The sequence below is a fragment of the Streptomyces sp. NPDC058691 genome (assembly GCF_042714775.1).
GTDB lineage: Bacteria > Actinomycetota > Actinomycetes > Streptomycetales > Streptomycetaceae > Actinacidiphila.
This window is the reverse complement of the sequence record NZ_JBHXSO010000011.1, coordinates 55713-111320: the sequence shown is the minus strand read 5'-3', so window position 1 is coordinate 111320 and position 55608 is coordinate 55713. Positions and strand designations below refer to the sequence as shown.

The following is a 55608-nucleotide window of genomic DNA, read 5'->3' as shown; positions in this document are numbered from 1 at the left end:
AGCGTCTTCTTCGACAAGGCGCTGTACGACATCTTCGTCACCAGCGGCAGCCACACCGCGGCGCTGGCGTCGGACACGGCCGAGGACGTCATCGACGACTTCGGCTTCATGAACGAGTCCTACAACGGCTCGATCAGCCTGGCCAAGCACGCCAAGCAGGGCGGCCTGGAGGACGGCACCGCCGCCAACCTCCCCGTCACCCCGGCGGTCAAGACCACCCTCGGCAGCGGCAGCGTGAAGCTCAGCTGGGCGGCTCCCGTCGCCGGCGGCATCCCGGTGACCGACTACCGCGTCCTGATCACCCGCGCCGACGGCTCGGTCGTGGTCAACAAGGACCTGGCGGCGACCACCACCTCGTACACGGCCACCGGCCTGACCGCCGGCACCTACACCGCCACCCTCGTCGCGAACAACCTCGTGGGCGCGAGCGAGAAGCCGGCCACCTGGACCGGCGCGGTGAAGTACACCAGCAAGGTCACCGGCACGGTCGCCAAGACCGGGTACGGCCACACGCCGAAGATCGCCGTCACCGTCACCGGCAGCAACGGCGTCAAGCCGAGCGGCAAGGTCACGGTGAAGGAGGGCAGCACCACCCGCGGCACGGGCACCCTCGACAGCCACGGCAAGGCCACCGTCTCGGTGTCCAGCCACCTGTCGGTCGGCACCCACACCCTGACGGTGTCGTACGGCGGCAACAGCGGCCTGTACACCGCCACCGCCACGGTGAAGCTGACGATCGTCAAGGCCACCGCCTCGGTGTCCGCGTCCCACCCGACCTCGGTCAGCCACACCAAGCAGGCCAAGGTCTCGGTCAAGGTCACCGCTCCGGGCACCACCCCGGGCGGCAAGGTGCAGATCGTCGACGGCACCAAGGTGATCGCGACCCGCACCCTGAGCGGCGGCAAGGTGACCGTCACCCTGCCGAAGCTCAAGAAGGGCACGCACAAGCTCCACGTGCACTACCTGGGCTCCTCGACGGTGAACGCCCGCAACGGCTCCACCTTCACCATCAAGTCCACCTGATCGACCGCCGGGGAGGCCGCGTCCGCGCGGCCTCCCCGGCCCCCGACCGCATCCGCAGGAGGCAGACCGCCGTGACGGTCGTCGCACCGAATCCGCCCCGTACCCGTGACCGGGGCGCCACCGTAACGCTGTCCCTCGCGCGGATACCCGCCACGCAGCACCTCGTCCGGGGCGCGCTGCTCACCCTGGCCGCGCTGCTCCTGGGGCTGACCGCGCAACTGCTGGTCGTGAGCCACCTGGAGTACCGGGCCGCGCAGCACGCGGCGTTCGACGCGCTGCGGGCGAACCTGGCGCTGGGCACGGCGCCCGTCGCGCAGACCGACCAGAACGGCAAGCTGCTCGCCCCCGGTACCCCGCTGGCCCTCATCGACATCCCGTCCGTGGGTGTGCGCGAGGTGGTCCTGGAAGGGACCGACTCCCGCGTGCTCGCCGACGGTCCCGGCCACCGCCGGGACACCCCGATGCCCGGTCAGGCCGGCACCAGCGTGCTGATGGGCCGCGCGGCCGCGTACAGCGGTCCCTTCGGGCACCTGGCGCAGCTGCGGTCCGGCGACCCCTTCACGGTCACCACCGGCCAGGGCAAGATCTCCTACCGCGTCACGGACGTCCGCCGGGCCGGCGACCCGGCGCCCGCGGCCCTCGCCGCCGGCAAGGGCCGGCTCGTGCTGGTGACCGCCACCGGCCCGTCCTATCTGCCCGCCGGTGTGCTGCGCGTCGACGCCGAGCAGGTGTCCGCCACCGTCGAGAGCCCGGCCGCCGTCATCCAGTCCGGCACCCTGCCCGACTCCGAGCAGCCGATGGCCGCCGGAACGGGCGTGCCGTGGCCGCTGGTGATGTGGCTGCAGGCGCTCGCCCTCGTCTCCATCGCCGCCGTGTGGGCCTGGCACCGCTGGGGCCGCCACCAGACCTGGATCGTCTTCCTGCCGGTGGTGGCCGTCGTCGGCCTCCAGGTCGCCGGCCAGGTCACCCAGCTGCTCCCGAACCTGCTGTAGAGGAAACCAACCATGACCGACATCGCCGAGTCCGCAGAGCCCGTCCGCGCCTCCGACGCCGCTGACGTCTCCGACGCGCCTGTCGCGCCCGTCGCGCTCGTGAAGACCGCCGTGCCTGCCGCGTCCGCCGCGTCCGCCGAGGGTGCCGCCGCCGAGAGCACCGGGGCGGCCGACACCGCCGTCCTGCCCGCCGTGACCGCGACGGCGGGGTCCGCGGTCCCGTCCCCGGCCGAGCTGGAGGCGCGCGCCGTCTCCGCCTGGTTCGGCGACCACAAGGTGCTGGAGCGGGTCTCGCTGACCATGCCCGCCGGCGAGGTCACCGCGCTCATCGGCCCGTCCGGCTGTGGCAAGTCGACGTTCCTGCGCACCCTCAACCGGATGCACGAGATGATCCCGGCCGCCGCCCTGTCCGGTGAGGTGCTCTTCGAGGGCGAGGACATCTACTCCCCGGGCCGCCGTCTCACCGACGCGCGCCGCCGGATCGGCATGGTCTTCCAGAAGCCGAACCCGTTCCCGGCGATGTCCATCTACGACAACGTCGTCGCGGGGCTGAAGCTCACCGGCACCCGCGCCACGCGCCGGGAGAAGGACGAGCTGGTCGAGGAGTGCCTGACCCGCGCCGGCCTGTGGAAGGAGGTCCGCGACCGGCTGCGCAAGCCCGGTGGCGCCCTGTCCGGCGGTCAGCAGCAGCGTCTGTGCATCGCCCGCTCGCTCGCGGTCCGGCCGCGCGTGCTGCTGATGGACGAGCCGTGCTCCGCCCTGGACCCCACCTCGACCCGGCGCGTCGAGGAGACGATCATGGAGCTGGCCGGCGAGGTCACCGTCGTCATCGTGACGCACAACATGCAGCAGGCCAACCGTGTCTCCGCGCAGTGCGCGTTCTTCCTCGCCGAGCAGGGCACGCCCGGCCGGATCGTCGAGCACGGTGCCACCGAGCAGATCTTCGGCAACCCCTCCGACCAGCGCACGGCCGACTACGTGGCGGGCCGCTTCGGCTGATCCGGCCCCGCCGGGCCGCGGCGGAATAAGGGCAGTGGGTGTTCTCGTTCGAGGAGGTGGTTGAATAATAAACAAGCCAGTCGAGGCGATGCAGGAGGACGAGGCCGGTGCAGTTCGGAATCTTCACGGTGGGTGACGTCACCCCCGACCCCACCACAGGCAGGACGCCGAGCGAGCACGAGCGGATCAAGGCGATGACCGCGATCGCGCTCAAGGCCGAGGAGGTGGGGCTGGACGTCTTCGCGACCGGCGAGCACCACAACCCGCCCTTCGTGCCGTCGTCGCCGACGACGATGCTGGGCTGGATCGCGGCCCGCACCGAGAACCTGATCCTGTCCACCTCGACCACGCTGATCACCACGAACGACCCGGTGAAGATCGCCGAGGACTTCGCGATGCTCCAGCACCTGGCGGGCGGCCGCGTCGACGTGATGATGGGGCGCGGCAACACCGGCCCGGTCTACCCCTGGTTCGGCCAGGACATCCGGCAGGGCATCCCGCTCGCGGTGGAGCACTACGCGCTGCTGCACCGGCTGTGGCGCGAGGACGTGGTGGACTGGGAGGGCCGCTTCCGCAGCCCGCTGCAGGGCTTCACCTCCACGCCGCGGCCGCTGGACGGCGTCCCGCCGTTCGTCTGGCACGGCTCCATCCGCTCGCCGGAGATCGCCGAGCAGGCGGCCTACTACGGCGACGGCTTCTTCCACAACAACATCTTCTGGCCGTCCGACCACACCAAGCGGATGATCGAGCTCTACCGCGCGCGCTTCGCGCACTACGGCCACGGCACGCCGGAGCAGGCGATCGTCGGGCTCGGCGGCCAGGTCTTCATGCGGAAGAACTCGCAGGACGCCGTGCGCGAGTTCCGCCCGTACTTCGACAACGCCCCGGTGTACGGCCACGGGCCGTCGCTGGAGGACTTCACCGAGCAGACCCCGCTGACCGTCGGCTCGCCGCAGCAGGTCATCGAGAAGACGCTGTCCTTCCGCGAGTACGCCGGCGACTACCAGCGCCAGCTGTTCCTGATGGACCACGCGGGCCTGCCGCTGAAGACGGTCCTGGAACAGCTCGACATGCTCGGCGAGGAAGTCGTGCCGGTGCTGCGCGAGGAGTTCGCCAAGGGCCGCCCGGCCGGCGTGCCGGACGCGCCGGTCCACGCCTCGCTGGTCGCCCGGCGGGACGCCGAGGCGGCCGCCGCGGCCGAGAAGGAGACGGAGGTCGTCCGATGAACCCTGAACCGATCGAGCTCGTGGTCGTCTCGGCCGGGCTGAGCGTCCCGTCCTCCACCCGGCTGCTCGGCGACCGGCTCGCCGAGGCCGCCCGGCAGTCCGCCGCCGAGGACGGGCGCCCGGTCGAGGTGCGCGTGATCGAACTGCGCGACCTGGCCGTGGACATCGCCAACAACCTGGTCACCGGCTTCCCCGGGCGCGCGCTGGCGGAGGCGATCGAGGCGGTGACGCGGGCCGACGGGCTCATCGCCGTCTCGCCGGTGTTCAGTGCCTCCTACAGCGGGCTGTTCAAGTCCTTCTTCGACGTGTTCGACAATGACGCGCTCACCGGCAAGCCCGTGCTGATCGCCGCCACCGGCGGCACCGCCCGGCACTCGCTGGCGCTGGAGCACGCCATGCGGCCGCTCTTCGCCTACCTGCGCGCGATCGTCGTGCCGACGGCCGTCTACGCCGCCTCCGAGGACTGGGGCGGCAGCGGCGACCCGCTGACCGACACCCTGCCGACCCGGATCGCGCGCGCCGCGGGCGAGCTGGCCGGGCTGCTGGTGGCGCGGCCGCCCGCGCCTCGATCCGTGGCCGATACGGTCGTTCCGTTCGAGCAGCAACTGGCCGCCCTGCGGCCCGAGTAGAAGGGGGCCGCACCATGGCAGCACGTGTCGCGGACAACCCGGACAAGTCGCGCTTCGAGATCTTCGAGGCGGTGGACGAGGGGGGCCCGGAGGAGCGAGCCGGCTTCGCCGAGTACCACCTGTACGGCAAGGAGATGGCGTTCATCCACACCGAGGTGGATCCCCGCTTCGGTGGCCGGGGCCTGGGCGGGATCCTGGCCCGCGCCGCGCTGGACGCCGCGCGCGACCGGGGGCTGGAGGTCCTGCCGTTCTGCCCCTTCATCCGGGCCTGGATAGGCAAGCATCCCGAGTACGTGGAGCTGGTGCCCGAGGGGCAGCGCGCGCGCTTCGGTCTCTGAGTCGCGGCGTCGGCCGGGCGAGGCGGCCCGTCGGGCGGGCGGGGTCGGCGAGGGCCGGAATGAAGTTGGTTGGTTGAAGGTTAAACCAGTCGACGGAGGTCCGGCCCGGACCCCCGGGAGAGTTCCCGAGAACGAGGAGCGTCCCATGCCCGCCGTGACCGTGGAGAACACGCTGCTCCTGCCCCGTGTCACCGAGCCCGACCCGGTGGCCGCCGAGCAGCGCCCCGTACGCACCGTGACCACCGCTCCGCGCGGTTACGAGGGCGAGGGCTTCCCCGTGCACAGGGCCTTCGCCGAGGTCTCCCCGCGGGTGCTCGACCCGTTCGTCCACATGGACCAGATGGGCGAGGTCGAGTACGCCCCGGGGGAGCCCAAGGGCACCGCCTGGCACCCGCACCGCGGCTTCGAGACCGTCACGTACATGATCGACGGCCGCATGGAGCACCAGGACTCGCACGGCGGCGGGGGCACCATCAGCGACGGCGCCACGCAGTGGATGACGGCCGGCAGCGGCATCCTCCACATCGAGACGCCGCCGGAGGAACTGGTCGTCTCCGGCGGGCTGTTCCACGGCATCCAGCTGTGGGTCAACCTGCCCCGCGCCCACAAGTGGAACCCGCCGCGCTACCAGAGCATCGAGGGCCCCGAGGCGGCGCTGCTGTCCTCCCCGGACGGCGGCGCGCTGGTCCGCGTCATCGCCGGCGAGGTCGCCGGACACCGCGGGCCGGGGAGCACCTTCACCCCGATCACCCTGGTGCACGCGACCCTGAGCCCCGGTGCCCGCCTGGTCCTGCCCTGGCGGCCCGACTTCAACGCCCTGGCGTACGCGCTGTCGGGGAGCGGTACGGCCGGCGCCGAGCGGCGCCCGCTGGACGCGCACCAGCTCGCGGTCTTCGGGGCGGGCGACACCCTGACACTGGAGGCCACCGGCCACCCCGACAGCCGCACCCCCGACCTGGACGTCCTCGTCCTCGGCGGGCGCCCGATCCGCGAACCGGTCGCGCACTTCGGACCGTTCGTGATGAACACCAAGGCCGAGGTCCTGCAGGCCATCGAGGACTTCGACAAGGGCCGGCTCGGCTTCGAGCAGGCGGCCCGCATGCCGCACACCGCACCCGGAGAGGAGCTCACGTGAACCCCACCCGTTTCGAGTCGTCCGAGGCCGTCGAGCCCTTCGAGGCCGCCGAGGAGACCACGGCGGAGCGCTGGGAGCGCGCCGGGCTCTTCTTCGAGGCCAAGGAGTACACGGAGGCCGCCCGTCTGCTGACGGACGTCGTCGAGGAGGTCCCGGAGCAGATCGCGCCGCGTCTGCTGCTGGCCCGCTCCTACTACCACTCCGCCCAGCTCGGCCGCGCCGAGGAGCAGTTGCGGGCGGTGATCGACCGCGACCCCGTCGAGCACTACGCGCACCTGATGCTGGGCCGCACCCTCCAGCGGCAGGGGCGCGCCGACGAGGCCACGCCCTGGCTGCGGCTGGCCGCGGCCTTCTCCGGGGAACTGCCGCCGGAGAGCTGACAGCCGCTCCGAAAACGCCGCGCCACCGTCTAAAGGCTGGGCAAAGTCCCCGGCCGGGCGGTGGCGCGGCACATACGTTCCCCGGACATCGGTCTGCAACGGGGGGAAACCGTGTCCGGACGGTCACGTGTGTCATCGGCGCTCGGCTGGGCGCTCACCATTGTGTGCAACATCGTCCTGCCCATATTGACGTACAACCGGCTCATGGACGCGGGCTGGGACGAGTTCCCGGCCCTGCTGGTCTCCGGTGTCTGGCCGGTGCTGGAGACGGGCGTCTCGCTGGCCTGGCGGCGCAAGGTGGACGAGTTCGCGATCATGACGCTGATCTTCCTGGCCATCACCGTGCTGGTCACCGTCGTGGGGCCGCACTCGACCCGGCTGCTCCTGGTCAAGGACTCGGCGGTGACGGGCCTGTTCGGTGTGGTCTGCCTCGCCAGCCTGCTCGCGCCGAGGCCGCTGATGTTCTACTTCGGCCGCAAGTTCGGCACCGACGGCACAAAGGAGGGCGCCGAACGCTACGACGGGCTGTGGCAGTACGAGGGCTTCCGCCACGTGGTGCGCACGATGACCGTCGTCTGGGGGGCGAGTTACGTCGTGGAGGCCCTGGCCCGCATCGGCCTGTCGTACCGGCTGTCCACCGCCACCATGGTGACGGTCAACTCGGTGCTGTCGTACGCCGTCGCCGGCGTCCTCATCGCCTGGACCATCCTCTACGGCCGCCGCGCGGCCGCCCGTGGCCAGGAGCGCGCACGGCAGGCGGCGGCCGCTTCTGAGGCGGCGGCACTAGGCGAGGCGGCCGCCCCGGCCGGGCCCGGGGGCGGCCTGACCGCGCCCCGCGGCCCCGGAGAGGCGTTCGGCGATCCGGGCGGTCTTCCCGCCCCTCGCACCGCGCCACGGCGGCCGCCTGCGAGCGGCCGCCACGACGGGACGGTAGACCGGCGGTCATGGACGACAAGCACGAACAGCGGCGGCCGGTGGTGGTCACGGAGCGCGGCTCCGTGCGCGGGGTGACCGAGGAGGGCGGGGTGGCGGCCTTCCGCGGGATCCCGTACGCCGCGTCGCCGGTGGGCGACCTGCGGTTCTCCTCCCCGCGCCCGCATCCGGGCTGGAACGGCGTGCGGGACGCGGCGCGTTCCGGTCCCGGGGCCCCGCAGGGGCACAGCCGCCTGGAGGCGATCCTGGGCCCGCGGGAGCTGCACAGCGACGAGGCCGGCTGCCTCACCCTCAACGTGTGGGCGCCCGAGGGCGCCCTGGACGCCGGGGCGCCGCCGCGCCCGGTGCTGATGTGGATCCACGGCGGCGGCTACACCAGCGGCTCGGGCGGCTGGGACCTCTACGACGGCGGGCGGCTGGCGGCACTCGGCGGGATCGTCGTCGTCACCATCAACTACCGTCTCGGGCCGCTGGGTTATCTGCAGGCGCCGGAACTCGGCGCCGACAACATCGGCAGCCAGGACCAGGCCGCCGCGCTGCGCTGGGTGCGGGACTCCGTCGCGGCCTTCGGCGGCGACCCCGAGGCGATCACCGTCGGCGGCCAGTCCGCCGGCGCGTACTCCGCGCTCGCCCTCGCGCTCGACCCGGGGACGCGCGGGCTGGTCCGGCGGGTGATCGGCCAGAGCGGTCCGTGGGGGCTGGAGCCGCAGGAGCCGGCGGAGGCCGCCGACGCCGCCGCGCACTACCTGCGCCTGCTCGGTGTCCCGGGGGCCGGCGCCCTGCGCGGTCTGCCCGTCGAACGCCTGCTGGAGGCGTACGGGCGGCTCGTCGTGGAGCGCGCCCGGCCGGGCGACACCGCGCCGCCGACCTATCCGGTGCGCGGCGGCGCGCTCACCGCGACGGGATGGCGGGAGGCGGTGGCCGGCGGTGCCCTGCGGGGTACGGACGTCCTGCTGGGCGGTACGCAGGACGAGATGACCGCCTTCCTGGCCATCACGTCCTTCGGCGAACCTCTGGACGTCGCCGCCGAGCAGTTCTTCCGCGCGGGCATCACCGAGATCGCGGGGCAGTGCGCCCGTGACGGGGCCCCCGCGTACGTGTACCGCTTCACGCGGCGGCCGCCCGGGGAGGCCGACATCGGCGGCGTCGCCCTGGGTGCCACGCACTGCGCGGAACTGCCGTTCCTCTTCGGCACGTTCGACGCCTTCCGCGACGCGCCGATGCTCGGCCGGGTGGACGCGGCCGACCGCGCCCTCGGGCGGGCCTTCGGTGGCGCGCTCGCCGCCTTCACGGCGACGGGAAGCCCCAACGGGCCGGGCCTGGATCCGTGGGGGCCGTGGATCCCGGGGGTTCCGGGACTGGAGCCCGGGGCGGAGCCGGAGTCGGGGCCGGAGGTGAGGCGGTTCGGGCCGGCGACTCGATAACTCTTTTGGGGGATCGCACAGATATTCGAACACCGGATAGTCTGCTGGACATGTCGACCTCACACGAAGAGCCGGCGCTCTTCTCCGATCCCGACCTGACCGCTCCCGCCCCGGTCCGCGGCCCCGCGCCGGTCCTCGATCCGTTCCACGCTCCGGCGCCCGCCGGTCCCGTGGCCGGACCGAGGGCGGGGGAGGGGCGGGAGCCGATAGGCCCGCGCCCCACCGAGTCCGGCTGACGGGCGCGTTCCGCGGACTCAGCCTCCGGCGCGGGCGTCCTCCACGTGGACGACGCGGAGTTCGGCCCCGTCCCGGTGGCGCTTCGAGCGGCCGTGGAGACCGACGGCGATGTCGGGCGCACCGGCGGTCCTGTCGTGCTCGTCGGGCGCCACGTGAGTGAGTACGTCCGGGTGGTCTCCCGTCACCACCCAGCCGTCGGCCTCCCCGACGTCAATCACGGAGAAGTCCCCGGCTGGGCCGCTGGCCTGCACCGGCCCGAACTCCCGCAGGATCGCGGTGGCCTGGCCGGCCGGGTCGTCCGTGGAGGGGGCCGTCAGCACGACGCACGTGCCGTGCTCGAAGAGCACCCAGCACTTGCGGGGGTCGTCGAGGAGTCGTCGCCAGGTGTCGATGCGCGTCTGTGTGTCCACGCGGCCATGATGGCGCGGGGCACCGACAGCCGGCCCGGCCCCCGCGATGCGGGGACCGGGCCGGGAGCGCCTGCCGCGGGCAGTGGGTTCAGCGCCCCACGCCCGAGGGCTCGGCCGGGGCCGGCACACCGTCAGGGCGGACCGGCGGCGGCGCGATCGCCGTCTCGTCATGGGTCATGTCGGGCAGCCAGTTGAGCCACGAGGGGAGGTACCAGTTGCGCTCGCCGAGCAGCGACATCACCGCGGGGAGCAGGATTCCGCGGATGACGGTGGCGTCGATCAGCACCGCGGCGGCCAGGCCCACGCCCATCTGCTTCATGCTCTGCATGGACAGCGTTCCGAAGATCGCGAACACCGCGACCATGATGACCGCCGCGCTGGTCACCACACCCGCCGTGGTGGTGATCCCCTGCCGGATCGCATCCTGGGTGCTCAGACCGCGCATACGGGCCTCGCGGATCCGGGAGACCACGAACACGTGGTAGTCCATGCTCAGCCCGAAGAGGATCACGAACAGGAACAGCGGCAGCCAGGCCACGATCGCGCCGACGCCCTCGGCACCGACCAGGCCCGCGCCCCAGCCGTGCTGGAAGACCACGGTGAGGATGCCGTACGCGGCGCCCACCGAGAGCAGGTTGAGCACGATCGAGGTCAGGGCGATGGTCAGCGACCGGAAGGAGAGCAGCATCAGGAGGAAGGCGAAGGCGACGACGAAGGCGAACACCGGGGGCACGGCGTCCCCGATCTTGTCCGTGAAGTCCATCGACGCGGCCGTCGAACCGGCCATCGGCGCGCTGACGCCGGCGACCTTGCCGAGAGTGTCGGGGCGGACCTGGTCGCGCAGGATCCGCAGCGAGGCCTCCGCCTTGTTCTCGTCCGTGCCGCCGGTCAGCGGCACCGTGAGGACGGCGACGTTCTCCTTCGGGTGGGTCTCGGTCTCCACCGGGCCAGGGCTGGCGCCCTTGGCCACCGCCTCGTGGGAGAAGGCGTCGATGGCCCGGCGCACCTCGGGAGCGGAGATGTCGGAGGCCTTGACGACGACCTGTGCCGGTTCGGGACCGCCGGGGAAGGCCGTGTTGATGTCCTCGTAGGCGCGGACGACGGGCAGCTTGTCGCCGAGCTCCTGGCTGAGCGTCAGGTTGGCGGTGTTCAGGCCCACCGCGGGCAGCGCGATGGCGATCAGCGCGCCGCCGGCGACCGCTGCGGAGAGGGCCGGACGGCGCAGGACACCACCGAGCACGGCACGCCAGAAGCGGGACTCGCCGCTGCCGCCGCTACCGCCCCGGCCGCGCCGGCGCAGGAAGGGCACCCGGCCCTTCTCGACCCGCTCGCCCAGCAGCGACAGCAGCGCCGGGAGCACCGTGACCGACCCGAACATCGCGACGGCCACCACCATCATCGTGGCCAGGCCCATCGCCTTGAAGTCGCCGATGCCGGTGAAGAGCATGCCCGCCATCGCCACGATCACCGTCACGCCGGAGACCAGGATCGCCCGCCCGCTGGTCGCGGCGGCGATGCGCAGCGCGGTCTGCGGGTCGTGCCCGGCCTCCCGCTCCTCGCGTTCGCGGCGCAGGTAGAACAGGCAGTAGTCGACGCCGACGGCCAGACCGACCAGCAGCATCACGGAGTTGGCGGTGTCGCTCATGTGGACCGTGTGGCTGACGACCGCGACCAGACCTGTCGTCGCCAGGAAGGCCGTCATCGCGAGCGCGACCGGCAGCAGGGCGGCCACCAGGGCGCCGAAGGCGATCAGCAGGATGCCGAGCGCCACCGGGAGCGCCGAGTACTCGGCCCGCTGGAAGTCGCTGCCGAAGGCGTCGTCGAACACCTTCTGCGAGCTGGCCTCGCCGAACTGCTCGACGGTGAAGTCGCCGTGCCGGTCCTGGACACCCTGTACGGCGTCGACCACGGGCTGTACGCGGTCGGGAGCGGTGTCCGGGTCGCCGCGCATGTCGAACTTCACCAGTGCCGAACGCCCGTCCTCGGACACGGCCTTGATGTCGTACGGAGACTGGACCGAGGTGACCTCGCCGGTGCCCTTCACGGCGCTGATGACATCACCGACCGTGGCGCGGAAGGCCGGGTCGGTCGCCTTCACCGACCCCGACGCCGCCCGGACGAGCACCATCTCGCCGGCCGGGCCGTTGCTCAGCCCCGCGTCGTCCAGGATCCGCACGGCCTGGCCGAACTCGCCGGGCACCTCCTCGCTGTCCGTCACGTCGACCCGGCCGGCCATCGAACCGATGGCCAGCGCGAGGACGACGAAGAGCAGCCAGCCGCCCACCGCCGTCCACCGGTGCCGGGCGCTCCAGCCGCCCATGGCGGCGGCGATGCCTTGCTTGCCGTGTGCCGTACCCGCGGTACGGGTGCGGCCGTGTGCGCTTGCCACGGTGTCGAAACCCCCTCGGAGCCGGGCGGTGGTACCTCACCACCGCCTCGACCTCGACGCTATGGGCCCCGGAACCGCCGTCCCATCCGGCTGACCGGTGACTCAGCGGCGGGTTTCTCCTCCCCGGGAAGTGGGGAAAACCCCCGCCCCGGACTTCGGTGGCCCCTACATGCGCCGCCTGTCCGTGGGAGTTCCGGCACGTGGCGGCGGTGGGGTCATCCCCCGGGCGTACGTCCCACCGTCCCGGCCGGGGTCACTGGCGATAGCCGGCGAGGAAGCGGCCGATGCGGCTGATGGCCGCGTCCAGATCCTCGGCACGGGGGAGGGTGAGGATGCGGAAGTGGTCCGGGCGCGGCCAGCTGAAGCCGGTGCCCTGGACCACCTGGATCTTCTCGCGCAGCAGCAGGTCCAGTACGAACTTCTCGTCGTCGTGGATCTGGTGCACCTTCGGGTCCAGGCGCGGGAAGGCGTAGAGGGCGCCCTTGGGCTTCACGCAGGAGACGCCGGGGATCTCGTTGAGCTTCTCCCAGGCCGTGTCGCGCTGCTCGTGCAGCCGGCCGCCGGGCAGCACCAGGTCCTTGATGCTCTGCCGCCCGCCGAGGGCGGCCTGGATCGCCTGCTGGGCGGGCACATTGGGACACAGCCGCATGGAGGCCAGCGTCGTCAGGCCCTCCAGGTAGCTCTTGGCGTGCTGCCGCGGGCCGGTGACGACCAGCCAGCCCGAGCGGAAGCCCGCGACGCGGTAGGCCTTGGACAGCCCGCTGAAGGTCAGGCACAGCACGTCGGGGGCGAGCTGCGCCGCCGTGTGGTGCACTGCGTCGTCGTAGAGGATCTTGTCGTAGACCTCGTCGGCGAAGACGACCAGATGGTGGCGGCGGGCCAGGTCGAGCATGCCTTCCAGCAGCTCGCGCGGATACACCGCGCCCGTGGGGTTGTTGGGGTTGATGATCACCAGTGCCCGGGTGCGGCCGGTGATCTTCGAGGCGATGTCGTCGAGGTCGGGGAACCAGTCGGCGGACTCGTCGCAGACGTAGTGCACCGCCTTGCCGCCCGCCAGGTTGGTCACGGCCGTCCACAGCGGGAAGTCGGGGGCCGGGATCAGCACCTCGTCACCGTCGTCCACCAGGGCCTGCACGGCCATCTGCACCAGTTCGGAGACGCCGTTGCCGAGGAAGACGTCGTCCACGCCCACGTCGGCGAGGCCGCGTTCCTGGTAGTGCTGGGCGACGGCGCGGCGCGCCGAGAGGATGCCGCGCGAGTCGCTGTAGCCGTGCGAGGTGGGGAGGGTGCGGATGATGTCCTGGAGCAGTTCCTCGGGGGCCTCGAAGCCGAACAGCGCCGGATTGCCGGTGTTGAGCCGCAGGACGCTGTGCCCGGCCTCCTCCAGCGCGTTGGCGTGCTCGATGACCGGACCGCGGATCTCGTAGCAGACCTCGGCCAGCTTGCTCGACTGCTTGTACTCCATGCGACGGCCTCCCGGTCCGGTCCCGCACCCTGCTGCAGAGGCACAGGCTACTGCTTGGTTTTACCAAGTGCCAGCTTGGAAAGTCCAACTCTTTGTCTACACTGGGATCATGCCGCGCCGAAGTTACGACCAGTACTGCGCCGTCGCCCGTGCCCTCGACACGGTCGGCGAGCGCTGGACGCTCCTGATCGTCCGTGAGCTGCTGGCGGGCCCCCGCCGGTACACCGATCTCCACGCCGACCTGCCCGGCGTGAGCACCGACGTCCTCGCCTCCCGCCTGAAGGAGATGGAGCGCGACGAACTGGTCACGCGCCGCCGCCTGCCGCCCCCCGGCGCCGCGTACGTCTACGAACTCACCCCGCGCGGACGGGACCTGCTGCCCGTGCTCGGCGTGCTCGCCGCGTGGGGCGCCGCCGACCTCGGCGAGCCCCGCCCCACCGACGCCGTCCGCGCCCACTGGGCCGCCGTCCCGCTGATGCGCCGGCTGGCCGAGCTCCAGGACCTGCCCGCCGGCGTGGTCGAGGTCCGCCTCGACGAGGGCGCCTTCCACATCGAGCTGGGCGGCACGACCCCGTCGTACGCGGACGGTCCCGCCAAGAGCCCCGACGCGGTCCTCGCCCTGCCGGCCGGCGCCCGCGCCCTCCCCGACGCACTGGCGGACGGGGCCGCCGAGGTGACCGGCGACGGACCCCTCGCGGACGCCCTGCGCACTGCCGGGGCCTGACCCCACGGGATACGGTGCCCGCATGGGACGTCAGCGCGTGGAACTCGGCCGTGTCCAGGAGACCCTGCTCATACCGCTGCGCGCCCGCGCGGCCGAGACCGCCAGGAAGCGGCCGCTGACCCGTGACCCCAAGGCCGTGGAACTGGTCGAAGCCCTGGACCACGACTTCTCCGGCATCGGCGGCGGCGCGAGCCACCTCGGGGCGGTGCTGCGCGGCGTCATCCTGGACGCCTGGGTGCGCGAGTTCCTCGACGCCCACCCCGCGGGGTCGGTCGTCGAGCTCGGCGCCGGCCTCGGCACCCGGTACGAGCGGCTGGACAACGGCACCGCGACCTGGGTCGAGGTCGACCTGCCCGACGTCATCGCGCTCCGCCGCGAGCTGCTGGAGGAGAGCGGACGGCGGCGCATGGTGCCCGGCTCCGTCACCGAGCCCGGCTGGACCGCCGCCGTCGAGGCCGCCCCGGGCCCGTACCTCTTCGTCTCCGAGGCGGTGCTCGTCTATCTCACCGAGGAGGAGGTCCGGACGGCGATCGGGCTCATCACGACGCATTTCCCCGGCTCCGTCCTGCTCATGGACACCGTCTCCGCCGCCGTCGCCCACCGCGAGCGCACCGTCAACGTGGGCTGGAGCTGCGACGATCCGCGTGAACTCGCCGACTGGGGACTGCGGTTGCGCGACTCACGAGCCCTGTGGGAGCTGCCGCCCGAGGACCGCCCCCGCCTCACCCCGGGCCGCCGGGTGCTCACCGCGCTCCTCAACCGCCTCGCCGGGAGCGGGGGTTCGCGCTTCAGCCGATTCGACGTCGGCTGACACACTGCCCATGGTCCGCGGCGGGGCCCGCCGGTAGGGTCGTTCCGGGGGTGGGGGATGACGTCGACGACGGACCGGCCGGCGGTGGCGGCCTTCGCCGCACGACCGGTCGCGCTGGTGGCCGGGCTGCTCGCGGCGGTCCTGACCGCCCTGTCGTGGCGGTACGGCTTCCACCGCGACGAGTTGTACTTCCTGGTCGCCGGCGACCACCCCGCCTGGGGGTACGTGGACCAGCCGCCGTTGACCCCGCTCGCCGCGCGGCTGTCCACCGCCGTCTTCGGCGACAGCCCGGCCGGCCTGCGCGTGGTGGCGACCGCCGCGTGCGCGGCGATCGTCGTCCTGGCCGCCGCCGTCTGCCGTGAACTGGGCGGCAGCCGTAGGGCGCAGGTGCTCGCCGCGGTCTTCACGGCCGTGTCCGGATTCGTCCTCGCCGTCGGCCACATGGTCTCCACGGCCACCTTCGACGTGCTGGTCTGGCTCGCCGTCTGCTGCCTCGTGCTACGCCTGCTGCGCACCGGGGACGGCCGGTGGTGGCTCGCGGTCGGCGCGGCCGTCGGTGTCGGCCTGGAGAACAAGTACCTGGTGGCGCTGCTGGTCCTCGCCCTCCTCGGCGGGCTGCTGCTCACGGGGCCGCGCCGGGTGCTGCGCGGCTGGTGGCCGGTCGCCGGCGCCGCCCTCGCGCTCGCGCTCGCCCTGCCCAACCTGTGGTGGCAGGCCCGGCACGGCTGGCCGCAGCTCACCGTCGCGGGCGGCATCAGCGCCGACGACGGCACCGAGAACCGCCTGCTGTTCGTGCCGGAGCAACTCCTTTATCTCTCGCCGGTGTTCGTGCCGGTCTGGATCGCCGGCGGTCTGCGACTGTGGCGCGATCCGGAGCTGCGCCGGGCCCGCGCCTTCGCCCCGGCCTACCTGATCCTGTGCGTCCTGGTGCTCGCGAGCGGCGGCAAGCCGTACTACGCGCTGCCGCTGCTCATCGTCCTGCTCGCCGCGGGCTGCGAGCGCTACGCCGCGAGACCCCGCGACACGATCGTCCCGGTCGCGCTGACGGCCGTGCTGACCGCCCTGCTGTCGCTGCCCGTGCTGCCGCCGGGCGCGGTCTCCGTCGTGAACGCAGTGAACCCGGAGCAGGGCGAGCAGATCGGCTGGCCCCGCCTGGCCGACGCCGTCGCCGTCGCGTGGGCCCGCATACCCGAGGGCGACCGCGGGCGCGCGGTCCTCCTCGCCCAGAACTACGGCGAGGCCGGCGCCCTCGCCCACTACGGCCCCTCCCGCGGTCTGCCCGCCCCCTACTCCGGCCACATGGGCTTCCACGACTGGGGCCCGCCCCCCGACTCCGCGGACGGCCCCGTCCTGCTGGTCCGCCAGCGGGAGGCCGACGGCATCGAAGCACACCTCAAGGGCTGCCGTCAGGTCGGCACCGTCGACAACGGCCACGGCGTCGACAACGAGGAACAAGGCGCCGCCATCGTCCTCTGCACCGGCCCCGCGGCCCCCTGGTCCACCCTCTGGCCGTCGCTGCGCCACTTCTATTAGGCCGGCATGGCCAACCTTTCGCCGTGGACCTCTACTTCGATCCGGTGCCCCTGCTAGGCGATGCGAGTGAGGTGTTCCGCGGACAGTGGACGGACCGGAAGTGGCTGAACGTGCCGGGACCCTTCTACGGCGCCGACACCGACAACTGCGCAACCGGCCGCCTGCACGCCCCGGGGCTCGTGCTCGCCGAGGGCGAGTACTTCACCGGGAACTTCCGGGGATGCCCCGGCCTTCAGGCCGGGGAAGGATCGGACCCCTGCGGAGGAGGACAGGGAACGGGGTTTCGCTGTCAGGGCGAGAGACCGCCCGCACGGTCGGCTAGGCTGATTGCTGTGCGTTGCGAGAACCAAGCAGCGCGTTCACCGTGCTGATCGAGAGCCAAGACGGCACATGCACCTCCTGGATGTGCTTCGTCAAACCGGGCTGGTCTCAACCCGGCTGGTGCTGATCGTGTAAGAGCTGACGGACCGCAGGTCTCCAGCCCACGTGAGCCAGGAATCCCCCTGCTTCAGCCGGGGGAGGATTCAACGAGTACGTCTACCGGCAGCCCCGGACGACGCAGGAGCTCCGGCAACTGGTCGACGCCGCCGAGGCGGATCCCCTCGAGGGCTATGGCCGCGACGGCGACGAGCACTGGACGCCGGCAACGGTCCGGGAGTGGTGGCGGGACCGGGGGCGGATCCGGGACCACCTGGTGGACCGGCGCGGCGTGTGGGAGGCCGACGACGAGAAGTCGGGGCAGGGCACGGCCGCCGCCGCACGCGACTACGCCGCCTACCTGGACGGTGAGTTGGCCGAGCACCTGCGGGTCTACCTCTTCTGGCTCGAGGAACGCCGCCCTGCGGCGCCGGTGGACCGGCTGCCGCGGCTCTAGCCGGCCGCTTCCCACCGGTTACGGCGCCCCGGGGGCGCCGTGGCGGAGGCCGTCGACGAGGAGGGCGACGAGGCGGTCGGAGCGTTCGCGGGAGCCTGGGCGGCCGGTGATGAGGCTGAAGCCGCTCAGGGCGCCGGCCAGGTCGTCGGCGGAGACGCCGGGGCGGATGGTGCCGGCGCGTTCGGCCGCGTCGAGGAGCCGGCGCAGGGCGGCGAAGATGCGCTCGTGGCCGGCGCGGACGGCCTCGGAGTCGGCCGTGTGGACGATGGCCTTGAGCGCGACGGCCATGCCGGGCTGTTCGGCCGCGGAACCGATGAAGCGCCGCATCCAGACCACGAGCGCCTCGTCCGGCGGCAGTTCGGCCAGCAGGTCCTCGACACCGTCGCACAGCAGGTCCATGTGCCGCACATAGGCGCCGACCACCAGCGCCTCGCGGGTGGGGAAGTGCCGGTAGAGCGTGCCGATCCCGACGCCCGCCCGCCGGGCGATCTCGTCGAGCGCGACGTCCATGCCGCGTTCGAGGAAGACCTCGCCCGCCGCGGCGAGGATCGCCTCCCGTTTGCGGCGGGCGTCCGCGCGCATCGGCCGGGCTTCGCTCATGGTGCCTCCTGTGACCTCCTCCGACCTGGTCAACCTACCCCGTTGCTAAGTGGAGGATTCCTCCGTACAGTCATCCGGAGGAATCCTCCGTTTATCCGATCCCATCCCCTGGGGGAGCAGCGTGAAGGTCGTCGTGTTCGGCGCGGGAGGCATGGTGGGCACCGGCGTCCTGCGTGCCTGTCTTCTGGACGAGGAAGTGCGGAGCGTCGTCGCCGTGGTCCGGCGGCCCCTGGGCATGGGGCACCCAAAGCTCCGCGAGGTCAGCCCCGCCGACTTCGCCGATCTCGCCGACGTGGCGGGGGAGTTCGCCGGAGCCGACGCCTGCCTGTTCGCCCTGGGGGTTCCCTCCGCGGGGCGGACCGAGGCCGAGTACACCCGTGTGACGCGCGACTTCGCCCTGGCGGCCGCACGTGTGCTGCTGCCGCTCGGCGAGCACCTGACCTTCGTCTACGTCTCGGGCGCGAGTGCCGACAGCGCGAGCACCACCATGTGGGCGCGCGTCAAGGGCCGCGCCGAGGACGAACTGCTGGCGCTGCCCTTGCGCACCTACGTCTTCCGCCCCGGCTACATCCGCCCCCGCCACGGCGCCCGCCCGCGCTCGCTCACCAGCCGGCTGGCCTACGGCGCCACGTCGTGGACCTACCCCGTCCTGCGCCGGCTGTTCCCCCGCCACACCACCACGACCGACGCCATCGGCCGCGCCGCGCTCGCGGTCGTCCGGCGGGGCGGGACCGGCTCCCGGGTGCTCACGAGCGCCGACATCAACGCGGCCGCCACGGAGAAGGCGCTGTCATGACGGAGAAGATCCTGGTCACCGGCGGCACGGGCTTCGTCGCCGGTTGGTGCGTCGTGGAGCTGCTGCGCCGCGGTTACGAGGTGCGCACCACCGTCCGTGCCCCGTCCCGACAGGGCGCCGTACGGGAGGCGGTCGCCACGGCCGTGGACCCGGGCGGCCGCCTCACGTTCGCCGTCGCGGACCTGACCTCCGACGACGGCTGGGACGAGGCGGTCGCCGGCTGCGACCGCGTCCTGCACGTGGCCTCCCCGCTGGTCACGGAGACCGAGCGGGACCCGCACGCTCTGATCGGCCCGGCCCGCGACGGCACCCTGCGGGTGCTGCGCGCCGCGGCCGGCGCCGGGGTGAAGCGGGTGGTGATGACCTCCGCGTGCGCCGCAGCGTCGCCTCCACTGGCCGGTCCGGACAGCGTCAGCGACGAGACCCGCTGGACGGACACCGACGACCCGGCACTCACCGGGTACCGCAGGTCCAAGGCCGTCGCGGAACAGGCAGCCTGGCGCTTCGCCGAGGTGTCCGGCGGGCGGGCCGCCCTGACCACGATCCTGCCCGGCGCCGTGTTCGGGCCGGTGCTCACCCCCGCCGGCCGGGGTTCTGTCCAGGTGGTCGGACGCCTGCTGGCCGGCCGCATGCCAGGCACCCCGCGCATCGGCTTCGAGGTCGTCGACGTACGCGACCTCGCGGACCTGCACATCCGGGCCATGACCGCGCCCGCGGCGGCCGGTGAACGCTTCATCGCCACCGGCGAGTTCCTGTGGATGTCCCAGATCGCCCAGGTGCTGCGCGACGAACTCGGCGACGCCGCGCGCAAGGTGCCCACCCGCGCCCTGCCCGACCTCGCGGTCCGCCTCATGGCACGACTGGACCCCGGCGTCCGGGCCGTGGCCCCGTACCTCGGCCGCAGGCACCTGCACTCCGCGGCCAAGGCCGAGCGCGTCCTCGGCTGGCGGACCCGGCCCGCCGCCGCCACGCTCACCGACTGCGCCGGCAGCCTAAGGGCCCACCGGCTCGTCCCGGGGCACAGCGCCTGATCGACCCGCGCGGCCGGTCACCGTCCCGCGGTCAGGCGGACGGCCACGATCCGGCCCACGGGGTCGAAGTCGACCTCGGCCGCGTCGCCGCCGGGCAACGCGGCGACGACCTGGTGCCCGCTCTCCCGGACCGGGACGCCGTGGTGGTCGAAGTACCCGGTCACCAGGCGGCGCGGGGAGCGGCCGATCAGGCCCACGGCCGCGAGCAGCGTCCTGGCCAGAGCGACGGGGTCGAGCGCGGCCCGGGGGACCCGCGGGTCGTCGGGCAGGAAGTAGACCAGCGTGCCCGGACCGGCGGGGACCCCGATGTAGCCGGGAGAGCGGGTCACGCCCATTCCCGCGAAGGCGAGGGTTTCCGCGGCGCGGCGCGGGTCGGCGAAGCCGGACAGGTCGAGGACGCCCGCGGTGAACTCGCCGATCCCGTGGGCCCGTCCGAAGCGCTCGGCCTCCTCGGCGAGGGAGACCACCGGGGTGCCGCGCAGACCCGGGTTGGCCCAGCCCCACATCCAGGACCGCTCCTGCTCGTCGTACGTGCCCAGCACGGCGACGCGCAGCTCCTGACCTCCCTGCCGGTAGAGGCACGAGGGCAGGTCCGCCGTCCACGGCCCCTCGGGCAGGAAGGCGCCCAGGGCCTCGAGTTGTTCGGCACCCCACGCGGCGTGCCGTTCGGCTTCGTGGAGGAAGGCGTCGCTGAACTCCGTCGTCATGGGCCGGGACTCTACGCGGCGGTCCCGGCCGCCCGGCCCCCGGGTGAGGGGCCCGGTGGGCCTCAGGCCAGCGCCAGCGACAGCCGCGGCATCAGGGCCTCGTCGAAGCGGCGCAGCAGAAGCCGTGCCATCTCCGGGGCGTCGCCCAGGACGTCGCCGAGGACGTCCGCGCCGGCCTCCCGCGCACCGCGCGCGATGCGGTCGGGGAGGAAGCCGGGGGCGATGACGTAGGGCGCGACCGCGACGTCGCGTACGCCTTCGGCGCGGAGGGCGCGGACCGCGTCGGCGGTGGAGGGCAGTGACCCGGAGACCGTCGCGGCGAACGCTGGGCGCACGGCGCGCCAGCCGCTGTGCCGCCACTTCCGCGCGATGTCCGCGATCACCGCGATCGCCTCCGGGTCGGAGGAGCCCGCAGAGGCCAGGACGATTCCCGTCCGGCCGCGGCCGCCGGGGCCGCCGACGTCCAGCCCGGCCTCGGCGAGCCGCCGTTCCAGGGCGGTGACGAGCAGCGGCGAGGGGCCGAGCACCCCGGCCTGGCGCACCCGCAGCCGCCCGTGCCGGGCCGTCGCCTCGCGGAGCACGGCCGGGATGTCGGCCTTGGCGTGGAAGGCGCGGGTCAGCAGCAGCGGCAGGGCCACCACCTCGCGCACGCCGTCCGCGGCGAGGCGGTCCACGACCTGCGGCACGCTCGGTGCGCAGTGGTCGAGGAAGGCGGTCTCGACGCGCAGGCCCGGACGGGCCGCCCGGACCCGCCCGGTCAGCGCGTGGACGGTCGCGGCGTGCCGCGGGTCGCGGCTGCCGTGGGCGATGACGAGCAGGACGGGGGCAGCCGGGCCGGAGCGGGTGGAAGCCATCGCGTCACCCCCGCGCGAACAGGCCGCGGCTGCGCAGCACCCACCGCTCCAGCGGCGAGAACACGAGCAGTTCGATGCCGATGCCCACGATGAGGATGAGCAGGATCGCGGCGAGGACGGTGGGCATGTCGGACAGTTCCCGGCCCTGCTCCAGCAACTGGCCGAGGCCGATGCCGAGATCGGGCGAGGTGGCGATGAGCTCGGCGGCCATCAGGGAGCGCCAGGAGAAGGCCCAGCCCTGCTTGAGGCCGGCGAGGTAGCCGGGCAGGGCCGCGGGCAGCAGCACGTGCCGTACGGAGTGGATGCCGCTGGCGCCCATCGTCCGCCCGGCACGCAGGAACAGCGGCGGGATCTGGTCGACGCCCGCGACCAGGCCGTTGGCGATCGAGGGCACCGCGCCGAGCAGCACCACGCAGTAGATCGTCGCGTCGGTCAGCCCGAACCAGATGATGGCCGCGGGCACCCACGCCACCGACGGCAGGGACTGGAGGCCGGACAGGATCGGCCCGATCGCCGCCCGCACGGGCCTGACCCGCGCCACGAGCAGGCCGAGCGGCGTGCCGATGACGACGGACGCGACGAAGCCCAGGGCGCCGCGCGACAGGCTCGTCCACACGTAGCCGAGCAGCGTGCCGTCCAGCCACTTGTCCTGCAGGGCGCGGCCGACCTCCGCCGGACTGGGCAGCTGGTAATGCGGTTTGACCTCGAAGTGGTAGGCGAGCTGCCAGACCACCAGCACCAGCGCCACGGCCAGCACGGGCGGCAGGGCCTTCTCGCGCAGGAGCCGGCCGAGCGGCACCCGGGCGTCCGAGGGCGTCTCCAGCGCGTCCAGGCCCGCGCCGAGGCCCGCCAGGTCCGCCGTGGAACCGGCGGAACCGCCAGGGGCGCCGGAGGCGCCAGGACCGCTGTCTGCCTTGGTCTCAGTGCTGGCCATGACGGCGAATCTCCCCACGGAGGTGCTCGGTGATCTCGACGGACAGTTCGGCGACGGCGGCGTCCTCGATACGTCGCGGCTGGGGGATGTCGATCTGCCACTCGCGGGCGATCCGTCCGGGACGCGACGACATCAGCACGACGCGCTGCGCGAGCCGCACCGCCTCCCGCACGTTGTGGGTCACGAAGAGCACGGACAGCGAGGTCTCCGCCCAGATCCGGGTGAGCTCCTCGTGCAGGACGTCCCGGGTGATGGCGTCGAGTGCCGCGAACGGCTCGTCCATCAGCAGCAGTTGGCTGTCCTGCGCCAGTGCGCGGGCGAGCGCGACGCGCTGCCGCATGCCGCCGGACAGTTCGTGCACGCGCTTGCCGTACGCGCCGTGGAGGCGGACCAGCTCCAGCAGCCGCTCGGCCTCCGGGCGCCGTTCGGCGCGCGGCACGCCGCGCATGCGCAGGGCGAGTTCGATGTTCTTGCCCGCGGTCAGCCACGGGAACAGGGCGTGCTCCTGGAACATCAGGGCCGGGCGCCCGCCGGGGGTGTCGATGCCCCCGGCGGACGGCCGGTCGAGTCCGGCGACCAGGTTGAGCAGGGTGGACTTGCCGCAGCCCGAGGCCCCCAGGAGGCAGACGAACTCACCGGGCGCGACGTCGATGCTGATGTCGTCCAGCACCTGCGCCTGCGCCCCGGCGCTGCCGAAGGACTTCGAGACGTGCGCGAGCCGGGCGGCGTAGGGCGCCGCACCGTCCGTCACGGCGGGCTGGGTGCTGAGTGCGGTGGCCATGGAACGTCACCTCCTGGGGGCTGGGCGTGCGGACGGGTCAGCTGCCGAGACCGGCGTTGTCGATCTCGGTCTTTCCTTCGGCCGTCAGGATCTTGTTGAGGATCGTGAGGTCGTAGATGCCCTTCAGGTCGGGCTTCTCCAGGAGGCCGGCGGTGACGGCGTGGTCGGCCTCGTCCCGCAGCGTGGACGCCAGCGGGTCGTCGGTGACCTGGATGCTCTTCCACGCCGGGTCGATGATCTCGTCCGGCAGCGGCTTGCCGGACAGCTTCTCCAGCTGGGCGTTGGCGTCGGCCTTGGCCTTGTCCGGGTTGGCGGTGATCCACGCGTTGGTCTTCACCGAGCCGCGCAGCACGGCCTCGACGACGTCGGGGTGCTCGCTGAGGAACTTCTGGGAGACGATCACGTTCGTGATGACGAACTTGCCGTCCTTCCACAGGCTGCTCTCGTCCAGCAGCACCTTGGCGCCCTCGGCGACCAGCTTGGACGCGGTGGGCTCGGGGACCCAGGCGCCGTCGATGGAACCGGCCTTGTAGGCGTCAGGGGTGATCTTGTTGTCCGTGCGGACGACGGAGACGTCCCCCTTGCCGCTGGTCGCGTCGACCTTCCAGCCCTGCTCGGATATCCAGTTGAGCAGGGCCACGTCCTGGGTGTTGCCGAGCTGCGGGGTGGCGATCCGCTTGCCCTTGACGTCCTTCAGGGTCTTGATCTTCTTGGGGTTGACGACCAGCTTCACGCCGCCGGAGGCCGAGCCGGAGATGATCTTCAGGCTCTTGCCGCCCGACTTGCTCCAGCCGTTGACGGCGGGGGAGGGGCCGATCCAGCCGATGTCGATGGAACCGGCGTTGAGGGCCTCGATCTCGGCGGGGCCGGCGTTGAAGACCGACTCCTTGATCGTGGTGCCGGAGCCGAGCTCCTGGGCGAAGAAGCCCTCCTTCAGCCCCACCAGCGGTGTGGCGTGCGTGAGGTTCGCGAAGTAGCCGATCTTCACCGTGGATGCGGACAGCTTCTTGCTGGCGGCGCTGCTCGCGCCGCTGCTCGCAGCCGCGTTGGAGGTGTCGTCCTTCTTGTCGGAGCCGTAGCCGCAGGCGGCCAGGGCCAGCAGCGGCAGAAGGGCGGCGCCGGCGACGATGCGGCGGCGGGTGGCCGTTCTCGGGGCGGTGGTGCGATCGGCAGTCACGGGAGGTGGTCCTCTCGAAGGCCCCGGGTCGCGCTCTCTAGGGCGCGCCGGAGTGGTGGCTGTCTGGTTCCAGGTGGTGCCGTGCCGCGTGCGCGGCCGTGGTGCGGTGCCCGTTCGGTGTCAGCGCGCACATCGCGTCACACCGCCCGTGCCGCTGCCCAGACAGCCGCTGCCGACACGGCCGCCCTCCTTGGCGAATCCGGCGAAGGCGTCGAAGCCGCTCTTGCCTGTCATCAGAAGTCCCACCCCTCGTCACCGGCCGCGTCGCTCGCGGCCGTGGCGTTGCGGGCGGCGAAGGCCTCGCCCGCCATGCCGGCGGTCAGCGTGATGCCGTCCGCCGGGTCGATCAGCAGGAAGGAGCCGGTGAGCCGGGAGTCCGCGTAGGCGTCCAGCGGCAGCGGCTCGGAGGTGCGCAGGACGACCGTGCCGATGTCGTTGACACCGAACTCGGCGGGATCGTCCCGGTGTTCCAGACCGTGGGTCAGGTCGATCTTGTAGGGGAGCCGCTTGACGATCGCCTTCACCGTGCGCGTGGTGTGCTTCAGCAGCACGCGGGCGCCGACGGTCAGCGGGCGCTCGTGCAGATGGCACACGGTCGCCTCGATGTCCCGCGTGGTCGCAGGGGCGGCCGCGCTGGGCGCGATCAGATCGCCTCGGGAGATGTCCAGGTCGTCGCCGAGCAGCAGCGTCACCGACTGCGGCGCCCAGGCCACGCCCACCGCGGTCCCCAGTGCGTCGATGCCGGCGATCGTGCTGGTCAGGCCGGACGGCAGCACCGTGACCGGGTCGCCGACACGCAGCACACCGGAGGAGATCTGCCCGGCGTAGCCGCGGTAGTCGGGATGCTCGGCGGTCTGCGGCCGGATGACGTACTGGACCGGGAAGCGCGCCGGGTGCGCGCTCGGGTCGGTGCCGACCGGGACGGTCTCCAGGTGCTCCAGCACGGTGGGGCCGCCGTACCAGTCCATGCCGGCCGAGGCGGTCACCACGTTGTCCCCGGTCAGCGCCGAGATCGGGATGGCGGTGATCTCCGGGACGCCGATCGAGGCCGCGTACGCGGTGAACTCCTCGGCGATGGCCGCGAAGACCTGCTCCGACCAGTCCACCAGGTCCATCTTGTTGACCGCCAGCACGACGTGCGGGACGCGCAGCAGGGCCGCGACCGCCGCGTGCCGGCGGGTCTGCTCGACCACGCCGTTGCGCGCGTCCACCAGGACCACGGTCAGCTCGGCGGTCGAGGCGCCGGTGACCATGTTGCGGGTGTACTGCACGTGCCCGGGGGTGTCGGCCAGGATGAACCGGCGGCGGGGCGTGGCGAAGTAGCGGTACGCCACGTCGATCGTGATGCCCTGCTCGCGCTCGGCGCGCAGGCCGTCGGTGAGCAGCGCCAGATCGGGCGCGTCCTGGCCGCGGCGGGCCGAGGCCAGCTCCACGGCCTCCAACTGGTCGGCGAGCACCGACTTGGAGTCGTGCAGCAGTCGCCCGACCAGGGTGGACTTGCCGTCGTCCACGGAGCCCGCGGTGGCGAAGCGCAGCAAAGAGGTGGCCGCGAGCTGCTCGGCGGCGGTGATGCCGGCGGTCATGGCTAGAAGTACCCCTCGCGCTTGCGGTCTTCCATCGCGGCCTCGGAGAGCTTGTCGTCGGCCCGGGTGGCCCCGCGCTCGGTGAGCCGGGAGGCGGCGATCTCGGTGATCACCGCGTCGATGGTGGCGGCGGCGGAGTCCACCGCGCCGGTGCAGGACATGTCGCCCACCGTGCGGTAGCGGATCAGCCGCGTCTCGACGGTCTCGCCGTCCTTGGGCCCGCCCCAGTCGCCGGCGGTCAGCCACATCCCCGCGCGGCGGAACACCTCGCGCTCGTGGGCGTAGTAGATCTCCGGCAGCTCGATGCCCTCGCGGGCGATGTACTGCCACACGTCCAGCTCGGTCCAGTTGGACAGCGGGAAGACCCGCACGTGCTCGCCGGGGGCGTGCCGGCCGTTGTACAGCTGCCACAGCTCGGGGCGCTGGCGGCGCGGGTCCCACTGGGAGAACTCGTCGCGGAGCGAGAAGACGCGCTCCTTGGCGCGGGCCTTCTCCTCGTCGCGTCGGCCGCCGCCGAAGACCGCGTCGAAGCGGTGCTCCTGGATGGCCTCGGTCAACGGCACGGTCTGCAGCGGGTTGCGGGTGCCGTCGGGGCGCTCGCGCAGCCGGCCGTCGTCGATGTAGTCCTGCACGGACGCGACGTGCAGCCGCAGCCCGTGCCGCGCGACGGTGCGGTCGCGGTACTCCAGCACCTCGGGGAAGTTGTGGCCGGTGTCGACGTGCATCAGCGAGAAGGGAACCGCCGCCGGGGCGAACGCCTTCAGCGCGAGGTGCAGCATGACGATGGAGTCCTTGCCGCCGGAGAACAGGATCACCGGACGTTCGAACTCCCCCGCCACCTCACGGAAGATGTGCACCGACTCCGACTCCAGCGCGTCCAGGTGCGACAGCGCGAAGGGGTTCTCGGTGCTCTCGTCGATCGTGACGACGGTTGTCACGCCAGTCCCCTCTCCACCAGCAGTGCTGTGAGCAGCGCCGCCGAGTCGTCCACGGTGTGGTCCTGGGTCTCGATGCGCAGATCGGGGGTCGCGGGTGCCTCGTACGGGTCGTCGACACCGGTCAGGCCCGATATCTCGCCCGCGGCCTGCTTGGCGTACAGGCCCTTCACGTCCCGCGCCGAGCAGACGTCCAGCGGCGTGGCGACGTGCACCTCCAGATACGTGGTGCCCTGGGCGTCGTGCCGCTTGCGGACGGCCTCGCGGCTGTCGGCGTACGGCGCGATGACCGGGACGAGGACCTTGACGCCGTGGGACGCCAGGAGTTCGGCGACGAAGCCGATGCGCTGCACATTGGTGTGCCGGTCCTCGCGGCCGAAGCCGAGCCCGGCGGAGAGGAATTCGCGGACCTCGTCGCCGTCCAGCACCTCGACCCGGTGCCCGTCGCCGCGCAGCCGGTCCGCCAGCGCGCGGGCGATCGTGGTCTTGCCCGCGCTCGGCAGGCCCGTGAGCCAGACCGTGGCCCCTGCGTCCGTGACGCCCATCCGCCCCTCCCGGTAGGTCCGTTCCGTCGTCGTCATCAGCCGTGCAGTCCGCACTCGGTCTTGCCGCGCCCCGCCCATCGGCCGGCCCGGGCGTCCTCGCCCTCCAGCACCCGCCGGGTGCAGGGGGCGCAACCGACCGAGGCGTAGCCGTCCATGAGCAGCGGATTGGTGAGCACGCCGTGCTCGGCGACGTAGGCGTCCACGTCCTCTTGCGTCCACCGGGCGATGGGGGAGACCTTGACCTTGGCCCGCCGGGCGTCCCAGCCGACGACGGGGGTGTTCGCCCGGGTCGGGGACTCGTCGCGGCGCAGTCCGGTAGCCCAGGCGTCGTACGCCGTCAGTCCCTCCTCCAGCGGCTTGACCTTCCGCAGCGCGCAGCACAGGTCGGGGTCGCGGTCGTGCAGCCGCGGCCCGTGCTCGGCGTCCTGCTCCGCGACGGTCTGACGGGGCGTCAGGGTGATGACGTTGACGTCCATCACGGCGGCGACGGCGTCCCGGGTGCCGATGGTCTCCGGGAAGTGGTAGCCGGTGTCCAGGAAGACCACGTCGACACCGGGCGCCACGGACGAGGCCAGGTGCGCCACGACCGCGTCCTCCATGGAGGAGGTCACGCAGAAGCGCGGCCCGAAGCTTTCGACGGCCCAGCGCAGGATGTCCGCGGCCGGGGCGTTCTCCAGGTCGCGGCCCGCCCGCTCGGCCAGGAGCCGGAGCTCGTCGGCGGAGTGCCGCTGCGCGGTGGTCACGAACCGCCCTCCTCGGTGGGGCCGGTGGAGTCGGTGGATCCGGTGGATCCGGTGGATCCGGTGGATCCCGTCTGCAGTCCGCGGGCCAGCAGACCCAGGAACTTCAGCTGGAAGGCCCGGTTGCAGGCGCGGCACTCCCAGGCGCCGTGGCCCTGCTCCGCGGGGTGCAGGTCCTCGTCGCCGCAGTACGGGCAGTAGAACGGTGCGGCACGCTCGCTCATGACAGGGCCTCCTCCGACGCGCGGGTGACCCACTGCGCGAACCGTTCGCCGTCCTCGCGTTCGGCCTGGAAGCGCCTCAGGACGCGCTCCACGTAGTCCGGCAGCTCCTCCGAGGTCACCTTCAGGCCGCGGACCTTGCGCCCGAAGCCGGCCTCCAGGCCCAGCGCGCCGCCCAGGTGCACCTGGAAGCCCTCGACCTGGTTGCCGTCGTCGTCCAGGACCAGCTGGCCCTTGAGGCCGATGTCGGCGACCTGGATGCGGGCGCAGGCGTTGGGGCAGCCGTTGACGTTGATGGTGACGGGTTCGTCGAACTCGGGCAGCCTGCGCTCCAGTTCGTCGATGAGGGACGCGCCGCGCGCCTTGGTCTCGACGATGGCCAGCTTGCAGAACTCGATGCCGGTGCACGCCATCGTGCCGCGCCGGAACGGCGAGGGCTTCACCTGGAGGTCCAGCGCCTCCAGGCCCGCGACGAGCGAGTCGACGCGGTCCTGCTCGACGTCGAGCACGATCATCTTCTGCTCGACGGTGGTCCGCAGCCGGCCCGAGCCGTGCGCCTCCGCCAGTTCCGCGATCTTGCTGAGCGTGGTGCCGTCCACCCGGCCGACGCGGGGCGCGAAGCCGACGTAGAAGCGGCCGTCCTGCTGCCGGTGCACCCCGACGTGGTCGCGCCACTGCTGCACCGGCTGCTCGGGAGCGGGGCCGTCGACGAGGGCGCGCCCCAGGTACTCGTCCTCCAGCACCCGGCGGAACTTCTCCGCGCCCCAGTCCGCGACCAGGAACTTCAGCCGGGCACGGGTGCGCAGCCGCCGGTAGCCGTAGTCGCGGAAGACCGAGATGACGCCCTCGTAGACGTCCGGGACCTCCGCCAGCGGCACCCAGGCGCCCAGCCGGACACCGATCTTCGGGTTGGTCGACAGGCCGCCGCCGACCCACACGTCGAAGCCGGGGCCGTGCTCGGGGTGGCGCACGCCGACGAAGGCCACGTCGTTGATCTCGTGGGCGACGTCCAGCAGCGGGGAGCCGGAGACGGCGGACTTGAACTTGCGGGGGAGGTTGGAGAAGTCCTTGTTGCCGATGATCCGGCGGTGGATCTCGTCCACGGCCGGGGTGCCGTCGATGATCTCGTCCTCGGCGATGCCGGCCACCGGCGAGCCGAGGATGACGCGCGGGGTGTCGCCGCACGCCTCGGTGGTGGACAGCCCGACGCCTTCCAGACGGCGCCAGATCTCCGGCACGTCCTCGATGCGGATCCAGTGCAGCTGGATGTTCTGCCGGTCGGTGATGTCGGCGGTGCCGCGGGCGAACTCCTGGGAGACGTCGCCGATGACGCGCAGCTGCTCGGTGGTGAGCCGGCCGCCGTCGATGCGGACCCGCAGCATGAAGTACTTGTCGTCCAGCTCCTCCGGCTCCAGGATCGCGGTCTTGCCGCCGTCGATCCCGGGCTTGCGCTGGGTGTACAGCCCCCACCAGCGCATGCGGCCGCGCAGGTCGGCGCCGTCGATCGCGTCGAAACCGCGGTACTGGTAGATCGTCTCAATGCGCGTCCGCACGTTGAGACCGTCGTCGTCGCGCTTGAACTGCTCGTTGGCGTTGAGCGGCGTCATATGGCCGACCGCCCACTGGCCCTCACCACGGTGACGGCTCACCTTGCGGTGTGCGGCGGCGCCCTGCTGGTCGGGGGTGGAAGCCATGGCGATGCAGTCCTTCTGGCAGGCTGAGGAGGATCAACAGGATGCGGTCGTACCACGAAGGACCCCTGCGGCCTGCGGAAACACACCGCGCCAGGCGGGGGTCCGGGATGCGGGGGCCGCCGCGTGTCCGCGACGCCGGGGACGGCGGGACCGGTCCGGGGCGTGACGGCGTACGGGCTCAGTAGGCCCGACAGATGGCGCTGGACATGCGTCCGAGGTCGACGTGCAGCCGACCTACCAAGGCGATTCCAGTGCGAGACATGTCGAAAGCGTGTCACGCGGATCTCGGGCCAGTCCACCATTATCCGCTATGTGGACCCGAACATCTCACATGGTGGTACGGCTGTGGTGTCCGCCATAGGACGGACCGGACAGATCACCGCACCCTGCTCGGATGCCGCAGGAAATCGCCCGCGATCGCCCGGAACCCGTCGTGCCCCCGGGTGCCCAGGTGCCGCAGCTTGTGGGCCGCCAGCGCGGTGCCGAGCCGCACGCCGGCGCCCAGCAGCGCCCGGTCGGCGGCGAGGGCCGCGAGCACCCCGGCCGCGAAGACGTCGCCCGCCCCCGTCGCGTCCTCGATCTCGGCGTCCGGAAGCGGACGGTGGGTGTACCGCTCCACCGAACCCGGCCGACGCACCTCCACCCGGTCCGGGTACTTCACCACCGCCGTGCCGCGCAGTCCGGGCAGCAGTGGCGCCAGATCGGTGAACTCCCGTCCGTTGACCAGCAGATAGTCGCTCATCGCGGCCATCGCCAGCACATCGTCGCTCGGCGCGGCCGACCACGCGTGGCCCGGGTCGAAGGTGACGATCGTGCGCGGTGACCGCTCCCGGACGGCCGCCAGCAGCCGGCGCAGCGCCGTACCCCCGTCGGGGTCCAGGAACGAGGTCACATGCACCACCCGGGCCCGGGCCAGGGTGCCGGCGATCTCCTCGAAATGCCGCCGGACATGGCCGGCGATGCCGGTGTTGGCGCCGGTGTGGGTGAGCAGGGTGCGCTCCCCCTCGTCGTACACCGACAGGCAGATCCCGCACAGCCGCTCCGGGTCCGGCAGCACCAGGGAGCGGTCGATGCCGAGTTCGTCGAGGAGGGCGAGCGGATCGACGGCGTCCAGCGGGCTGCGGCCGGCGACGCTCACGTACCCCAGCCGCAGGCCCCGGCCGAGCCGGGCGAGGGCGTGCAGCGCGTTGAAGGCCGAACCGCCGAGCTCGGGCGTGACCGGCACCCCTTCCGCGCGCAGGCACTCCAGGGCGGCGCGGACGGCGGGCTCCTCCACCAGCCGCTCGGAACCGCTCTCCAGCGGGGGACGCAGCCCCATGTGCGCGTCGAGCCGCGCCAGCACCGGGCTGCCGCCCACGGCGGACGCCCCCGTGATCAGGTCCAGATTGAGCGCCCCGACCCCGACGACGTCCATGCCCTCCCCCTTCCGGTCGTCCTCTACCGGTCCGGGCGGTGCGGTGGCCGCTACCGGGCCCCGGGCCAGGGACCGTCGATCGGCCTCTTCTCCTCTTCCCCCGTCTCGGTGCGGAAGATGCGGAAGCCGCGCCTCTCGTAGTTGGCCAGCGCGTGCGGCCCGTCCAGGCTGCAGGTGTGCACCCACACCCGCTTGGTCGGCGTCCGGTCCGGCCACCGCTCGGCCAGGTCCCAGGCCCGCGCGATGCCGAACGACAGCAGGAGCCCGCCGATCCGGCGCCCCCGGAAGGCGGGCAGCAACCCGAAGTACGCGATCTCGACCTGGGCCTCGTCCTGCGCGTCGAGTTCGATGTAGCCGGCGGGCGTCCCGTGGTCCCAGGCGACCCAGGTCTCCACACCGGGGCGGTCCATACAGGCGCGCCACTGCTCGTACGTCCAGGGCAGCCGGTCGGTCCACGCGCAGTCCGCGCCGACCGAGGTGTAGAGGAAGCGGCTGAACTCCGGGGAGGGCACCTCGGCCCGTACGACCCTGAGCCCGGCGGTCGCGGGGTCGGGCTCCATGGCCGGCGCCGAGGGCCGCAGATCGGCCGGCGAGGTCTGCTCCAGCGACCAGGTGGTCACGGTGACGGTGTTGCTCATGGGGCCCAGCCAACCACGCCGGCCGTCCCAGCGGCGGGGTGCCCCGCGGTCACGCGGACCCTGGGCGGAGGAGTGCGTCCCCGGGGACGTCGGTGAAGCGGGGCCGCGAGCCTTCGCGCTCAGCGTGCCTCGGGAACTCGCGGGGTCGCGAGAGGGAGGCAGCCGTCGGCGACGTGGCGCGTACACGGGGCCGGCGGTCCAGGATGCCGGGGCGCGTACGCGGAGCCGGAACGTCGCGCCTGCTGCTTGCGGGCGAGGCAGTGCGCCGTGCGTTCCCACGGGGCCGAAGGCGTGGGGCCGGGGCACTGCCGGTGGGCCGGTCGCCCCGCGGTCACGCGGGACGCGCCGCGCGGACCGCCGGGGCCGCCGAGTGCGGCAGCAGGTCGGCGGGGTGCGCCGGGCGCAGGAGTTCGACCTCGACCCCGTCGGCGAAACGGTACGGCCGGTGGTCGAGGACACCGGAGAGCGTGCGGCGCAGGCGGGACATCTCCGCGCGGACGGTGACCGTGCGCGTGGGGTCGCCGAACAGATCACCCGCCAGCTCGGCGGCACTTCGCCCGGCCCGGTGCAGGGCGAGGACGAACAGCAGCTCGGCGTGGCGCGGGCTGAGCTCCTGCGACCAGCCGCCCGCGCCGCCGGAGACGGTGACGCTCCACGAGCGGGGGCGGCTCACGTCCAGCACCACCCGGCCCGGCACCGTCCGGTCCTCCGCGCCGCCGCGGACCCGCACCAGCCAGCCGCCGGGCAGCGGATCCAGGGTGCACAGGCCGAGCGAGGGCACCCAGGTGGTCCCGGCGCCCGGCGAGGCGGGCAGGGTGATCCGCTCGACCGCCGGCATGCCGGTGACGGCGGCGGTCCAGCCGTTGGGGTCGACGACCGCCGCCCGGCCGGACATCCGGGCCAGCAGCGGCGCCGCGACCGAGCGCAGCCGGTCGACCGCCGCCCAGTGCCGGGAACGCAGTTCGCCCTCGGCGACCTTGGTCACCGCCGTGACCAGCGACAGCATCGCCGGGTGCACGGTGGCCGCCGGTCCGCTGACATCGACCGCGCCGAGCAGCCGCCCGTCGCGCGGGTCGTGCAGCGGCGCCGCCGCGCAGGTCCACTGGTGCAACTCCCTTACGAAGTGCTCGGCTTGGTGCACCTGCACCGGGCGCCCGGCGACCAGGGCGGTGCCGATCGCGTTCGTGCCCACCGTGTCCTCGGCCCAGGACGCACCCTCGGCGAAGCCCAGCCGGTCCGCGCTCTTGCGGACCGCGACGCTGCCGTCGCGCCACAGCACCCGGCCCTCGGGATCGGTGACGACCATGATGTGCCGGGCCTCGTCGGCCACCGAGACCAGCCCGTCGCGCAGCGCCGGCATCACCTCGACGAGCGGCGTGCGGCGCCGGCGCTGCTCGATCTCGTCCGCCGTCAGCATCGCGTTGTGACTGCCGTTGTCGGGGTCGACGCCGAGATCCAGGGCACGCCGCCAGGAGTCCTGGATGATCGGCCGCGGGACCGTGGCGGCGGCCTTCCCGCCACCGCCCAGCGCGGCTTCCCTCATCCCGCCCAGCATCCGTGCCGAGCGGCGCGTGTCCTGGGCCGACTGTGCCGACAACGACCCGGAGTCGAACGGAACCTGGCTCATGGTGCTCCCCGCGTGCGTGTGCGCTGGTGTGCGCTGTGCGCCCGGCAGTGATCGCGATGGCGCATTGGCGACCACACCCTGTGCATATGGTGCCGCCGCGGGGGGTGCTCCGGCGGCATATCCGGCCAATGGCTTGCAACGGTCTGCAACGGTTGCGAATATGCACGCGCCCGACGGACAGTGACGGCGCATCACGCCACTCGCACGGAACGCCATCCGTGCGACGGTGAGGTTGGAGACCGGGGGTGGTGCCGAGTCGGCGCGGCACCACCTTCCGCGCGGCGCGGCGGCGGATCGTTTCTTCCGTTCTACCGGTCCTTCCACCGGGAACGGAAGACCGCCGCCGCGCCCGCGCTTCACACCACCGGGCGTGCCCGCTCGACCACGGCCTCCAGGTCCAGGCCGCGCGGCAGCGTCCCGAAGGTCGCCCCCCAGTCGCCGCCGAGCCGGGAGGCGCAGAAGGCGTCCGAGACCTCCGCCGGTGCGAAGCGCACCAGCAGGGAGCCCTGCAGCACCAGCGCCATCCGCTCCACGACCCGTCGCGCCCGCCCCTCGATGCCCTCCAGATCGGCGAGTTCGGTCAGCAGCGACTTGATCGCCCCGTCCAGCCGGTGGTCCGCGCCCCGCGCCAGCCCGAGCTCCCCGAGGAAGGCGTTCAGCGCCTGCGGCTCCCTCTGCAGCGCCCGCAGCACGTCCAGCGCCTGGACGTTGCCGGAGCCCTCCCACACCGAGTTCAGCGGCGACTCGCGGAACAGCCGCGGCATGCCGGACTCCTCCACGTAGCCGTTGCCGCCCAGGCACTCCAGCGCCTCGGCCGCCACCGCGGGGCAGCGCTTGGTGATCCAGAACTTGGACACGGCCACCGCCAGCCGCCGGAAGTGCCGCTCCTGCTCGGTGTCCGCGTCGTACGCCGCCGCGAGCCGCAGCACGGTCGTCGTCGCGGCCTCCGACTCCAGCGCCAGATCCGCCAGGACGTTGCGCATCAGCGGCTTGTCGATCAGCGGACCGCCGAAGGCGCTGCGGTGCGCGGTGTGGTGGACCGCCTGCGCCACCGCCTGCCGCATGACCGCCGTCGAGCCGATCGCGCAGTCCAGCCGGGTGGCCGCCACCATCTCGATGATGGTCGCCACCCCGCGCCCCTCCTCGCCGACCCGGCGCGCCCAGGTGCCGTCGAACTCCACCTCCGACGAGGCGTTGGAGCGGTTGCCCAGCTTGTCCTTCAGCCGCTGGATGCGGAACACGTTGCGCGAGCCGTCCGGCAGGACGCGGGGCAGCAGGAAGCAGGTCAGGCCGCCGTCGCCGGCGGACCCGGTCACCTGGGCGAGCACCAGGAAGCCGTCCGACATCGGTGCCGAGCAGAACCACTTGTGCCCGGTGAGCAGATAGGCGCCCTCCTCGGCGAGCGGCTCCGCCCGCGTGGTGTTCGCGCGCACGTCCGAGCCGCCCTGCTTCTCGGTCATGCCCATCCCGAACAGCGCGCCCGGCTTCCGCCCCGGTGCCAGCAGCTCCGGATCGTAGATCCGCGACCCCAGCCGGGGCTCCCACTCCGCCGCCAGCGCCGGATCGGCCCGCAGGGCGGGCACCGCCGCGTGCGTCATCGAGACGGGGCAGCCGTGCCCCTGCTCGACCTGCGACCACACGAGGAACCCCGCCGCGCGCCGCAGGTGGCCGTCCGGGCGCGACCAGGCGTCGGTCAGCCCCGACGAGACCGCCCGGCCCAGCAGCCGGTGGTAGGACGGATGGAAGTCCACCTCGTCGATGCGGTTGCCGTAGCGGTCGTGGGTGCGCAGCACGGGGGAGTACGTGTTCGCCTCCTGCCCCCACGCCTGCGCCTGGGCCGAGCCGGCCGACCGGCCGATCTCGCCCAGCTCCTGGTCGATCTCCTGCCGGCGCTCGGGCGCGGCGTGCCGGGCGACCCCCTCCACGAGGGCGTCGTCGGCGGCGTACACGTCATACCCGACCAGCGGCGGGGGCTGGTTGGTCACGGTGTGTGTGGGGGCACTCATGACAGCTACCGTAGGCGCGTGCAGGCAGCAGATGAAACACCCGAGCGGCCCCGGAAGGGGCGGCTTCTCCAGGCGCGGGCCCTCTACCGGAACGTCTCCAAACGCAAGGTCGGCTGGCTGCTGCTCAAGGACACGGTCAACTCCTGCCTGGAGTACCGCGTCACGGGGCTCGCCGCCGAGGCGGCGTTCTTCGTCCTGCTGTCCCTGCCGCCCCTCCTGCTCGGCCTCGTCGGCGCCATCGGGTACGTGGACGATGTCATCGGCACGGACACCATCGACAACATCCGCCGCAACATCCTCACCGCGGCGGCCACCGTCCTGTCGGACAAGGGCGTCGATCAGCTGATGCGGCCGCTGGTCGACGACGTCTTCGGCGGCGGCCGGCCCGACGTGATCTCCATCGGCTTCGTCATCGCCCTGTGGTCGGGGTCGCGAGCCCTGAACGTCTTCGTCGACACCATCACGATCATGTACGGGCTGGAAGGCATACGGGGCATCGTCAAGACCCGGCTGCTGGCGCTGCTGCTGTACATCGTCGCCCTGGTCATCGGCGCCGTCGTGATGCCGCTGCTGGTCGTCGGCCCGGACGCGGTCGTGGCCTTCCTGCCGTGGAGCGAATGGGTCATCCGCATCCTGTACTGGCCGGTGGTGCTGCTGCTGTCGATCACCTTCCTCACCACGCTCTACCACGTGTCCGTGCCGGTCCGGTCGCCCTGGTACGAGGACATGCCCGGGGCCGCCGTCGCCCTGCTGATGTGGGTCCTCGGCAGCTTCGTGCTGCGCATCTACCTCACGCACACCGTCGAGGGGCCGACCATCTACGGATCGCTGGCGGCGCCCGTCGCCGTCCTGCTGTGGATCTTCGTCTCCGCCTTCGCGGTGCTCGTCGGCGCGGCGGTCAACGCCGCGATCGACCGGGTGTGGCCGTCCATCGAGACCGCCGCGGCACGGGAGAAGAACGCCTGGGTACGACAGCGCCAGGCCGCCGACCGGCTCGCCGAGGCCGCCGCACGCCGGGCCGCCTTCGACGACGCTCCCGACGACGAGGTCGGCCCCGAGGACCCGCCCGCCGAATTCCCCGAGCGCTGGGCCGGTTTCCTGCCGCCCGAAGACGTCAGGGGCCGGCTGCGCGGCCGCCGCCCGCAGGGGAAGGGCGGGCCCCCGACCGCGCCGTGAGCCCGCTGTCCGAGGTCGGTGCCATCCTGGGGGCATGTACCGGGAACGCGCCTCCCTTGTCCCCGGCGCCGTGCTGTGGACCAGGACAGCGGACGCCGAGGCGGCCCGGGTGCTGCCCGACGGCTGCACCGACCTCATCTGGGGCGAGGACACCGGGCTCTTCGCCGCAGGGCCCGACACCCGCGCCCACCTCGCCGAGAGCCCGCCCGGCACCCGCTACGCCGGGCTCCGCTTCGCGCCCGGGGCCGGGCCGGCCGTGCTCGAGGCGCCCGCTCACGAACTGCGGGACCGCCGTGTGCCGCTGGACGCGCTCTGGCCCGGCGCCGACGCACGCCGCCTGACCGAGCGCGTGGCGGCGGCCGCCGACCCCGGCGCGGCCCTGGAGGCCGCCGTCCTGCGCCGCCCGCCGCGGCGCCCGGTCCCGTACGCGAGCGAAACGGCCGCCGGCCTCGCCGCGGGCACCCGGGTGCTCGACGTCGCCGCGGCCCTCGGCGTCAGCGAACGGCAACTGCACCGCCGCTGCCTGGACGCCTTCGGCTACGGCCCCAAGACCCTCGCCCGCATCCTGCGCCTCCAGCGCGCCCTGCGCCTGGCCCGTCGCGGGCTGCCCTTCGCCGAGCTCGCCGGCCGCGCCGGCTACGCGGACCAGGCCCACCTGGCCCGGGACGTCCGCGCCCTCGCCGGGGTCCCGCTGGGCCGGCTCCTGGCGCGGTAGTCCCCGAGAACTAGGACAGCGGCGCGTACAGGTCCACCGCGTTGCCGTCCGGGTCGCGCACGGTCGCGTACCGCATCCCCCACACCGCGTCGAAGGGCTTGAGGTGCCCTTCGTACCCGGCCCCCGTCAGCTCCGCGAACACCGCGTCCACCTCAGCAGGGCCGTCGCACGCGAAAGCAGGGCCGTCGCACGCGAACGCCAGCGCCATCCCGTGCCCGCCGCGTCCCGGGACCGTCCACTGCGGGTCGAAGGACCGGATCGTCTCCTGGGTGTCCCAGGCGATCCGCAACCCCCCGGACAACTCCGCCTCCACGTGCGGCTCCCCCTCCACCCCCTCCGCGATCTCCAGCCCCAGCCGCCGGTAGAACGCCAGCGACGCCGCCATGTCGGCGACCACGATCTCGATCAGTCCCATACGTACCGTCATGCCGCCACCGTACGCAGCCCTCCCGCCCGTCGTCTTGAACGAATCGGACGCCTGCGCCTCCCGGCCCCGCCGGCAGGCGCACCGGACGGCGGCGCGTCGGTGAACGGCCGGGGGTGGGGGAGCGGCCGACGGGAGGCGTTGTCCCGTGGGCGTCACGGTTGGGCAACCACCGGGTCGGCGGGGCTGGGAGCCGCGCAGGCGGGGCCGCATGATGAGTGCTGGGCGGGGATGACAAAGGGGGTAGGGAGCAGTGGAATTCACGGTCGAGCGGACGCTGAGAAGACGCGGCCGGCGGTGGTGCGCAGGGGGGACCGTCGTGACGGCGGGCGGCCTGGTCTGGCTGGTCGCCGCGTTGGGCGGCGCCGGCAGTGTCTCGGCGCCGTTGATCCTCATGGCCCTGTCGCTGCTGGCGGTATTCAGGGGCTGGCAGGACCTGCGTAAGGCGCGGCGGCCCTTCCGGCTGCGGATCGACGGGTTCGGGATCACGCTGCACGACGCGGAGCTCGCGTGGGAGCAGATCGAGGCGGTCGCGCTGTGGCACGTCCCCAACACCGGCGAGAACAGCGAGGAGACGACGCCGCCCAAGCCGCGGCTGACGCTGTGGACGATGCCCGGCGTGACGCTGCCGCGGAAGGCGGACCGCACGTGGGACGGCCGGACCCGCTACACCCTCGTGGACTGCGAGGACCTGGACCAGAGCGTCACCGAGGTGACGACCGCCCTCGCCGGGAACGCCGGCGCCCGCTTCGAGACGGCGCCGCGCGCCGTGCGCCCGCCGATCCCGGTGACCGTGTCGGGGCCCGAACGGAGCGTGCCGGGCGGGGAACAGGTCTTCGTCCACGCGGGGCGGTCCGGCACCTGGGCCCTGGTCTGGGCGGCGCCGGCCGTCGTCTTCACCTACTCGTTCTGGGAGCTGGTCCACGGCCGTATCGTGGGCCCCGAGCCCTTCGCCGCGCTCGGGCCGCTGGGCGCCATCGGCTGCTGGTGCCTCGCCGGCCGCTCCTACTTCCGCTGGCGCAAGCCGCTGCGGCTGCGGATCGGCCCCGCCGGGATCAGCATGCGCGAGGTCACCGAGGACGAACAGCACTTCGCCTGGCCGGACATCGCGGCCGTCACGGTCGGCGAGTCGCGGGCGACCACCGACAAGCGGCCCTGGCTCGTGGTGTGGCCCCTGCCGGGCACACGGCCCGGCTCCAACGCCAGCTACCTGGTCGACGGCCACCAGGCCTATGCCCTGGTCCGGCTGGACCGCCTGCCCGGCGGCGCGGAGGCGGTCGTCCCGGTACTCCGGGCGTATGCGGGGGAGCGTTACTCCGAGACCGTCTGAGAGGGCGCGGAAAACGAGTTGCGCGCCCTCCGGGGGGCCGGGCTAGGGTTTCGCCGTCGGACCGTGAGCGATCGAGGAGGTGTTGGAGCGATGACTGTCACTGCGCCGGGCGCTGCCCGCATCCGCAAGACCATCAACCCCACCTCGGCGGTCCTCGGCTGACCGCGCCCGTCCCGACGTCCCGTACGCCCTGACGGCGCAGCCGCGCGCGACCGCCCTCCCGAAGGGCTTCTCCCGTTGAAGAACGGAACCGTCCCGCAGCCGTCCACCGCGCTCGTCGCCTACGGCTGGGACTCCCTGCTCGACTCCGCCTTCGCTCCCCACGCGGAGCGGGGCCTGCTCCCCGGTCGTGTGGTCCGCGTCGACCGCGGACTGTGCGACGTCGTCGTCCCCGGCGGCGCCGACGGCACCGTGACCGTGCGCGCCGACACCGAGGACGTCTTCACCCGCGACCCGATGCGGGTCGCGTGCACCGGTGACTGGGCCGCCGTCGACACCACGCCGGTCACCGGGCCGGCGGTACGGGCCCTGCTGCCGCGCCGCACCACCTTCGTCCGCTCCACCTCCTCCAAGAGGTCCGAGGGCCAGGTCCTGGCCGCCAACGTCGACTTCGCGGTCATCGCGGTGTCGATCGCCGCGGAGCTGGACCTCGGCCGGCTGGAACGCTTCGTGTCCCTGGCGTGGACCAGCGGTGCGCAGCCGATGGTCGTCCTCACCAAGGCCGACCTCGTCCCCGACACCACCTATCTGCTGGCCGACGCGAGGTCCGCCGCGCCGGGAGTGGACGTGCGCGTCGTGAGCGCCGCGACCGGCGACGGGGTCGCGGAGTTGGCACAGGCGCTGGCAGGCGTCACGTCCGTGCTGCTCGGGCAGTCGGGCGCGGGCAAGTCCACGCTGACCAACGCGCTGCTGGGCCGTGAGGCCCAGGAGGTGCAGGCCATCCGCGACAGCGACGGCAAGGGGCGGCACACCACGACCACCCGCGACCTGCTGCCACTGCCCGGCGGCGGGGTGGTCATCGACACCCCGGGACTGCGCGGGGTCGGGCTGTGGGACGCCGACGCGGGGCTCACCCAGGCCTTCTCCGACATCGAGGACCTGGCCGGGCGGTGCCGTTTCCAGGACTGCTCGCACACCGCCGAGCCCGGCTGCGCGGTCCTCGCCGCGCTGGAGGACGGCTCCCTGGCGTACCGACGGCTCGACAGCTACCGCAAGTTGCTGCGCGAGAACGCCTGGATCGCCTCCCGTACCGACGCGCGGCTGCGCGCCGAGATGCGCCGTGAGTGGAAGCAACGCTCGGCGGCGGGCCGGGAGATGTACGAACGCAAGCGCGGCGGCGGGCACCGCAAGGTGTACTGAGCTCGCTGCATTGAGCACTTGAGCACGTGCGCTCGGTGTGCCGACGTCCGGCCCGGCTCCCCCCTGGGAGCCGGGCCGGTGGTCATCCGGCGCCGTTGTGCCGGTGCCGGCGGCGCAGGGTCAGCGGACTGCCCTCGTGCCAGAAGGTGTAGACGATACTGCCGAGGCCGAGCGCGACGATCACGACGCCGAGGACGATCGTGTAGACCATGGCTCCTCCAGCCCGTACGGACGCGTTTACCGCGTCTTTGCCTTCGCTGTCTGCCCGTGACCTTCCCGTGACCGGGCCGTCCCACACGTGATGCGGGTCAACTCACTGAACCCGCAGCCCTCTTGACGTCCCGGGCCGGGGGAGGGCCGCTCCGCGCACATGCCACAGGAACGGTCGCGGATGTGCACGATAGTGGCAGCGAAAATACTCAAATACTCTTCCGTGGCCATCTCCTGGGAATCCCCGAGGGGTCCCGCCGGGCGCTGATAGGAATTACCCCCAGGCGCGATTGATCGTGCACGCGTACGGCATTTCGGCGCCCTGTCGGAATGCCCGCATGCGCGCAGCAAGGGGAGCGATGACCTCGGCACCGCCCGGTTCCGTGCCCACCCGGAATGCCGCCCACGATCTGCTCGGCCGCGCGCTGGCCAGATGCCGGGACGAGGGGGTCAGCGGCGTGCTGAGAGTGCAGGGCAGCCCCGGCGGCGCCTTCCATCTGCTCGGCGGCGCGGTCGTCGCCGTGGAGAGCCCCGGCTCCCCGGGGGTGGGCACACTGCTGCTGCGTTCCGGCCGCATCGACGAGGCCGAGTGGGGCGCCGCGCACGACGCGGCCGCCACCGGTGCCTGGCCCGGAGTCGCGTTCGCCGGCGCCGGACGGCTCGGCAACGCCGAGTTCCAGGTGATCCACATGATGGCCGCCCAGGACGCGGTCTTCGCCGTCCTGGCCGGCCGGCTGGAGAACTGCGTCCTCGACCCGGCGCGGCCCGACGACCCGGTGCCCGCCCTCGCGCCGGCCGTCGGACGCGGCGTCGAACCCGAGGAACTGCTGGTCGAGGCGGGCAGGCGGATCGCGGCACTGGCCTCCCTGCCCCACCCGGTCTCCCCCGACCGCGACCGGGTGATCGCGCTCGTCGCCGCCGGCGACGAGGAGACGCTGCCCGCCGTCCGGCGGGACATCCTGGAGTGCGCCAACGGCCGCCGAAGCCCCCGGGACATCGCCTTCCAATTGGGCCGCGGGGTCTACACCGTCACGGTCGAGGTCTCCCGGATGCGGGCCGAGGGGCTGGTGGAGACCGTGTCCGCGCCCGTCCCCGCCTCCGTGCCCGTCCCCAGGCCCTTCGCGCCCCCGCCCGCGCCCGAATCCGCTCCGGCCCCTGACCCGGCTTCTCTCCCCGACCGCGACCCGGACCCTGCCCCCGTCCCGGATCTGGACCCGGCTCCTCTCCCCGACGCCGGCCCCGCCCCCGATCCGGCGCCGTACCCGCCCGTCCCCCCGGCCGCGTGCGGTCCCGTCCCGGGGCCGATGGCCGTCACCGAGGACGGACTGCCGCGCCGCCGCCCGGGGGCCAGTGGAATCCACGAAGCGCTGGAGGCATCCCGCCCGCCTTCGGGCTGGAAGGGATTTCTCCGGCCGCGGGGACGGGGCCGGCCGGATTCCCCCTGACGTCAATTCGCGGGGCACTGACGGCACATCATCCATTCCGCAACGAATTCAAGGAGGTGCACGTGCATGAATCATGACGCCCTGGTCGCCGAGATGCGCGCTCTGCGGGACCAGGTGGTCGGCATCACCGACACCGTCGTGGCGGCGGTCGACGGCCTGCTGATCGCCGCCGACACCGAGGACGCCATCGATCCCAACGGCCTGGCCGCGCTGGCCGCCGCCAGCCTCGGGCTGTCCCAGCGGATCGCGTCCGCGGCCCTGCGCGGCTCCCTGCGCAGGACCGTGACCTGCAGCAGCGGCGGCTACACCGCCGTCTACGCGGTGGACGACACCGCCCTGCTGATCGTCGTGGGCGACGAGGGGATGAACGTCCCCCAGCTCCACGTGGAGGCCCGGACCGCGATCGAGCGGATCGCGGCGATCCTCCTGCGACCCGATTCCGAACCCGCCACCGGCCCCGAGTCCGTCGTCGAGCCCGTGCCCGACCCCGAGCGAGTCCTCGGATGACCCCCGAAGAAGGAGTGCTGTGAGCACCACCGGAAAGCGCCCGAGCACGAACATGGCCGATCAGATCATGATGCTGGTGAAGAACCTGCGGCAGGAGGTCCCCGAATGCCTCGCCGCCGGCGTGGTCGACATGGCGACCGGCATGCTGCTGTCCGTCGACACCGTCGACAGCCATCCCCCGGAGGTACTGGACCTGCTGGCCGCCGCGACCCTCGACCTGTTCCAGGGCCGCACGGTGGTGATGATCGAGGACGTCTTCAAGGAGCGCCGCGGAGTCACCTCCGACCAGCACTACTTCCAGGAGATCCTCGTCAACAGCGAGAACCTCACCCACCTGTTCCTGCGCAACAACACCCACGAGGACATCGTCGCGGTCGTCGTCTGCCGTCGCTCGGTCAATGTCGGCATGCTCTTCGCCCAGGCCCGCCGGGTGATGAAGGAGCAAGGGGAGTACTGAGCCCGGCGCGGCGGGTGCGGCGGGTCAGGCCGTGGCCCGCCGCACCAGCCTGGTCGGCGTGACGACGGAGGACAGCGGAGGGCCGCCGCCGCCCTCCTCCGAGCGGCGGACCAGAACGCGCAGCAGCAGCCGCACCATCAGCCGGCCCATCTCCTCGATCTCCTGACGGACCGTCGTCAGCGGAGGGTCGGCGGGCCCGGCCACCGAGGCCATGTCGTCGAAGCCGACGACCGCCACGTCCTCCGGCACCCGGCGGCCGTGCTCGCGCAGGACCCGCAGGGCGCCGGTGGCCATGAGGTCGGAGGCGACGAAGACGGCGTCCAGGTCCGGGGCCCGCCCCAGGAGTTCGGACATGGCCCGCCCGCCGCCGGTGGCGGAGAAGTCGCCCCCCGCGACCAGCCGCGGATCGGCGGCCGGCAGGACGTCGCGGTAGCCGTCGAGCCGGTCGACGGAGGCGGTCTGGTCGAGCGGTCCGGTGATGGTCGCGATGCGCTCCCGGCCCAGGGAGACCAGGTGGCCCACGGCCTCCCGCGCGCCGCCGCGGTTGTCGGAGTCGACGTAGAGGATGTCGCGGTCGCCGTCCGCTCCCGGCCAGCCGGGACGGCCGCCGAAGACGGTGGGCAGGCCGATCCGCCGGATGATGCCGGGCAGCGGGTCCTCGGCGTGCAGGGAGAAGACCAGGGCGCCGTCGACGTGACCGCCCGCGAGATAGCGGCCGACCCGGTCGTAGTCGGCGGTGCCCTCCACCAGCAGCAGGACGAGCTGCGAGTCGTGGACGCCCAGTTCCCGGCTGATGCCGAGCAACTGCTCGGCGAAGAAGGGGTCCGCGAAGACCCGGGTCTCCGGCTCGGCCACGATCACCGCGACCGCCCCCGTCCGCCGGGTGACCAGCGAACGGGCCGCCTGGTTGGGCACGTAACCCAGTTCCTCGACGGCCCGGCGGACCTTCTCGACCAGGACCTCGCGCACCCCGTGCCCGCCGTTCACCACCCGTGAGACGGTGGCCCGGGAGACCCCGGCCCGCTCGGCGACGGCTTCCAGCGTGGGGCGCGGCGTGGAGATCTGGTCGGGCAACGGGAGCTCCTCTCGGGACGGCAACAGCGTAGCCCTCCCCGTGAGGGGGTGAGCGCCCTCCGTCCCAGCTCGCGGGCCTTGTCGCGCGAGTGACGGCGCGTCAGCGAACGGGGAAGCCGAAGACGTATCCCTGCTGCTTGAGCCACGGCAGGATCTGGCGCAACGCCTCAACGGTCTGGCCGCGGTCGCCGCCCGCGTCGTGGAAGAGCACGGTCGGGCCGTTGGCGATCTCGCTCTTGACGGTGCCGACCAATGTGGCCGTGCCCGGCCGCTTGAAGTCCTCGGAGTCCACGTTCCAGCCCAGCGGGCGCATGCCGCGCGAAGCGGCGAGCTGACGGCTGTACGGGGTGAAGGCGCCGCCCGGGGCACGGTAGTAGAGCGGTTTGACGCCCCCCGACGCCTCGGTGATCATGCGCTCGGCGTCCAGGATCTCCTTGGCCTGATAGGCGCGCGGCTTGGTGTTCATCGTCGTGTCGTGGGAGACGGTGTGGTCGCACAGCCGGTGCCCGGCGGCGACCACGGCCTTCACCATGTCGGGGTGCGCCTGGGCCTGAGTGCCGACCATGCAGAAGGTCGCCTTCACGCCGTTGTCCTCGAGCACCTGGAGAATCTGCGGGGTCCAGGTGGGGTCCGGGCCGTCGTCGATGGTGATGTTCACACCCCGGGAGCCCTTGTCCGAAGCGTGTGCGATGTCCATGTTGACGAGCGGGGCGGGGAGTTGCCCGTCCGGTACGGAGGTCTGCCCCGGTATGGGGTGGGGCGCGGGCTTGGCCGTCACGGAGGGCTTCGCGGACGCGGGGGGTGCGGCGGCGGCCGCCCGGTCGCCGGCGGGCCCGGCCTGGGCGGTCCACGCCGACACCACCGCCGTCACGGCCGCCACGCCGATGGCTGCCGCCACCACGCGCCCGTTCGTCCCCCGTATTCCGCTCCACACCATGTCCGCCCCGCTCCCTGTGTCTTCCGAACCGCTCGTGCACAGGTGAGGACGGAGCGCGGGCGGTCCGGGATCCGCCTGTTACGGATCCCGGACGATTCCGCCGGAGGACGGCGACGCTCCGCGCAGCCCTCCCGGCACGCGCGGACCGGTCCGTCCTGGTTGGCCGCGGGTATTCCGTCGTCCGTGCGTGACTCGTCGGCCACGATGTGCCGGTGCCGGTGCCGGTGCCGGTGCCGGTGCCGCTGCCGCGGTGCGGGGATTGTCGCGCCCGGCGTCCGGGCCCGTCGCGCGTCCCGGGCTGCCGGTCTGCGGACCGTGGGCCCGCTGCCGCGTTGAACGGGTCCGTCGGCGGGGCCGGTTGGCGCCGGGTCTCGGCGCGCCGCTTCGTGGGCGAGCAGCGCGTGCCCGCGGAGGAACGGCCGTGACGCGGGCCTGTCGGCGGGGGTACGGGCGCGTCGCGGGTCCTGGGGGTCCCGGCTCGCGGACGACAGGCCTGCGGCCCGCGCCGTGCTGTGATGGAGCCCCGTTCCCGCGGTACCGGTTGGCGTCCGGCTTGCGGGCGCGATGTGGAAGGGGCTTCGGTTCGCCGCACGCCGTAGGCGCGCCCGTTGGCGGGCGGATGGCCGCGGGCCCGGGCCCGCGGCCGGTCAGCCGCGGCGAGGTGCCGGGCGGGCAGGCCCCCGGACGGGGCCTTGGTGCCGGGCGTTCGGGCGTTGCTGACGTGGAGCCGTCGGTGGGGGGATGCCTGCGCCCGGGACGGTCAGCCGCGGCGATGTGCGCGGCGCACGGGCCTGTTGCGCGTTCCGGGGCGGCAACGTCGGAGGCTGCTGAGCCCGCAGCGGGCCCGGCGTCGCAGCAGCTGCGCGACGACGGGCACGGCCGCCGTGGCGACGGCCCGCGGGACCGCGTCACGGTGCCGCGGGCGGGAAGCCCCGTCAGCCGGGGGTGCGGGCGACCCAGCCGCGTTCGTAGGCGTGCCAGCCCAGTTGCAGGCGGGTGGTGACGTCGGCGAGTTCCATCAGGTGCTTGACGCGGCGCTGGACCGTCCGCAGGCCGAGGCCGAGTTGCTTGGCGGCGCTCGCGTCGGTGAGCCCGGCCAGCAGGAGCGAGAGGATCCGCAGGTCCACCGCGTCCGGCCCGTCGGGCGACTCCTCCTCCGGCGCGCCGCCGGGGTCGAGGCGGATCGGCAGCGCCTCGCGCCACACGCTCTCGAAGAGCCCCATCAGGGAGTCCAGCAGTCCGCTGCCGTGCACGACGAGCGCCGCCGGTCCCGCCGAGTTGCGGCCCAGCGGCACCATCGCCAGCGAGCGGTCCGCGACGACGAGCTTGGTGGGCACCCGGTCGACGACGCGGACCTCCTCCTGGCGGCTGAGGGCGGCGGTGATCTCGGCGATGCCGTCGGGCCCGCTCATCACCTCCCGTTCGATGACCACGCGGAACCGGACCCCGCGTTCGACGGCGCTCTCCTCGGCGGTGTTGTCCGTGCCGCTGACCACCATCGGGGTGCCCGTGACGAGGGCGCAGACCTCCTTCTCCGCGCCCAGTTGGAGCTGCGCGAAGCGGTGCGTCACCGCGCTCGCGCCGGTGACGACCTCCACCAGGTCGTGCACGGAGGGTTCGGCCGCCTCGGCGCGGTACTCCTGAGCGAGCACGGCGGCGGTCATCTCGGCCTGCTCCAGACCGTGCCGCCGCTGGGTCAGCAGCGCGCCGAGCGCGACGCTGGGCGGCGCGGCAACCCAGCGGCCGGAGCCGGCGGAGGACTGCGCGACCAGCCCCTGCCGCTCCAGCCGTCTCAGTATTCCGGCGGTCTCCTCGTCGGGCCGCCCGAGCCGGTGCGACAGATCGACGACCTCGGCGGCTCCCAGGCCCACGAGGGCGCGGTAGACCGCCTCCTGGGCATCATCCAGCCCAATGGCACCGAGCACGGGCACCCCTTTCCCCGGTTTCCCCGGGCGCCCCGGAGCGGTCGTGGACAACACGCGGCAATGGCGGGAATGAGCCATGGCGTAATCCCGCCGCCCGCCATCATCCCTGTTCGAACCCCTGTCCTGGCAAGGTGTCCCCACTGGATCGTCCGACGTGCGGCCCGAGGAGGGGGCCGGCCGCCCGTCGGACCGCCGGCGTGCCCGAAGTCTGTTCCGCCGTGCCGCTGCCGGTGGACAATAGGGGCATGAGCCAGCAGGGGGAGACGGACCGCCGCCAAGAAGACGAGTGGTGGCGGCAGTTGTACGGCCGGCCCGATCCCGGTGCCGGCGAGCAGGACGACACGCTCGACGACCGCTACACGTCGGCGGTCAGCGCGCTGGGCCAGGACCAGGACGCCGCCCCGACCCCTGACCCCGAGCCGGGGCCGCCGGGCCGGGCTGCCGCCGCGGAGCCGGACGCGGACCGGACGGAGTCCGACCCCGGACCTCCCGACACCCTGCGCCTGCGTCGTCAGGCGGCGGCGCCGCCCACGGGCACCGCGCCGCGCCCCTGGCAGTACCAGGGCCCGCCCGCGCCGATGGCGCCCGAGGCGCCGGGGCTCCCCCCGGGCTGGGCGCCCGCCGAACCCGCGTCCGGGCAGGGCGCCACGGTCATCCCGCCGGCCTCGCCCGCGCCGCCCGACGTTCGGGTCCCGGAGGCCCGTACCGCACCCGGAGCGCGCATACCCGGCACCACCGACATACGCGGCATGCCGGGCGCCGCCGAGTCCGCGCCCACCGTCCCCGACACCGCCTATCTCGGCGACGGCCCGCCCACCTACGCCCCCGAGCCGACCGCCTGGCCCCTCGCGGACCCCGACGCGCTCGACGACCTCGTCCCCGACACCGTCCTGGACGGCGCCCGATACGGCGTGCTGACGGTGCGTACGGCCTCCACGCGCGGCGACTCCGCCCGCTACCGGGGCGAACCGCGGCGGGACGCCGTCCTGACCGCCCGCTTCGGGGCGGGGGACGACGCCCTGCTGCTGCTCGCCGTCGCCACCGGCCCGCGCGCCTCCGCCTTCGCCCACCGCGCCGCCCGCGACGCCTGCCACTGGATGGCCTCCGCGGTGGGCCGCAGCCACGCGCGCCTCGCGGAGGACATCCGGGCCTCGCGGCGCGGCTCCCTCAAGTCGGGACTGCACCGTCTGACCGACCGCTGCTGCGGACGGCTGCGGGCCAGGGGCGAGGAACTGGGCCTGGACCCGGCCGAGTACGACGCGAGCCTGCGCTGCCTGCTGCTGCCCGTGGACCCGGAGTGCCGCATCCGGCTGTTCTTCGGCGTCGGCGACGGCGGGCTGTTCCGCATCCGGGGCGGCGAATGGCAGGACCTGGAACCGCTGCGCTCCGGGGAGCCCTCCGAGCCCGAGGACGGTCCGGCCGTGGACTTCCGCTTCCGTGCCTCCGTCGCCCGCCCCGGCGACACGCTGCTGCTGTGCAGCGGCGGCCTCGCCGACCCGCTGCGCGGCGAGCCGGCGCTCGCCGCGCACCTCGCGGAGCGGTGGGGCGCCGCCGAGCCGCCGGGACTCCCGGCCTTCCTCGGCGACGCCCGGACCCGCGTCAAGGGCTACTCCGACGACCGCACCGTGATGGCCGTCTGGGACGCCTGAGGCGGCGCCGGCGTCAGGCGCAGCGTCAGGATCTGGAAGGGGCGCAGGCTCACCGCGACGCCGTCCCCGTCGCGCGGCGCGTCCTGCTCCGGCCGCTCCAGCAGATCCGCGACGCGCGCCCCGGCGAGCGCGAAGCCCGGCGTGAGCGTGCCGGAGGCTCGGCCGCCCCGGGACTCGTACAGGCGCACCACCACGTCCCCCGAGCGGTCGTCGGCGAGCTTGACCGACTCCACCGTGATCCCCGGGTGGCCGACGCGCAGCGGCGGCCGGACGGGCTCCGCCTGCGCGGCGGGACGCAACGGCAGGTTGAGGGCGAGCCCTTCGGCCACCGCGTCGCCGACGGCCGCGCCGGGGAGCAGGGCGTAGGTGAAGCGGTGGGCGCCCCGGTCCGTCTCGGGGTCGGGGCTGTGCGGGGCGCGCAGCAGCGTCAGCCGTACCGTCGTGTCCGTGCCGGAGCGGGCCGCGTCGTGGCCGTACGTGGAGTCGTTGACCAGCGCGATCCCGTAGCCGGGCTCGCCGACGTGCAGCCAGCGGTGGGCGCAGATCTCGAAACGGGCCGCGTCCCAGCCGGTGTTGGCGTGGGTGGGGCGGTGCACATGGCCGAACTGGATCTCGGCGGTGGAGCGGTCGGCGAGCACGTCCAGCGGGAAGGCGGCCTTGAGCACCTTCTCCGACTCGTGCCAGTCGGCGTCGGTCACGACGTCCAGCCGCCGGCTGCCGGCCGTCAGGCACAGCTCCTGGGTGATCCGGCTCCTGCCGAAGGCCCGTACGACGCGGACCACCGCGCGCAGCGGGCCCCGCTCGACGAGCTCGACGGACTCCGCGTCCGTCAGGTCGGTGACCTTGCGGCGGTAGTGGCGGTCGATGTCCCAGGCGTCCCACTTGTTGGGGTGGTCGGGGTGGAGCTGCAGCAGATTGCCGCGGGCGCCCGGGGCAAGCACCTCGCGGCCGGCTGTCAGGTCGTGCACCGACGACAGCAGGCCGTCGGCGTCGACACGGACCCGCAGCAGCCCGTTGTCCAGGACGATCAGGCCGTCCTCCCGCGTGGCGGTGACCGGTTCGCCGATCGCGATCCCGTCCACCGCCGCGCCCCCGAGGGCGGGCACGGCGACGGCCACGGCCGCGCCGCCGTCCGGCAGCGGCTGTGCGACGGTGCCCGGCGGCAGCGCCTCCAGCGCCTCCGCCGTGAGCTCCACGACCTCGCGGCGCGCGTACGGGGAGGCGTTGAGGACGCCCGGCGCGCGGTCGTCCTCCGCGCCGGTGCCGGTGAGGGCGGTCACCGCCCCGGCGATGATCCACTCCAGTTCCTCGCGCACCTCGGCGTAGGTGTCGCGGGCCTCGCGGTGCACCCAGGCGATCGAGCTGCCGGGCAGGATGTCGTGGAACTGGTGGAGCAGCACCGTCTTCCACAACCGGTCGAGGTCCTCGTACGGATACGCGTACCCCTCCGGGTCGCCCAGGGCCGCCGCCGTGCACCACAGCTCGGCCTCCCGCAGCAGGTGCTCGCTGCGGCGGTTGCCCTGCTTGGTCTTCGCCTGCGTGGTGTACGTGGCGCGGTGCAGCTCCAGGTACATCTCGCCGGACCAGACCGGTGCCCGGTCCCCGTACTCGGCCTCAGCCGCGGCGAAGAACGCGGCGGGCTTCTCGATCTCCACCCGCGGCGAGCCCTCCAGGGAGCGCAGCCGGCGGGCCCGCTCCAGCATCTCGCGGGTGGGGCCGCCCCCGCCGTCGCCCCAGCCGAACGGCACCAGGGAACGGGTGGCCCGGCCCTTCTCCGCGAAATTGCGCACCGCGTGCGCGAGTTCACGGCCGTCGAGCTGGGAGTTGTAGGTGTCGACGGGCGGGAAGTGGGTGAACACGCGGGTGCCGTCGATGCCCTCCCACCAGAAGGTGTGGTGCGGCATCTTGTTCGACTGGTTCCAGGACAGCTTCTGGGTGAGGAACCACCGCACCCCGGCCAGCCGGGCCAGCTGAGGGAACGCGGCGGTGTAGCCGAAGGAGTCGGGCAGCCAGATCTCCTCGGTCTCCACGCCCAGTTCGTCCAGGAAGAAGCGCTTGCCGTGGACGAGCTGCCGGGCCAGCGCCTCGCCGCCCGGCATGTTGGCGTCGGACTCCACCCACATGGAGCCGACCGGTGCCCAGTTGCCGGCCCTGACCGCCTGCTGGATGCGCTGCCAGACCACCGGCTGGTTCTCCTTGACCCAGGCGTACTGCTGGGCCTGCGAGCAGGAGAAGACCAGTTCGGGGTAGTCCCGGGCGAGCGCGGTGACATTGGCGAAGGTGCGGGACGCCTTGCGCACGGTCTCGCGCAGCGGCCACAGCCACGCCGAGTCGATGTGGGCGTGGCCGGTCGCGGAGACCCGGTGCGCGCTGGCGTGTGCGGGCCGGGCGAGGGCCTCGGCCAGTTCGCCGCGGGCGGCGGCCGCGGTGCCGGGGACGTCGTGCAGGTCGAGGGCGTCGAGCGCGTCCTCCAGGGAGCGCAGGATCTCGTGCCGGCGGGGGTCGTGGAAGTCCAGCTCGTGCATGAGCCCTTCGAGCACCTCGATGTCCAGCACCAGATGCCAGACGTCCTCGTCCAGGACGGCGAGCTCCGCGGTGTCGAAGCGGTACAGCGGTTCGCGGCCGGCCGTGCGCACGTCGCCGAGCGGGGTGGGCCGCCAGTCACGCAGCACCGCCGGGTTCGCGGCGGCCTCCAGCAGCAGCCGCACCTGCTCGCCGCCCTTGGCGGGGGAGGCGACCGGGACATGACGATTGAGCGGATGGACACCCTTCACGGGCGCGCCCTCGGCGTCGTACACCAGTCCCTCGGTCACGAAGCCCGGCCCGTCGTTGCCGAAGCCGGGGTCGATCACCGCCTCGACCCGGCGGCCCGCCCAGCCGGCGGGGACGGCGCCCTCCAGCCGGAACCAGCTGGTCGACCAGGGCGGCCCCCAGGGCGTACCGGGGGAGAAGGGCTCGAAGGCGCCGTCCGAGAGCGCCTTGAGCGCCTCCCCGACCGGCACCGGCTCGCCGTCCACATGCCACGCCGTCAGGGCGAGCGGCACCCGGTCGGCGTAGATCGCGGGCCTGATGAACTGGCCCATCGCCCTGGTCAGACGTCCCTCGACCAGCAGTCGGTCGTCGTGCATCTCAACTCCTCGGGGTCGGCTCACCGGATGGATTCCCCGTCAATGCGGTGGTGTCCCGTAACGCCCGGAAGACGGACGGGGTTTTCGGGGCATGAGAAAACTCGCACGTCCCGGCGGACTCTCTCGGCGCAGGCTGCTCGGAGCCGCCGCCGCTCTCGCCCCTGTCACCGCGGCCTCGCCGTTGCCCTTGTCCGGTACGGCCGCTGCCGCCGCCCCCGACCCCTACGCGGGGCTAGCCCAGGAGGCCGTCACCGCGTTCCGCAGTGCCTGGGACGCCTACCGGCGCCTCGCCTGGGGACGGGACGAGCTGCGCCCGATCAGCGGCACCGGCTCGGACTTCTTCATCCCGGGCAGCACGCTCGGCCTGACGATCATCGAGGCGCTCGACACGCTCTACCTGATGGAGCTGGACGACGACCTGGCCGCGGGCGCCGAGTGGGTCAAGAACGACCTCGTACTCGACCAGAACGCGCCGGTCCAGGTCTTCGAGACGATCATCCGGCTGGTGGGCGGGCTGCTCTCTGGGCACCTGGCCACCAGGGACCCGGTCCTGCTCGACCGCGCGCGCGAACTCGCCGACCGTCTGCTGCCCGCCTTCACCCGGTCGCCGACCGGGGCCCCTTACCGTTACGTCAACCTGTCCACCGGCGCCGTGAGCGGCAAGGAGAACAACCTCGCCGAGATCGGCACCTGCATCACCGAGTTCGGCGAGCTGTCCCGGCTCACCGGCGACCGGCGCTACTACGACGCCGCCAAGAAGGCGTTGCGCGCCGTCTACGACCGCCGCTCGCGGATCGACCTGGTCGGCACGGCCCTGAACGTCGAGACGGGCGCGTGGACCGGCACCACCGCCACCCTCGACCCGCCCGTCGACTCCTTCTTCGAGTACCTGTGGGACGGCTGGGAGCTGTATCGCGACCCGGACCTGCGGACCTGGTACACCACGCTCACCGCCGCCGTCTTCCGCCACCTGGCCGAGCGGCGCGACGGCCGGCTCTGGTTCCGCCAGGCCGACATGACCACCGGGCGCACCACCGGCCGTTTCCAGTCGGAGCTCACCGCCTTCTACGCAGGACTGCTCGCCCAGAGCGGCCGGATCGCCGACGGGGAGGCCTACCACGACAGTTGGGCCGCCGTGCTCGCCGCCCACCGCCTGCCCCCGGAGATGATCGACTACACCACTCTGCGCGCCGTCGACCCCTCCTACCCCCTGCGTCCCGAATACGTGGACTCCTGTCTCTTCCTCTGGCTCATCACGAAGAAGGACCGCTACCGCGCCCGGGCGCGCGACATGTTCCTGCGGCAGAAGAAGTACTGCAAGGTCCGCAACGGTTACACGGCGATCAGTGATGTGACGACGCGGCCGATGAAGCAGAGTGACCTCACCCCGGCGTACTGGTTCAGCGAGAACGCCAAGTATTACTACCTGCTCTTCGCCAAGGCCCGGCGCTTCGACTATGCCTCCAACTACCTCACCACGGAGGGCAATGTGCTGCGCGGGCTGCGCTGAGAGCGCTGACGGCGCTGATCGCACTGATCGCGCTGACTGATCTGCTCAGCCGGTGACGGCCACCTCCGCTTCGTGCCGGACCGGGAAGTTGACGGAAGAGGCGATGAAGCAGAGCCGGTGGGCGTCCTCGTGCAGGGCGACGGCGGCGTCCACCATGGCGGCCGAGGCCACCTCCACGCGGGGCCGCAGCACGGCCTCGGTGAAGTGGCCGCCGCCGTCGCCGGTTTCCCGCAGGGTGGCCTCGGCGCGGTCGGTGTAGCCGGTGACGACCACTCCCGCGACGGTGCACACATGCAGGTAGGCGAGCATGTGGCACTGCGACAGGGCGGCCAGCTGGAGCTGTTCGGGGTTCCAGCGGGCCGGGTCGCCGCGGAAGGCGGGGTCGGAACTGCCGGGGATCACCGGCACCGGCAGCCCGGGCGCGGAGACCTCGTGCTCGCGGCCGTAGGCGCGGTAAGCGCTCGTTCCCGTGCCGCGGTTGCCGCTCCAGACGACCTCGGTGGCGTAGGTGTGGTGCTTGCTGATGTCGGGCACGGCTACCGCGTCCTCTCGTGTGGGTCTTCCTCGCGTGCGCCGTCCTGCCCGGCGGCGGCACAGGTGTCCGCCACGTGCTCGCGGGCGGTCGCGTGCGCCTCCCCGGCGTGGCCCGCGGTGATGGCGGCGAGCAGCCGGCGGTGCTGGGCGGCGACCTGTTCGAGACGCTCCGGGGCGGCGAGGGAGAGGCGGGTGGAGACCTGGATCTGGTCCCACAGCCGGTCCAGTGTGCCGACCGCCACCGGGTTCGCCGACAGGACGGCGATGCCGCTGTGGAAGCGCCGGTTGTACCGGACCGCATCCTCCAGGCGGCCCGCCGCCGTGGCCTCCTCCGCCTGTGCCGCGACCCGTTCCAGCGCGGTCAGTTCGGCCGGCGCCACCTCCCCGCGCCGCTGCCGTCCGGCGGCCAGCTCGGCGGTCAGCGCCTCCAGGGCACCGCGCACCTCGTAGGCGTGGCGCAGTGCCTCCGGCCCGAGTTCGACCACGCTCACCCCGCGCCCCGCCGAGCGCACCAGCCCGTCCGCCACCAGCGCCCGGAACGCCTCGCGCACCGGTGTACGGCTCATCGCCAGCGCCGCCGCCGTCTCCAGCTCGGTCAGGCGTTGGCCGGGGGCGTACACCCCGTCCAGGATCAGTTCCCGCAGCCGCCGATGGGCGGCGTCCGTCTGCTGCACCCGTCCACTGTATCCATTGCATGCAATGGATACAAGAGCGCAGCGTCCGCGCCCCATGACTGGAAGTGGCCGCGCCGGGGCATGCATTGCGCGTAGATGTTCGACCCCGGAAGGGCGCGAGCTGCCGGAGCGGAGCCGATGGAACGTCAGCCTGCGCAGGCGAGCGACCGGGAGGTCGGGGACACCGCCGTGGCGCACCACCTGCATCGTCCGCTCCAGCACGCCGACCTGCCGGCGGTGGCGGACGTCCGCAGGCTGTTGCGCGAGTCCTTACGGCACTGGGGCGTCCCCGCCCTCGCCGACACCGCCGTCCTGCTCACCACCGAACTCGTCACCAACGCCCTGCGGCACACCGACCGGGGCGCCGTTCTCACCGCCACCCTGTCCACGGCGTCCACGACAGACGCAGCGTCACCGGCGTCCACGGCAGACGCAGCGTCACCGGCGTCCACGGCAGACGCAGCGTCACCGGCGTCCACGGCAGACGCACCATCACCGGCCACCACGGCCGCCGCGCACCGACTGCGTGTGGAGGTACGCGACTTCACCACCCGCCATCCCCGGCTGCGCACCCCCTCCTCGCACGGCACCTCCGGACGCGGCCTGCAGCTCGTCCAGTCCCTCGCCGACGCCTGGGGCGTCCACGCCGAGGGGGACGGCTCCGGCAAGGTCGTGTGGTTCGAACTCGACGCGACCCCCTCCTGAGGAAACGTCAATTCCCCGCACCGCGAACGCCGCTGCCCCGGCCG

55 protein-coding genes (1 of these 55 cut by a window edge) are annotated in these 55608 nt (G+C 73.1%); 27 read left to right on the top strand and 28 right to left on the bottom strand.

Annotated elements, in window-relative coordinates; translation table 11 throughout:
- From ACFWVC_RS10690 to ACFWVC_RS10640, 11 genes are all read left to right on the top strand, one after another.
- Window positions 1-1023, top strand: the 3' portion of a protein-coding gene (locus ACFWVC_RS10690) for an Ig-like domain repeat protein (protein ID WP_384281816.1). Its footprint begins 945 nt before the window's first position; 1023 of the gene's 1968 nt are visible here — the last part of the coding sequence; its start codon lies beyond the left edge, outside the window; its stop codon occupies window positions 1021-1023.
- A 71-nt stretch (window positions 1024-1094) separates the two neighbouring features.
- Window positions 1095-2015, top strand: coding sequence for a sortase (locus ACFWVC_RS10685; RefSeq protein WP_384281814.1), 921 nt, complete (start codon window positions 1095-1097; stop codon window positions 2013-2015).
- 234 nt (window positions 2016-2249) lie between these two features.
- Window positions 2250-3014: a phosphate ABC transporter ATP-binding protein PstB gene (gene pstB / locus ACFWVC_RS10680; protein WP_384281974.1), complete on the top strand. Its 765-nt coding sequence runs from the start codon at window positions 2250-2252 to the stop codon at window positions 3012-3014.
- Window positions 3015-3121: 107 nt separating this feature from the next.
- Window positions 3122-4240: an LLM class flavin-dependent oxidoreductase gene (locus ACFWVC_RS10675; RefSeq protein WP_384281811.1), complete on the top strand. Its 1119-nt coding sequence runs from the start codon at window positions 3122-3124 to the stop codon at window positions 4238-4240.
- Window positions 4237-4869 carry an FMN reductase gene (locus ACFWVC_RS10670; protein ID WP_384281802.1) on the top strand — a complete coding sequence of 211 codons (633 nt, stop codon included), beginning with the start codon at window positions 4237-4239 and terminating at the stop codon, window positions 4867-4869. Before ACFWVC_RS10675 ends, ACFWVC_RS10670 begins: the two co-directional genes overlap by 4 nt.
- A gap of 14 nt (window positions 4870-4883) precedes the next feature.
- Window positions 4884-5207, top strand: coding sequence for a GNAT family N-acetyltransferase (locus ACFWVC_RS10665; protein WP_384281796.1), 324 nt, complete (start codon window positions 4884-4886; stop codon window positions 5205-5207).
- Between the two features lie 145 nt (window positions 5208-5352).
- Complete coding sequence (locus ACFWVC_RS10660) at window positions 5353-6342, top strand: pirin family protein (protein WP_384281789.1); 990 nt, start codon at window positions 5353-5355, stop codon at window positions 6340-6342.
- On the top strand, window positions 6339-6722 hold the full coding sequence (locus ACFWVC_RS10655) for a tetratricopeptide repeat protein (protein WP_384281786.1): 384 nt from the start codon (window positions 6339-6341) through the stop codon (window positions 6720-6722). The genes ACFWVC_RS10660 and ACFWVC_RS10655 overlap by 4 nt, the downstream gene beginning before the upstream one ends.
- A gap of 129 nt (window positions 6723-6851) precedes the next feature.
- Window positions 6852-7733: a VC0807 family protein gene (locus tag ACFWVC_RS10650; RefSeq protein WP_384281777.1), complete on the top strand. Its 882-nt coding sequence runs from the start codon at window positions 6852-6854 to the stop codon at window positions 7731-7733.
- The gene (locus tag ACFWVC_RS10645) at window positions 7667-9079 is read left to right on the top strand and encodes a carboxylesterase family protein (protein WP_384281774.1); all 1413 of its coding nucleotides are present in this window, start codon (window positions 7667-7669) and stop codon (window positions 9077-9079) included. Before ACFWVC_RS10650 ends, ACFWVC_RS10645 begins: the two co-directional genes overlap by 67 nt.
- Before the next feature lie 50 nt (window positions 9080-9129).
- On the top strand, window positions 9130-9315 hold the full coding sequence (locus tag ACFWVC_RS10640) for a hypothetical protein (protein ID WP_384281769.1): 186 nt from the start codon (window positions 9130-9132) through the stop codon (window positions 9313-9315).
- A gap of 18 nt (window positions 9316-9333) precedes the next feature.
- Here ACFWVC_RS10640 and ACFWVC_RS10635 read toward each other — a convergent pair whose 3' ends face one another.
- From ACFWVC_RS10635 to ACFWVC_RS10625, 3 genes are all read right to left on the bottom strand, one after another.
- Entirely contained in the window at window positions 9334-9726 is a 393-nt protein-coding gene (locus ACFWVC_RS10635) for a hypothetical protein (protein WP_384281764.1), read from the bottom strand.
- Window positions 9727-9814: 88 nt separating this feature from the next.
- On the bottom strand, window positions 9815-12046 hold the full coding sequence (locus ACFWVC_RS10630) for an MMPL family transporter (protein WP_384281973.1): 2232 nt from the start codon (window positions 12044-12046) through the stop codon (window positions 9815-9817).
- Between the two features lie 322 nt (window positions 12047-12368).
- Window positions 12369-13580, bottom strand: a complete 1212-nt coding sequence (locus ACFWVC_RS10625) for a pyridoxal phosphate-dependent aminotransferase (RefSeq protein WP_384281757.1) — start codon at window positions 13578-13580, stop codon at window positions 12369-12371.
- A 106-nt stretch (window positions 13581-13686) separates the two neighbouring features.
- Here ACFWVC_RS10625 and ACFWVC_RS10620 point away from each other — a divergent pair, with 106 nt between their 5' ends.
- The 4 genes from ACFWVC_RS10620 (at window position 13687) to ACFWVC_RS10605 (ending at window position 17522) form a co-directional block, all read left to right on the top strand.
- A complete protein-coding gene (locus ACFWVC_RS10620) occupies window positions 13687-14304 on the top strand; it encodes a winged helix-turn-helix transcriptional regulator (RefSeq protein WP_384281970.1) in 618 nt (205 codons plus the stop codon).
- A 22-nt stretch (window positions 14305-14326) separates the two neighbouring features.
- Window positions 14327-15115 (top strand): class I SAM-dependent methyltransferase, encoded by a 789-nt coding sequence (locus ACFWVC_RS10615; protein ID WP_384281750.1) that lies wholly within the window; start codon window positions 14327-14329, stop codon window positions 15113-15115.
- A 57-nt stretch (window positions 15116-15172) separates the two neighbouring features.
- Window positions 15173-16648 carry a glycosyltransferase family 39 protein gene (locus ACFWVC_RS10610; RefSeq protein WP_384281745.1) on the top strand — a complete coding sequence of 492 codons (1476 nt, stop codon included), beginning with the start codon at window positions 15173-15175 and terminating at the stop codon, window positions 16646-16648.
- Window positions 16649-17342: 694 nt separating this feature from the next.
- On the top strand, window positions 17343-17522 hold the full coding sequence (locus tag ACFWVC_RS10605) for a hypothetical protein (protein ID WP_384281739.1): 180 nt from the start codon (window positions 17343-17345) through the stop codon (window positions 17520-17522).
- 18 nt (window positions 17523-17540) lie between these two features.
- Here ACFWVC_RS10605 and ACFWVC_RS10600 read toward each other — a convergent pair whose 3' ends face one another.
- Window positions 17541-18122, bottom strand: coding sequence for a TetR/AcrR family transcriptional regulator (locus ACFWVC_RS10600; RefSeq protein WP_384281734.1), 582 nt, complete (start codon window positions 18120-18122; stop codon window positions 17541-17543).
- Between the two features lie 121 nt (window positions 18123-18243).
- Here ACFWVC_RS10600 and ACFWVC_RS10595 point away from each other — a divergent pair, with 121 nt between their 5' ends.
- Window positions 18244-18918 carry an epimerase gene (locus ACFWVC_RS10595; RefSeq protein WP_384281729.1) on the top strand — a complete coding sequence of 225 codons (675 nt, stop codon included), beginning with the start codon at window positions 18244-18246 and terminating at the stop codon, window positions 18916-18918.
- Window positions 18915-19949 (top strand): NAD-dependent epimerase/dehydratase family protein, encoded by a 1035-nt coding sequence (locus ACFWVC_RS10590; RefSeq protein ID WP_384281725.1) that lies wholly within the window; start codon window positions 18915-18917, stop codon window positions 19947-19949. Before ACFWVC_RS10595 ends, ACFWVC_RS10590 begins: the two co-directional genes overlap by 4 nt.
- A 17-nt stretch (window positions 19950-19966) precedes the next feature.
- Here the strand turns inward: ACFWVC_RS10590 and ACFWVC_RS10585 are convergent, their stop codons facing one another.
- From ACFWVC_RS10585 to ACFWVC_RS10510, 16 genes are all read right to left on the bottom strand, one after another.
- Complete coding sequence (locus ACFWVC_RS10585; protein ID WP_384281719.1) at window positions 19967-20656, bottom strand: DUF6882 domain-containing protein; 690 nt, start codon at window positions 20654-20656, stop codon at window positions 19967-19969.
- A 62-nt stretch (window positions 20657-20718) separates the two neighbouring features.
- The gene (locus ACFWVC_RS10580) at window positions 20719-21510 is read right to left on the bottom strand and encodes a sirohydrochlorin chelatase (protein ID WP_384281712.1); all 792 of its coding nucleotides are present in this window, start codon (window positions 21508-21510) and stop codon (window positions 20719-20721) included.
- Between the two features lie 4 nt (window positions 21511-21514).
- Window positions 21515-22444 carry an ABC transporter permease gene (locus tag ACFWVC_RS10575; protein WP_384281705.1) on the bottom strand — a complete coding sequence of 310 codons (930 nt, stop codon included), beginning with the start codon at window positions 22442-22444 and terminating at the stop codon, window positions 21515-21517.
- Window positions 22431-23225, bottom strand: coding sequence for an ABC transporter ATP-binding protein (locus ACFWVC_RS10570; protein WP_384281701.1), 795 nt, complete (start codon window positions 23223-23225; stop codon window positions 22431-22433). Before ACFWVC_RS10570 ends, ACFWVC_RS10575 begins: the two co-directional genes overlap by 14 nt.
- A 37-nt stretch (window positions 23226-23262) precedes the next feature.
- A complete protein-coding gene (locus tag ACFWVC_RS10565) occupies window positions 23263-24402 on the bottom strand; it encodes an aliphatic sulfonate ABC transporter substrate-binding protein (protein WP_384281697.1) in 1140 nt (379 codons plus the stop codon).
- A gap of 233 nt (window positions 24403-24635) precedes the next feature.
- Complete coding sequence (locus ACFWVC_RS10560) at window positions 24636-25985, bottom strand: sulfate adenylyltransferase subunit 1 (protein WP_384281693.1); 1350 nt, start codon at window positions 25983-25985, stop codon at window positions 24636-24638.
- A gap of 2 nt (window positions 25986-25987) precedes the next feature.
- Window positions 25988-26923, bottom strand: coding sequence for a sulfate adenylyltransferase subunit CysD (cysD, locus tag ACFWVC_RS10555; protein ID WP_384281688.1), 936 nt, complete (start codon window positions 26921-26923; stop codon window positions 25988-25990).
- Window positions 26920-27465 carry an adenylyl-sulfate kinase gene (gene cysC, locus ACFWVC_RS10550; protein WP_384281967.1) on the bottom strand — a complete coding sequence of 182 codons (546 nt, stop codon included), beginning with the start codon at window positions 27463-27465 and terminating at the stop codon, window positions 26920-26922. Before cysC ends, cysD begins: the two co-directional genes overlap by 4 nt.
- Window positions 27466-27500: 35 nt before the next feature.
- Entirely contained in the window at window positions 27501-28208 is a 708-nt protein-coding gene (locus ACFWVC_RS10545) for a phosphoadenylyl-sulfate reductase (RefSeq protein WP_384281684.1), read from the bottom strand.
- Complete coding sequence (locus ACFWVC_RS10540; RefSeq protein ID WP_384281982.1) at window positions 28205-28429, bottom strand: hypothetical protein; 225 nt, start codon at window positions 28427-28429, stop codon at window positions 28205-28207. The genes ACFWVC_RS10545 and ACFWVC_RS10540 overlap by 4 nt, the downstream gene beginning before the upstream one ends.
- Window positions 28426-30120: a nitrite/sulfite reductase gene (locus ACFWVC_RS10535; RefSeq protein WP_384281681.1), complete on the bottom strand. Its 1695-nt coding sequence runs from the start codon at window positions 30118-30120 to the stop codon at window positions 28426-28428. The genes ACFWVC_RS10540 and ACFWVC_RS10535 overlap by 4 nt, the downstream gene beginning before the upstream one ends.
- A gap of 178 nt (window positions 30121-30298) precedes the next feature.
- On the bottom strand, window positions 30299-30382 hold the full coding sequence (locus ACFWVC_RS10530; protein ID WP_384281964.1) for a putative leader peptide: 84 nt from the start codon (window positions 30380-30382) through the stop codon (window positions 30299-30301).
- A gap of 114 nt (window positions 30383-30496) precedes the next feature.
- A complete protein-coding gene (locus ACFWVC_RS10525) occupies window positions 30497-31534 on the bottom strand; it encodes a carbohydrate kinase family protein (protein WP_384281678.1) in 1038 nt (345 codons plus the stop codon).
- 50 nt (window positions 31535-31584) lie between these two features.
- Entirely contained in the window at window positions 31585-32172 is a 588-nt protein-coding gene (locus ACFWVC_RS10520) for a GNAT family N-acetyltransferase (protein ID WP_384281675.1), read from the bottom strand.
- Window positions 32173-32503: 331 nt separating this feature from the next.
- A complete protein-coding gene (locus ACFWVC_RS10515; protein ID WP_384281672.1) occupies window positions 32504-33799 on the bottom strand; it encodes a GAF domain-containing protein in 1296 nt (431 codons plus the stop codon).
- A gap of 356 nt (window positions 33800-34155) precedes the next feature.
- On the bottom strand, window positions 34156-35805 hold the full coding sequence (locus tag ACFWVC_RS10510) for an acyl-CoA dehydrogenase family protein (protein WP_384281669.1): 1650 nt from the start codon (window positions 35803-35805) through the stop codon (window positions 34156-34158).
- An 18-nt stretch (window positions 35806-35823) separates the two neighbouring features.
- Between ACFWVC_RS10510 and ACFWVC_RS10505 the strand changes: the two genes are divergently transcribed.
- The gene (locus tag ACFWVC_RS10505) at window positions 35824-36981 is read left to right on the top strand and encodes a YihY/virulence factor BrkB family protein (protein WP_384281667.1); all 1158 of its coding nucleotides are present in this window, start codon (window positions 35824-35826) and stop codon (window positions 36979-36981) included.
- 34 nt (window positions 36982-37015) lie between these two features.
- Window positions 37016-37696, top strand: coding sequence for a helix-turn-helix domain-containing protein (locus ACFWVC_RS10500; protein WP_384281664.1), 681 nt, complete (start codon window positions 37016-37018; stop codon window positions 37694-37696).
- A 10-nt stretch (window positions 37697-37706) separates the two neighbouring features.
- Here the strand turns inward: ACFWVC_RS10500 and ACFWVC_RS10495 are convergent, their stop codons facing one another.
- Window positions 37707-38123 carry a VOC family protein gene (locus tag ACFWVC_RS10495; RefSeq protein ID WP_384281661.1) on the bottom strand — a complete coding sequence of 139 codons (417 nt, stop codon included), beginning with the start codon at window positions 38121-38123 and terminating at the stop codon, window positions 37707-37709.
- A gap of 316 nt (window positions 38124-38439) precedes the next feature.
- Here ACFWVC_RS10495 and ACFWVC_RS10490 point away from each other — a divergent pair, with 316 nt between their 5' ends.
- Both ACFWVC_RS10490 and rsgA read left to right on the top strand, forming a co-directional pair.
- On the top strand, window positions 38440-39450 hold the full coding sequence (locus tag ACFWVC_RS10490) for a hypothetical protein (RefSeq protein WP_384281658.1): 1011 nt from the start codon (window positions 38440-38442) through the stop codon (window positions 39448-39450).
- Window positions 39451-39687: 237 nt separating this feature from the next.
- Window positions 39688-40809, top strand: a complete 1122-nt coding sequence (rsgA, locus tag ACFWVC_RS10485; protein ID WP_384281655.1) for a ribosome small subunit-dependent GTPase A — start codon at window positions 39688-39690, stop codon at window positions 40807-40809.
- An 82-nt stretch (window positions 40810-40891) separates the two neighbouring features.
- Here the strand turns inward: rsgA and ACFWVC_RS10480 are convergent, their stop codons facing one another.
- Window positions 40892-41020 (bottom strand): hypothetical protein, encoded by a 129-nt coding sequence (locus ACFWVC_RS10480; protein WP_384281653.1) that lies wholly within the window; start codon window positions 41018-41020, stop codon window positions 40892-40894.
- Window positions 41021-41357: 337 nt separating this feature from the next.
- Here ACFWVC_RS10480 and ACFWVC_RS10475 point away from each other — a divergent pair, with 337 nt between their 5' ends.
- From ACFWVC_RS10475 to ACFWVC_RS10465, 3 genes are all read left to right on the top strand, one after another.
- Window positions 41358-42464: a MarR family transcriptional regulator gene (locus ACFWVC_RS10475; RefSeq protein WP_384281652.1), complete on the top strand. Its 1107-nt coding sequence runs from the start codon at window positions 41358-41360 to the stop codon at window positions 42462-42464.
- Window positions 42465-42530: 66 nt separating this feature from the next.
- Window positions 42531-42971: a roadblock/LC7 domain-containing protein gene (locus ACFWVC_RS10470; RefSeq protein WP_384281649.1), complete on the top strand. Its 441-nt coding sequence runs from the start codon at window positions 42531-42533 to the stop codon at window positions 42969-42971.
- Between the two features lie 67 nt (window positions 42972-43038).
- On the top strand, window positions 43039-43428 hold the full coding sequence (locus tag ACFWVC_RS10465; protein ID WP_384281962.1) for a hypothetical protein: 390 nt from the start codon (window positions 43039-43041) through the stop codon (window positions 43426-43428).
- 24 nt (window positions 43429-43452) lie between these two features.
- Here the strand turns inward: ACFWVC_RS10465 and ACFWVC_RS10460 are convergent, their stop codons facing one another.
- The 3 genes from ACFWVC_RS10460 to ACFWVC_RS10450 all read right to left on the bottom strand — a co-directional run bounded on the left by ACFWVC_RS10460 (window position 43453) and on the right by ACFWVC_RS10450 (window position 47364).
- Window positions 43453-44502: a LacI family DNA-binding transcriptional regulator gene (locus tag ACFWVC_RS10460; RefSeq protein WP_384281646.1), complete on the bottom strand. Its 1050-nt coding sequence runs from the start codon at window positions 44500-44502 to the stop codon at window positions 43453-43455.
- 100 nt (window positions 44503-44602) lie between these two features.
- Entirely contained in the window at window positions 44603-45439 is an 837-nt protein-coding gene (locus tag ACFWVC_RS10455) for a polysaccharide deacetylase family protein (RefSeq protein ID WP_384281643.1), read from the bottom strand.
- Between the two features lie 935 nt (window positions 45440-46374).
- Window positions 46375-47364 carry a helix-turn-helix domain-containing protein gene (locus ACFWVC_RS10450; protein ID WP_384281640.1) on the bottom strand — a complete coding sequence of 330 codons (990 nt, stop codon included), beginning with the start codon at window positions 47362-47364 and terminating at the stop codon, window positions 46375-46377.
- Window positions 47365-47609: 245 nt separating this feature from the next.
- On the opposite strand from ACFWVC_RS10450, the gene ACFWVC_RS10445 reads away from it, so the two are divergent.
- Window positions 47610-49013, top strand: a complete 1404-nt coding sequence (locus ACFWVC_RS10445; protein ID WP_384281637.1) for a protein phosphatase 2C domain-containing protein — start codon at window positions 47610-47612, stop codon at window positions 49011-49013.
- Here ACFWVC_RS10445 and ACFWVC_RS10440 read toward each other — a convergent pair.
- Entirely contained in the window at window positions 48971-52141 is a 3171-nt protein-coding gene (locus tag ACFWVC_RS10440) for an alpha-mannosidase (RefSeq protein WP_384281634.1), read from the bottom strand. The genes ACFWVC_RS10445 and ACFWVC_RS10440 overlap by 43 nt on opposite strands.
- A gap of 91 nt (window positions 52142-52232) precedes the next feature.
- Here ACFWVC_RS10440 and ACFWVC_RS10435 point away from each other — a divergent pair, with 91 nt between their 5' ends.
- Entirely contained in the window at window positions 52233-53651 is a 1419-nt protein-coding gene (locus ACFWVC_RS10435) for a glycoside hydrolase family 47 protein (RefSeq protein ID WP_384281631.1), read from the top strand.
- Window positions 53652-53696: 45 nt separating this feature from the next.
- Here the strand turns inward: ACFWVC_RS10435 and ACFWVC_RS10430 are convergent, their stop codons facing one another.
- Entirely contained in the window at window positions 53697-54185 is a 489-nt protein-coding gene (locus ACFWVC_RS10430; RefSeq protein WP_384281629.1) for an OsmC family protein, read from the bottom strand.
- A gap of 2 nt (window positions 54186-54187) precedes the next feature.
- Window positions 54188-54859, bottom strand: a complete 672-nt coding sequence (locus tag ACFWVC_RS10425; RefSeq protein WP_384281626.1) for a GntR family transcriptional regulator — start codon at window positions 54857-54859, stop codon at window positions 54188-54190.
- 138 nt (window positions 54860-54997) lie between these two features.
- On the opposite strand from ACFWVC_RS10425, the gene ACFWVC_RS10420 reads away from it, so the two are divergent.
- Complete coding sequence (locus ACFWVC_RS10420) at window positions 54998-55564, top strand: ATP-binding protein (RefSeq protein ID WP_384281624.1); 567 nt, start codon at window positions 54998-55000, stop codon at window positions 55562-55564.
- Window positions 55565-55608: the final 44 nt, after the last annotated feature.

What these genes read in the sequence shown, in the direction of transcription:
- ACFWVC_RS10670 (WP_384281802.1), top strand. Translation starts at nt 4,237, where the DNA reads ATGAACCCTGAACCGATCGAGCTCGTGGTCGTCTCGGCCGGGCTGAGC.
- ACFWVC_RS10665 (WP_384281796.1), top strand. Translation starts at nt 4,884, where the DNA reads ATGGCAGCACGTGTCGCGGACAACCCGGACAAGTCGCGCTTCGAGATC.
- ACFWVC_RS10660 (WP_384281789.1), top strand. Translation starts at nt 5,353, where the DNA reads ATGCCCGCCGTGACCGTGGAGAACACGCTGCTCCTGCCCCGTGTCACC.
- ACFWVC_RS10645 (WP_384281774.1), top strand. Translation starts at nt 7,667, where the DNA reads ATGGACGACAAGCACGAACAGCGGCGGCCGGTGGTGGTCACGGAGCGC.
- ACFWVC_RS10640 (WP_384281769.1), top strand. Translation starts at nt 9,130, where the DNA reads ATGTCGACCTCACACGAAGAGCCGGCGCTCTTCTCCGATCCCGACCTG.
- ACFWVC_RS10630 (WP_384281973.1), bottom strand. Translation starts at nt 12,046, where the DNA reads ATGGGCGGCTGGAGCGCCCGGCACCGGTGGACGGCGGTGGGCGGCTGG.
- ACFWVC_RS10625 (WP_384281757.1), bottom strand. Translation starts at nt 13,580, where the DNA reads ATGGAGTACAAGCAGTCGAGCAAGCTGGCCGAGGTCTGCTACGAGATC.
- ACFWVC_RS10615 (WP_384281750.1), top strand. Translation starts at nt 14,327, where the DNA reads ATGGGACGTCAGCGCGTGGAACTCGGCCGTGTCCAGGAGACCCTGCTC.
- ACFWVC_RS10610 (WP_384281745.1), top strand. Translation starts at nt 15,173, where the DNA reads ATGACGTCGACGACGGACCGGCCGGCGGTGGCGGCCTTCGCCGCACGA.
- ACFWVC_RS10600 (WP_384281734.1), bottom strand. Translation starts at nt 18,122, where the DNA reads ATGAGCGAAGCCCGGCCGATGCGCGCGGACGCCCGCCGCAAACGGGAG.
- ACFWVC_RS10590 (WP_384281725.1), top strand. Translation starts at nt 18,915, where the DNA reads ATGACGGAGAAGATCCTGGTCACCGGCGGCACGGGCTTCGTCGCCGGT.
- ACFWVC_RS10585 (WP_384281719.1), bottom strand. Translation starts at nt 20,656, where the DNA reads ATGACGACGGAGTTCAGCGACGCCTTCCTCCACGAAGCCGAACGGCAC.
- ACFWVC_RS10580 (WP_384281712.1), bottom strand. Translation starts at nt 21,510, where the DNA reads ATGGCTTCCACCCGCTCCGGCCCGGCTGCCCCCGTCCTGCTCGTCATC.
- ACFWVC_RS10575 (WP_384281705.1), bottom strand. Translation starts at nt 22,444, where the DNA reads ATGGCCAGCACTGAGACCAAGGCAGACAGCGGTCCTGGCGCCTCCGGC.
- ACFWVC_RS10570 (WP_384281701.1), bottom strand. Translation starts at nt 23,225, where the DNA reads ATGGCCACCGCACTCAGCACCCAGCCCGCCGTGACGGACGGTGCGGCG.
- ACFWVC_RS10560 (WP_384281693.1), bottom strand. Translation starts at nt 25,985, where the DNA reads ATGACCGCCGGCATCACCGCCGCCGAGCAGCTCGCGGCCACCTCTTTG.
- cysC (WP_384281967.1), bottom strand. Translation starts at nt 27,465, where the DNA reads ATGGGCGTCACGGACGCAGGGGCCACGGTCTGGCTCACGGGCCTGCCG.
- ACFWVC_RS10540 (WP_384281982.1), bottom strand. Translation starts at nt 28,429, where the DNA reads ATGAGCGAGCGTGCCGCACCGTTCTACTGCCCGTACTGCGGCGACGAG.
- ACFWVC_RS10535 (WP_384281681.1), bottom strand. Translation starts at nt 30,120, where the DNA reads ATGGCTTCCACCCCCGACCAGCAGGGCGCCGCCGCACACCGCAAGGTG.
- ACFWVC_RS10530 (WP_384281964.1), bottom strand. Translation starts at nt 30,382, where the DNA reads ATGTCTCGCACTGGAATCGCCTTGGTAGGTCGGCTGCACGTCGACCTC.
- ACFWVC_RS10525 (WP_384281678.1), bottom strand. Translation starts at nt 31,534, where the DNA reads ATGGACGTCGTCGGGGTCGGGGCGCTCAATCTGGACCTGATCACGGGG.
- ACFWVC_RS10520 (WP_384281675.1), bottom strand. Translation starts at nt 32,172, where the DNA reads ATGAGCAACACCGTCACCGTGACCACCTGGTCGCTGGAGCAGACCTCG.
- ACFWVC_RS10515 (WP_384281672.1), bottom strand. Translation starts at nt 33,799, where the DNA reads ATGAGCCAGGTTCCGTTCGACTCCGGGTCGTTGTCGGCACAGTCGGCC.
- ACFWVC_RS10510 (WP_384281669.1), bottom strand. Translation starts at nt 35,805, where the DNA reads ATGAGTGCCCCCACACACACCGTGACCAACCAGCCCCCGCCGCTGGTC.
- ACFWVC_RS10500 (WP_384281664.1), top strand. Translation starts at nt 37,016, where the DNA reads ATGTACCGGGAACGCGCCTCCCTTGTCCCCGGCGCCGTGCTGTGGACC.
- ACFWVC_RS10495 (WP_384281661.1), bottom strand. Translation starts at nt 38,123, where the DNA reads ATGACGGTACGTATGGGACTGATCGAGATCGTGGTCGCCGACATGGCG.
- ACFWVC_RS10480 (WP_384281653.1), bottom strand. Translation starts at nt 41,020, where the DNA reads ATGGTCTACACGATCGTCCTCGGCGTCGTGATCGTCGCGCTCGGCCTC.
- ACFWVC_RS10475 (WP_384281652.1), top strand. Translation starts at nt 41,358, where the DNA reads ATGCGCGCAGCAAGGGGAGCGATGACCTCGGCACCGCCCGGTTCCGTG.
- ACFWVC_RS10470 (WP_384281649.1), top strand. Translation starts at nt 42,531, where the DNA reads ATGAATCATGACGCCCTGGTCGCCGAGATGCGCGCTCTGCGGGACCAG.
- ACFWVC_RS10465 (WP_384281962.1), top strand. Translation starts at nt 43,039, where the DNA reads ATGATGCTGGTGAAGAACCTGCGGCAGGAGGTCCCCGAATGCCTCGCC.
- ACFWVC_RS10455 (WP_384281643.1), bottom strand. Translation starts at nt 45,439, where the DNA reads ATGGTGTGGAGCGGAATACGGGGGACGAACGGGCGCGTGGTGGCGGCA.
- ACFWVC_RS10445 (WP_384281637.1), top strand. Translation starts at nt 47,610, where the DNA reads ATGAGCCAGCAGGGGGAGACGGACCGCCGCCAAGAAGACGAGTGGTGG.
- ACFWVC_RS10440 (WP_384281634.1), bottom strand. Translation starts at nt 52,141, where the DNA reads ATGCACGACGACCGACTGCTGGTCGAGGGACGTCTGACCAGGGCGATG.
- ACFWVC_RS10435 (WP_384281631.1), top strand. Translation starts at nt 52,233, where the DNA reads ATGAGAAAACTCGCACGTCCCGGCGGACTCTCTCGGCGCAGGCTGCTC.
- ACFWVC_RS10420 (WP_384281624.1), top strand. Translation starts at nt 54,998, where the DNA reads ATGGAACGTCAGCCTGCGCAGGCGAGCGACCGGGAGGTCGGGGACACC.